59 protein-coding genes, 1 tRNA gene and 1 pseudogene (2 of these 61 cut by a window edge) are annotated in these 57,671 nt (G+C 44.4%); 38 read left to right on the top strand and 23 right to left on the bottom strand.

The features are described from left to right. A protein-coding gene (locus tag MHUN_RS02880; protein ID WP_011447598.1) for a UvrD-helicase domain-containing protein crosses the window boundary here: on the bottom strand, positions 1-545 show its 5' portion. 2,905 nt of this gene lie to the left of the window's left edge; 545 of the gene's 3,450 nt are visible here — the first part of the coding sequence; the start codon lies at positions 543-545; its stop codon lies off the left edge, out of view. Continuing rightward, entirely contained in the window at positions 545-3,967 is a 3,423-nt protein-coding gene (locus MHUN_RS02875) for a PD-(D/E)XK nuclease family protein (RefSeq protein WP_011447597.1), read from the bottom strand. The genes MHUN_RS02880 and MHUN_RS02875 overlap by 1 nt, the downstream gene beginning before the upstream one ends. Before the next feature lie 110 nt (positions 3,968-4,077). Here MHUN_RS02875 and MHUN_RS17145 point away from each other — a divergent pair, with 110 nt between their 5' ends. Further along, positions 4,078-6,375 carry a PAS domain-containing protein gene (locus MHUN_RS17145; RefSeq protein ID WP_011447596.1) on the top strand — a complete coding sequence of 766 codons (2,298 nt, stop codon included), beginning with the start codon at positions 4,078-4,080 and terminating at the stop codon, positions 6,373-6,375. A gap of 73 nt (positions 6,376-6,448) precedes the next feature. Continuing rightward, positions 6,449-7,651, top strand: a complete 1,203-nt coding sequence (locus MHUN_RS02865; RefSeq protein ID WP_011447595.1) for a DUF1565 domain-containing protein — start codon at positions 6,449-6,451, stop codon at positions 7,649-7,651. Positions 7,652-7,656: 5 nt separating this feature from the next. On the opposite strand, the gene MHUN_RS02860 is transcribed toward MHUN_RS02865, so the two are convergent. Continuing rightward, positions 7,657-8,568: an HdeD family acid-resistance protein gene (locus MHUN_RS02860; RefSeq protein ID WP_011447594.1), complete on the bottom strand. Its 912-nt coding sequence runs from the start codon at positions 8,566-8,568 to the stop codon at positions 7,657-7,659. Positions 8,569-8,723: 155 nt separating this feature from the next. Between MHUN_RS02860 and MHUN_RS02855 the strand changes: the two genes are divergently transcribed. Further along, complete coding sequence (locus MHUN_RS02855; protein ID WP_011447593.1) at positions 8,724-9,827, top strand: hypothetical protein; 1,104 nt, start codon at positions 8,724-8,726, stop codon at positions 9,825-9,827. A gap of 16 nt (positions 9,828-9,843) precedes the next feature. Here MHUN_RS02855 and MHUN_RS17140 read toward each other — a convergent pair whose 3' ends face one another. Next, positions 9,844-12,534, bottom strand: a complete 2,691-nt coding sequence (locus MHUN_RS17140; protein WP_011447592.1) for a PAS domain S-box protein — start codon at positions 12,532-12,534, stop codon at positions 9,844-9,846. A gap of 162 nt (positions 12,535-12,696) precedes the next feature. Here MHUN_RS17140 and MHUN_RS02845 point away from each other — a divergent pair, with 162 nt between their 5' ends. Further along, complete coding sequence (locus MHUN_RS02845; protein ID WP_011447591.1) at positions 12,697-12,948, top strand: hypothetical protein; 252 nt, start codon at positions 12,697-12,699, stop codon at positions 12,946-12,948. A 6-nt stretch (positions 12,949-12,954) separates the two neighbouring features. Here the strand turns inward: MHUN_RS02845 and MHUN_RS02840 are convergent, their stop codons facing one another. After that, positions 12,955-13,557, bottom strand: a complete 603-nt coding sequence (locus MHUN_RS02840) for a DUF2179 domain-containing protein (RefSeq protein ID WP_011447590.1) — start codon at positions 13,555-13,557, stop codon at positions 12,955-12,957. A 233-nt stretch (positions 13,558-13,790) separates the two neighbouring features. Here MHUN_RS02840 and MHUN_RS02835 point away from each other — a divergent pair, with 233 nt between their 5' ends. The 8 genes from MHUN_RS02835 to MHUN_RS02800 all read left to right on the top strand — a co-directional run bounded on the left by MHUN_RS02835 (position 13,791) and on the right by MHUN_RS02800 (position 24,236). Continuing rightward, entirely contained in the window at positions 13,791-14,234 is a 444-nt protein-coding gene (locus MHUN_RS02835) for a universal stress protein (protein WP_011447589.1), read from the top strand. 67 nt (positions 14,235-14,301) lie between these two features. After that, positions 14,302-15,189: a DUF4349 domain-containing protein gene (locus MHUN_RS02830; RefSeq protein ID WP_011447588.1), complete on the top strand. Its 888-nt coding sequence runs from the start codon at positions 14,302-14,304 to the stop codon at positions 15,187-15,189. A gap of 30 nt (positions 15,190-15,219) precedes the next feature. Further along, a complete protein-coding gene (gene pyrC / locus MHUN_RS02825; RefSeq protein ID WP_011447587.1) occupies positions 15,220-16,515 on the top strand; it encodes a dihydroorotase in 1,296 nt (431 codons plus the stop codon). A gap of 524 nt (positions 16,516-17,039) precedes the next feature. Beyond that, positions 17,040-18,332 (top strand): RNA-binding domain-containing protein, encoded by a 1,293-nt coding sequence (locus tag MHUN_RS02820; protein WP_011447586.1) that lies wholly within the window; start codon positions 17,040-17,042, stop codon positions 18,330-18,332. A gap of 159 nt (positions 18,333-18,491) precedes the next feature. After that, complete coding sequence (locus tag MHUN_RS02815; protein WP_011447585.1) at positions 18,492-18,827, top strand: cupin domain-containing protein; 336 nt, start codon at positions 18,492-18,494, stop codon at positions 18,825-18,827. 62 nt (positions 18,828-18,889) lie between these two features. Then, positions 18,890-19,345, top strand: coding sequence for a hypothetical protein (locus MHUN_RS02810; protein ID WP_011447584.1), 456 nt, complete (start codon positions 18,890-18,892; stop codon positions 19,343-19,345). Positions 19,346-19,806: 461 nt separating this feature from the next. After that, positions 19,807-22,539: a cation-translocating P-type ATPase gene (locus MHUN_RS02805; protein WP_011447583.1), complete on the top strand. Its 2,733-nt coding sequence runs from the start codon at positions 19,807-19,809 to the stop codon at positions 22,537-22,539. Positions 22,540-22,751: 212 nt separating this feature from the next. After that, positions 22,752-24,236, top strand: coding sequence for a helicase HerA-like domain-containing protein (locus MHUN_RS02800; RefSeq protein ID WP_048067753.1), 1,485 nt, complete (start codon positions 22,752-22,754; stop codon positions 24,234-24,236). A gap of 1 nt (position 24,237) precedes the next feature. Here MHUN_RS02800 and MHUN_RS02795 read toward each other — a convergent pair whose 3' ends face one another. Further along, on the bottom strand, positions 24,238-24,840 hold the full coding sequence (locus MHUN_RS02795) for an NAD(P)H-dependent oxidoreductase (protein WP_011447581.1): 603 nt from the start codon (positions 24,838-24,840) through the stop codon (positions 24,238-24,240). Positions 24,841-24,932: 92 nt separating this feature from the next. Between MHUN_RS02795 and MHUN_RS02790 the strand changes: the two genes are divergently transcribed. The 3 genes from MHUN_RS02790 to MHUN_RS02780 all read left to right on the top strand — a co-directional run bounded on the left by MHUN_RS02790 (position 24,933) and on the right by MHUN_RS02780 (position 26,800). After that, entirely contained in the window at positions 24,933-25,355 is a 423-nt protein-coding gene (locus MHUN_RS02790) for an NUDIX domain-containing protein (RefSeq protein ID WP_011447580.1), read from the top strand. Positions 25,356-25,413: 58 nt separating this feature from the next. After that, positions 25,414-26,448: a hypothetical protein gene (locus MHUN_RS02785; RefSeq protein ID WP_011447579.1), complete on the top strand. Its 1,035-nt coding sequence runs from the start codon at positions 25,414-25,416 to the stop codon at positions 26,446-26,448. A gap of 67 nt (positions 26,449-26,515) precedes the next feature. Then, positions 26,516-26,800: a hypothetical protein gene (locus tag MHUN_RS02780; protein ID WP_011447578.1), complete on the top strand. Its 285-nt coding sequence runs from the start codon at positions 26,516-26,518 to the stop codon at positions 26,798-26,800. Positions 26,801-26,802: 2 nt separating this feature from the next. On the opposite strand, the gene MHUN_RS02775 is transcribed toward MHUN_RS02780, so the two are convergent. Continuing rightward, entirely contained in the window at positions 26,803-27,360 is a 558-nt protein-coding gene (locus tag MHUN_RS02775) for a DOMON domain-containing protein (protein ID WP_011447577.1), read from the bottom strand. A gap of 84 nt (positions 27,361-27,444) precedes the next feature. On the opposite strand from MHUN_RS02775, the gene MHUN_RS02770 reads away from it, so the two are divergent. Beyond that, complete coding sequence (locus tag MHUN_RS02770; RefSeq protein ID WP_011447576.1) at positions 27,445-28,716, top strand: TIGR02710 family CRISPR-associated CARF protein; 1,272 nt, start codon at positions 27,445-27,447, stop codon at positions 28,714-28,716. A gap of 21 nt (positions 28,717-28,737) precedes the next feature. Here the strand turns inward: MHUN_RS02770 and MHUN_RS02765 are convergent, their stop codons facing one another. Next, complete coding sequence (locus tag MHUN_RS02765; RefSeq protein WP_011447575.1) at positions 28,738-29,055, bottom strand: DUF2769 domain-containing protein; 318 nt, start codon at positions 29,053-29,055, stop codon at positions 28,738-28,740. 130 nt (positions 29,056-29,185) lie between these two features. Between MHUN_RS02765 and MHUN_RS02760 the strand changes: the two genes are divergently transcribed. From MHUN_RS02760 to MHUN_RS02740, 5 genes are read left to right on the top strand one after another with little or no spacing between them, the layout of a single operon-like run. Continuing rightward, positions 29,186-30,406, top strand: coding sequence for a YcaO-related McrA-glycine thioamidation protein (locus MHUN_RS02760; RefSeq protein WP_011447574.1), 1,221 nt, complete (start codon positions 29,186-29,188; stop codon positions 30,404-30,406). After that, positions 30,360-31,001: a TfuA-related McrA-glycine thioamidation protein gene (locus MHUN_RS02755; protein ID WP_011447573.1), complete on the top strand. Its 642-nt coding sequence runs from the start codon at positions 30,360-30,362 to the stop codon at positions 30,999-31,001. The genes MHUN_RS02760 and MHUN_RS02755 overlap by 47 nt, the downstream gene beginning before the upstream one ends. Further along, positions 30,998-31,744, top strand: a complete 747-nt coding sequence (locus MHUN_RS02750; RefSeq protein WP_011447572.1) for a HesA/MoeB/ThiF family protein — start codon at positions 30,998-31,000, stop codon at positions 31,742-31,744. The genes MHUN_RS02755 and MHUN_RS02750 overlap by 4 nt, the downstream gene beginning before the upstream one ends. Continuing rightward, the gene (locus MHUN_RS02745; protein ID WP_011447571.1) at positions 31,741-32,016 is read left to right on the top strand and encodes a MoaD/ThiS family protein; all 276 of its coding nucleotides are present in this window, start codon (positions 31,741-31,743) and stop codon (positions 32,014-32,016) included. The genes MHUN_RS02750 and MHUN_RS02745 overlap by 4 nt, the downstream gene beginning before the upstream one ends. A 2-nt stretch (positions 32,017-32,018) precedes the next feature. Beyond that, entirely contained in the window at positions 32,019-32,426 is a 408-nt protein-coding gene (locus MHUN_RS02740; RefSeq protein ID WP_011447570.1) for a molybdenum cofactor biosynthesis protein MoaE, read from the top strand. On the opposite strand, the gene MHUN_RS18900 is transcribed toward MHUN_RS02740, so the two are convergent. After that, positions 32,423-32,590, bottom strand: a complete 168-nt coding sequence (locus MHUN_RS18900) for a hypothetical protein (protein ID WP_204223020.1) — start codon at positions 32,588-32,590, stop codon at positions 32,423-32,425. The genes MHUN_RS02740 and MHUN_RS18900 overlap by 4 nt on opposite strands. Before the next feature lie 44 nt (positions 32,591-32,634). Beyond that, positions 32,635-33,486 carry a DNA-3-methyladenine glycosylase family protein gene (locus MHUN_RS02735; protein ID WP_052288804.1) on the bottom strand — a complete coding sequence of 284 codons (852 nt, stop codon included), beginning with the start codon at positions 33,484-33,486 and terminating at the stop codon, positions 32,635-32,637. Between the two features lie 429 nt (positions 33,487-33,915). On the opposite strand from MHUN_RS02735, the gene MHUN_RS02730 reads away from it, so the two are divergent. The 4 genes from MHUN_RS02730 to MHUN_RS02715 are packed head-to-tail and all read left to right on the top strand — an operon-like array spanning position 33,916 to position 37,782. Next, positions 33,916-34,839 carry a substrate-binding domain-containing protein gene (locus MHUN_RS02730; protein ID WP_011447568.1) on the top strand — a complete coding sequence of 308 codons (924 nt, stop codon included), beginning with the start codon at positions 33,916-33,918 and terminating at the stop codon, positions 34,837-34,839. 37 nt (positions 34,840-34,876) lie between these two features. After that, positions 34,877-35,563, top strand: a complete 687-nt coding sequence (locus MHUN_RS02725) for an ABC transporter permease (RefSeq protein WP_011447567.1) — start codon at positions 34,877-34,879, stop codon at positions 35,561-35,563. 7 nt (positions 35,564-35,570) lie between these two features. Beyond that, on the top strand, positions 35,571-36,665 hold the full coding sequence (locus MHUN_RS02720) for an ABC transporter ATP-binding protein (protein WP_011447566.1): 1,095 nt from the start codon (positions 35,571-35,573) through the stop codon (positions 36,663-36,665). Continuing rightward, positions 36,652-37,782, top strand: a complete 1,131-nt coding sequence (locus MHUN_RS02715) for a putative sulfate/molybdate transporter (RefSeq protein WP_011447565.1) — start codon at positions 36,652-36,654, stop codon at positions 37,780-37,782. The genes MHUN_RS02720 and MHUN_RS02715 overlap by 14 nt, the downstream gene beginning before the upstream one ends. On the opposite strand, the gene MHUN_RS02710 is transcribed toward MHUN_RS02715, so the two are convergent. Together MHUN_RS02710 and MHUN_RS02705 are read right to left on the bottom strand one after the other, a co-directional pair. Then, positions 37,783-38,130, bottom strand: a complete 348-nt coding sequence (locus MHUN_RS02710) for a SemiSWEET family sugar transporter (RefSeq protein WP_011447564.1) — start codon at positions 38,128-38,130, stop codon at positions 37,783-37,785. Positions 38,131-38,214: 84 nt separating this feature from the next. After that, complete coding sequence (locus MHUN_RS02705; protein ID WP_011447563.1) at positions 38,215-39,030, bottom strand: uridylate kinase; 816 nt, start codon at positions 39,028-39,030, stop codon at positions 38,215-38,217. 110 nt (positions 39,031-39,140) lie between these two features. Here MHUN_RS02705 and MHUN_RS02700 point away from each other — a divergent pair, with 110 nt between their 5' ends. The 3 genes from MHUN_RS02700 to MHUN_RS02690 all read left to right on the top strand — a co-directional run bounded on the left by MHUN_RS02700 (position 39,141) and on the right by MHUN_RS02690 (position 40,750). Further along, positions 39,141-39,344, top strand: a complete 204-nt coding sequence (locus MHUN_RS02700; protein ID WP_011447562.1) for a hypothetical protein — start codon at positions 39,141-39,143, stop codon at positions 39,342-39,344. Positions 39,345-39,389: 45 nt separating this feature from the next. Beyond that, positions 39,390-39,734, top strand: coding sequence for a hypothetical protein (locus tag MHUN_RS02695; RefSeq protein WP_011447561.1), 345 nt, complete (start codon positions 39,390-39,392; stop codon positions 39,732-39,734). 317 nt (positions 39,735-40,051) lie between these two features. Next, positions 40,052-40,750, top strand: a complete 699-nt coding sequence (locus MHUN_RS02690; RefSeq protein ID WP_011447560.1) for a hypothetical protein — start codon at positions 40,052-40,054, stop codon at positions 40,748-40,750. Between the two features lie 63 nt (positions 40,751-40,813). Here MHUN_RS02690 and MHUN_RS02685 read toward each other — a convergent pair whose 3' ends face one another. Then, positions 40,814-41,053, bottom strand: a complete 240-nt coding sequence (locus tag MHUN_RS02685) for an MTH865 family protein (protein ID WP_048067234.1) — start codon at positions 41,051-41,053, stop codon at positions 40,814-40,816. 148 nt (positions 41,054-41,201) lie between these two features. Here MHUN_RS02685 and MHUN_RS02680 point away from each other — a divergent pair, with 148 nt between their 5' ends. The 6 genes from MHUN_RS02680 (at position 41,202) to MHUN_RS02655 (ending at position 44,955) form a co-directional block, all read left to right on the top strand. Further along, positions 41,202-42,158 carry a hypothetical protein gene (locus MHUN_RS02680; RefSeq protein WP_011447558.1) on the top strand — a complete coding sequence of 319 codons (957 nt, stop codon included), beginning with the start codon at positions 41,202-41,204 and terminating at the stop codon, positions 42,156-42,158. Between the two features lie 957 nt (positions 42,159-43,115). Beyond that, positions 43,116-43,253 (top strand): hypothetical protein, encoded by a 138-nt coding sequence (locus MHUN_RS19850; RefSeq protein WP_338040829.1) that lies wholly within the window; start codon positions 43,116-43,118, stop codon positions 43,251-43,253. A gap of 140 nt (positions 43,254-43,393) precedes the next feature. Beyond that, a complete protein-coding gene (locus tag MHUN_RS02665; protein WP_143709332.1) occupies positions 43,394-44,242 on the top strand; it encodes an IS110 family transposase in 849 nt (282 codons plus the stop codon). Between the two features lie 112 nt (positions 44,243-44,354). Beyond that, positions 44,355-44,537: a hypothetical protein gene (locus tag MHUN_RS18595; protein ID WP_143709331.1), complete on the top strand. Its 183-nt coding sequence runs from the start codon at positions 44,355-44,357 to the stop codon at positions 44,535-44,537. After that, entirely contained in the window at positions 44,537-44,680 is a 144-nt protein-coding gene (locus tag MHUN_RS18890; protein ID WP_158498142.1) for a hypothetical protein, read from the top strand. The genes MHUN_RS18595 and MHUN_RS18890 overlap by 1 nt, the downstream gene beginning before the upstream one ends. Before the next feature lie 11 nt (positions 44,681-44,691). Further along, the gene (locus MHUN_RS02655; protein ID WP_048067232.1) at positions 44,692-44,955 is read left to right on the top strand and encodes a cation transporting ATPase C-terminal domain-containing protein; all 264 of its coding nucleotides are present in this window, start codon (positions 44,692-44,694) and stop codon (positions 44,953-44,955) included. Positions 44,956-45,334: 379 nt separating this feature from the next. On the opposite strand, the gene MHUN_RS02650 is transcribed toward MHUN_RS02655, so the two are convergent. Both MHUN_RS02650 and MHUN_RS02645 read right to left on the bottom strand, forming a co-directional pair. Beyond that, the gene (locus tag MHUN_RS02650; RefSeq protein WP_011447555.1) at positions 45,335-45,742 is read right to left on the bottom strand and encodes a putative toxin-antitoxin system toxin component, PIN family; all 408 of its coding nucleotides are present in this window, start codon (positions 45,740-45,742) and stop codon (positions 45,335-45,337) included. Next, a complete protein-coding gene (locus tag MHUN_RS02645; RefSeq protein WP_011447554.1) occupies positions 45,735-46,019 on the bottom strand; it encodes a hypothetical protein in 285 nt (94 codons plus the stop codon). The genes MHUN_RS02650 and MHUN_RS02645 overlap by 8 nt, the downstream gene beginning before the upstream one ends. Before the next feature lie 93 nt (positions 46,020-46,112). Between MHUN_RS02645 and MHUN_RS02640 the strand changes: the two genes are divergently transcribed. Then, positions 46,113-46,754: a B3/B4 domain-containing protein gene (locus tag MHUN_RS02640; protein WP_011447553.1), complete on the top strand. Its 642-nt coding sequence runs from the start codon at positions 46,113-46,115 to the stop codon at positions 46,752-46,754. 697 nt (positions 46,755-47,451) lie between these two features. On the opposite strand, the gene MHUN_RS02635 is transcribed toward MHUN_RS02640, so the two are convergent. From MHUN_RS02635 to hypD, 4 genes and pseudogenes are all read right to left on the bottom strand, one after another. After that, positions 47,452-47,523, bottom strand: a tRNA-Arg gene (locus MHUN_RS02635). 260 nt (positions 47,524-47,783) lie between these two features. After that, positions 47,784-48,011, bottom strand: a pseudogene (locus MHUN_RS19935) (type II toxin-antitoxin system RelE/ParE family toxin); the annotation flags it as partial. Positions 48,012-48,053: 42 nt separating this feature from the next. Then, positions 48,054-48,335, bottom strand: coding sequence for a hypothetical protein (locus MHUN_RS02625; RefSeq protein WP_011447552.1), 282 nt, complete (start codon positions 48,333-48,335; stop codon positions 48,054-48,056). Positions 48,336-48,764: 429 nt separating this feature from the next. Continuing rightward, positions 48,765-49,793 carry a hydrogenase formation protein HypD gene (gene hypD / locus MHUN_RS02620; RefSeq protein ID WP_011447551.1) on the bottom strand — a complete coding sequence of 343 codons (1,029 nt, stop codon included), beginning with the start codon at positions 49,791-49,793 and terminating at the stop codon, positions 48,765-48,767. 129 nt (positions 49,794-49,922) lie between these two features. On the opposite strand from hypD, the gene MHUN_RS02615 reads away from it, so the two are divergent. Further along, complete coding sequence (locus MHUN_RS02615; protein WP_011447550.1) at positions 49,923-50,411, top strand: helix-turn-helix domain-containing protein; 489 nt, start codon at positions 49,923-49,925, stop codon at positions 50,409-50,411. A 3-nt stretch (positions 50,412-50,414) separates the two neighbouring features. Here the strand turns inward: MHUN_RS02615 and MHUN_RS02610 are convergent, their stop codons facing one another. From MHUN_RS02610 to MHUN_RS02595, 4 genes are all read right to left on the bottom strand, one after another. Continuing rightward, positions 50,415-50,888, bottom strand: a complete 474-nt coding sequence (locus MHUN_RS02610) for a hypothetical protein (RefSeq protein WP_011447549.1) — start codon at positions 50,886-50,888, stop codon at positions 50,415-50,417. Between the two features lie 40 nt (positions 50,889-50,928). Further along, a complete protein-coding gene (locus MHUN_RS17135) occupies positions 50,929-53,730 on the bottom strand; it encodes a methyl-accepting chemotaxis protein (RefSeq protein WP_011447548.1) in 2,802 nt (933 codons plus the stop codon). Between the two features lie 71 nt (positions 53,731-53,801). Beyond that, positions 53,802-55,439, bottom strand: a complete 1,638-nt coding sequence (locus tag MHUN_RS02600) for a CARDB domain-containing protein (protein WP_011447547.1) — start codon at positions 55,437-55,439, stop codon at positions 53,802-53,804. 172 nt (positions 55,440-55,611) lie between these two features. Then, positions 55,612-56,004, bottom strand: coding sequence for a hypothetical protein (locus MHUN_RS02595; RefSeq protein WP_011447546.1), 393 nt, complete (start codon positions 56,002-56,004; stop codon positions 55,612-55,614). A gap of 227 nt (positions 56,005-56,231) precedes the next feature. Here MHUN_RS02595 and MHUN_RS02590 point away from each other — a divergent pair, with 227 nt between their 5' ends. Continuing rightward, positions 56,232-57,236 carry a chemotaxis protein CheW gene (locus tag MHUN_RS02590; protein ID WP_048067747.1) on the top strand — a complete coding sequence of 335 codons (1,005 nt, stop codon included), beginning with the start codon at positions 56,232-56,234 and terminating at the stop codon, positions 57,234-57,236. A gap of 87 nt (positions 57,237-57,323) precedes the next feature. Next, positions 57,324-57,671: the start of a methyl-accepting chemotaxis protein gene (locus tag MHUN_RS02585; RefSeq protein ID WP_011447544.1), read on the top strand. 2,040 nt of this gene lie beyond the right edge of the window; the window shows 348 of its 2,388 coding nt (coding positions 1-348); its start codon is at positions 57,324-57,326; its stop codon lies beyond the right edge, outside the window.

The raw sequence follows: 57,671 nt of genomic DNA, 5'->3' as shown, positions 1-57,671 counted from the left end.
TCTGCAAACTGTAAAAATGCGTCGGTATTTTTAGCGAGCGTTGTCATGATCTGATTGACCTGGAATTTTTCAATCTGTGCGAGAAGCCGGATAAGTGATTCCTGTATCTCTTCCGGAGGTTTTCTAATGAGGGTTTCAAATGCTTCCCGTTCTACAGCCAGTGCCTGCCCCTCATCAAGGATCACAAAACCCGGGTCAAGCCCTGCTTCAATGGCAAATTCCCGGAGAATCTGAGCACAGAAGGAATGAAATGTCATAACCGGTGCAATGACAAGCTCTTCGTGTGCATCCTTCCAGACCTGATTGTCAGGATCATCTTTGAGTCGTTCTGCAATGGTCTTTCTGACCCGCTCCTTCATCTCTGCCGCAGCCTTATCGGTGAAGGTAAGAGCAAGAACATCCCTGATGCGATATCCCTGGTCCTGAACCAGGTTCAGATACTTTTCTACCAGGACAAAGGTCTTACCGGTTCCTGCTCCGGCAGTAACCACCATGCTGACATCATGCCGTGAGATTGCCTCAAGTTGACGGGGGGTTGCTGCCATTATGCCTCAGCCTCCTCTAAACATACATCAGATACAGAGGGATACCGGTACCATTCTCCCAGCTGTGAACCCCTGTCTGGCTGGAACCTGCATATGGTTTTATACGGACAGTACCAGTCTGCATTGCATTCGGTTGTGGCCTGAATCGGGAACAATCCATTCCTTATATCATGAACATGAGAGATGGAACTATGCAGTGCATTTTCAAGAATTTCCTGCCACTGCGGTTCTGATCTGGGCAATTTTCCTTTGGGAAGGGTCTGTTTTAACGTGGGATCATAGAGAGGTATTGAATGAAGGATTTTGCGTTGAAGTTGTATATAGGAGCCAAAAACCGGTTTATTGGAAGATATGTGCTGATATGCCAGAAGATAGAGGGGAAGCTGTAATGCAGTCATACGGGTAAGGTCTGATGATCCAGGAATGTTCTTCCCGGTTTTATAGTCTATGATACCAAAAAGCCCGTCAGGAGTCAGATCAATCCGATCAATCTTTCCAATAAACCGAATGGAATTTTCAGACTCGCTCGTATCCCTATCATTCTGACCGGGGTTTTGAGATTTTTTCAACTCCCTCTGAATTGCCAGAAGATCAACCGGTTCAGTCCTGGAATCAGGATCATCATCAGGACCTCTCACTGCTCCGAATGAGTATTCAAAAAACCGGGGGGTGAACTGATGAGGAACCCTCCCATCTTCATCAGGACTCAGGCGGTCAATTTCAGTCATTATGAACCGCTCCAGAATGCCGCCACCGATATCTTCTCCCCCCATAATCTGCCTTTTCTTTGCTATCCAGAGCGGAGTCGTATAAGGAACTTTATCACACTCTTCCTCTGCAATATCCCTGATGAGGGAGAGTGCAGTATCAAACCCGGCCTCTTTGATCGGGAGAAGGCGGTTTTCATGCATAGTCCGTTTGAAACGGCTCATAATGACATGAATAAGATTCCCCTTTGTCTCAGGGGGGATGTCACTTCCAATATCAGGAAGAGGCCGGATATGAAGAACCCGTTCAAGATAAAACCTGAACGGACATTTCGCATAGGTCTCAAGCATCGACGCAGACCATGAGTATGCCGGACTGAATTGAAAGTGGAGAGCCGACCTGATAATCTGATCATCTCCAATGATTCCATCATACTCTGAACGGTTTAATCTGAACCGGTATGTTCGTTCAATTGATATCCTCTGTACCAATGAGGACAACAGAACATCTTCCGGAATATATGAGCGTGATCTCTCCCATTCAGAGTTATGGATACAGACTCCTGCAGAGTAGGATGCCTCCATATCTCCAGGAAACCCGGAATAACCACCCTCATCTGAACCACGTCCCCATTCAGGGAGAAGCGTAGATGATTTGAGATAATCGATGAAGACCGATGACAAGACGGTCCGTTCATCCTTGTGTTCATACCAGCTCAGGTAGAGATGGGTCGTTCCGGCTGCGAGTGCAGTAATAAACTGGTATTTTTCCTGTCTGAGAATATCAGAGAGGGTTCTTGTATCCATCCGGCTGTTCTCACTGGAGTTTGTGAATGGGAGTCGTGTTGTAAGCCGGGGAATATGGCCTTCATTGAGTGAGACCAAAAAAACATAAGGATAGTGCTGATGAGCGATTTCACGAATTCCTGTAAGAATGACTCCTGAAGCATCGGGAGATACATTGCCTGACTTTTCCTGCAGAACATGACGAACGGCACCAATGAAATCAATAAATGTCACCGGTACAGCCGGATTCAGGTAAGAGATAACACCGGTCCCTGAGAGATCCTGTAACTCACTGAGCAGTGTGTGAAAAGAGGACAGGTCCAGGTATTCCTCATCCGTCAGCCAGGCATTCAGGGAATTGGCATGTGCCAGGCCGGGAACCGGTGAGCCGATCTCTTTTAATATTGTTTTAAAGTGCCAGATATGCTCACGAATAGTTCGTTTGTCACGAAGTCTCTTGATAATTCCTACCAGCCTGATAATACCCTCTATTGTATCTGCAATCTCCTGTTTTTCAAGTGGGCGCCGGGGGTGGTATGTCCGTGAGACTGGTTTTTTACTCTGAACAAAGCCTTGCCCATCTGGTAATGGCTGTTCATCACCCTCATCATCAGAGAATAAAAGAACATCAGGGAGCCGTTTTTCCCAGTCGATATGACCCCCATCCAACCCATATGTCCGACAGAGGAGATCAAAATTTTTATAAGAAAGATATTTATATCGGGAATCTCTCTTTCCGCTCTTCTTCTGGTCGCCTGATTTTTGATCCGCGTCTTCTTCTGGCTCCCATCGGAACCTGCAATACGGACTTTGTATGACTCGTACCAACTCATCATATCGCATCCCTTTTTCTATGAGATCAAAAATGGAGAGATAATATGCGATAAGTGGAGAGGATTGCAGAAGAGAGCCTTGTGATGGTCGGACAGGTATACCAGAATCAGTACATGCTTCCAACGCATAGACACGGGTAGACCTGAAATCAGGAGTGGCAATTGCGATATCCTCATAAGAAACTCCAATTTCATGCAACCGCACGATTTCCCGTATCACCTCTCTCATCTCCGTCGCCGGATCTGAAAACCCCATTCCAGATATATGGGGAAAGTTCAGGTAGTCATCATTTCCGGATGGATCATGACAGAAGATGGTCGTCATTTGCTGCTCCATCCCGGTTGATGGTATGACCTCCTCACTCCCATAGGAGAGCCAGTCACCCGTGTCTGAAAAAATATCCGGATCTTTCCCATCGGGAAGCGTATAATGCAGGGTTTCGCCTACTTCTCCCAATGTGCATATCAATCTTTTTTCAAGGGGCATAGGTTCAAAAAGTCCGAATATATGGACATGACGGATGATTGACCTGATATCCGTAGGATCTCTTTTCTTAAGAAAATCTATCGTCCATGAGAGCAGGGTATCCTGATCTACGAGATTGTTTTCACTGAGTATGTGTTGATATGCGGATATTAGAAGAGATATCTGATGACTTTTTTCAGATTGCAGAGGCCCCAGGCAGGCAGGATAGTCTATCTCTCTCCGGATGATGACCTGCATGAGGATCTGAAGGTCCTGGACTGCACGGGGCGATGGATTTTTCTGGGCAAAAAAGAGGGTGAGTTCATCCTGGTGTTTTTTTAACAGATCTACAAGAAGAAGACGTGATGTCTCCGGCTTTATGAGAACCGTTCCATCTCCATACCGGTCGATAAGATATCTGCACAGGTCATCAGGAGTGCAGATGTGGTCAGGAAGAAAGGTGATTCCGGACTTGATCAGCTGGTCCCGAACCATCCTGATTAGTCTGTGTGTCGGAAGAATCAACCACGAGCCAAAGGGATCCTCTTTGATATGGGATATATAAGTATTGACCGTCTCACTTAGACCGGTGCCGGGAACTGCATGAATAAGAACGATCTGACCTGGCATGCAGTTAAAATGTTAGTGTCAGGCCTATATCTGAATATCCAGATATGATCTGGATTAAAGGTCAGTCTTAAATGCTCAAGGGTATAATTCCCATATATCCAGGATACGTTATGATCTCAGCGCTCTATGTCGATGATGATCCATCCTTTCTTGAAATTGGAAAGATGTTTCTTGAACATTCCGGCATGATTCAGATTACTACGGCGATATCTGCGAAAGCTGCATTGGAGACCATGCAGGAGCAAATATTTGATGTGATCATTTCTGATTATGAAATGCCAGGAATGAACGGAATTGAATTTTTAAAAAAGATTCGTGAGAAGAACGCAATCATTCCTTTTATAATATTCACCGGAAGGGGGAGGGAGGATGTCGCAATCGAAGCGCTGAATTCCGGGGCGTCATTCTATCTGCAAAAAGACGGGAATCCTGCTGCTCTTTTTATTGAACTAATCAATATGGTGAACCGGGCTGTTCAGCACGCACATGCAGCATTTGAACTTGAAAAGAAAAATGAGGAACTAACATCATTAAATGAAGAGCTTGCTGCGTCTGAAGAGGAGCTTCGAAGGACGATTGAACAACTTGCCCTGCAGTCTGAACAAATACGGGAGAGTGAGGAACGGTACAGATTGGTCATGGAAGCGACCAGTGATGGAATCTGGGATTGGAATCTCAAGACCAACGAGGCTTTTTTTAGTGACTGGTACTACCGGATGATCGGATATGAGCCTGGAGAATTTGAGGGTAATTATGAGAACTGGCGGTCACTTCTTCATCCTGATGATGTGATTCGTGCTGAAAAGGAGATACAGGAGAGCCTTACCAGAAAGGACAAAGGGTTTGATATCGAGTTTCGCATCAGGACAAAAAATGGTGACTACCGGTACATCCATGGAAGAGGAAAGGTTGTTGCATGGGATAATGAAGGCAATCCCTGCCGGATGGTCGGATCTCATATCGATATTACCGACAGAAAACGGATGGAATCGGCTCTTCTTGATAGTGAAGAGAAATACCGACTTCTTGCAGAGAAATCAAGAGATCTTATCTTCATGCTCCGCCTCCCTGAATGGAAATATGAATATATTAGTCCCTCAGTTCTGGAGATTACGGGGTATACCCAGGAGGAATTTTATAGAAACCCAGATTTACTTCGAAGATGTATAGCCCCGCACAGCCTTGAATACTTTGAGAAGGCATATAAAGACCTGCTCAATGGGATTATTCCGGAGACGTATGAATTTCAGATTATCACCAAATCAGGAGAACTGAAATGGGTATCCCAGAGAAATTCCCCGATAACAGATAAATCAGGCACCATTACTGCGTTGCAGGGGATTGTTACTGATATTACCGAACGTAAAACCAGTGAAGAGATCGTCTGTGAAGCAATGCAGAAGTATGAGACGCTGTTCTCCAGTGTTCCAACCGGCATTATCGTGACGGATGAGAATGGTGCAATCATTGAAGTGAACCAGCATGCAGCACGGATTCTGCATGTCAGCCGTGAAGAACTCATTGATAAAGGCATCTCTAGACCAGAATGGACAATATTTAAAAATGACGGCACCATAGTCAGCTCATCACAAACCTACCCTTTACTAGAACTTCTCAAACAAGGAGAAAATATTGCAGGAATTGAAATCGGTATACAAAACCCAAACGGAGAGATAGCATGGATAATGGCAACGGCATCCTTACTCAGGCTGAAAGGATATGGATCGGTAGTTTCTTTCCTTGACATCGGAGAACAGAGACGAATATCCCAGGCTCTTACCATGGTTAATAAAAAACTCTCCCTGCTTACCAGCATCACCCGTCATGATGTGAAAAACAGTTTGACTGCCCTGAAAGGATTTCTTTACCTCCTGGCAGAAGAAATTGACACCGAGAGTGAAAAAGAGTTAATCGGCCGGATTGGCTCTATAACCGGAGATATTGAACGAAAAATTCTGTTCACCAGTACCTATCAGAATATTGGAGCCGAAAGCCCGCAATGGCAGAATATTTCCCATCTGGTTGATGCTTTAAATGCTGATGGAATGAAGGTAGTCAATGAATTAAAAGGTCTTGAAGTTTTTGCAGATCAGATGCTGGGTATGGTCTTTGAAAATCTGATTCAGAACAGTCTGATGCATGGAGAAAAAGTCAGCCAGATACTTTTGTCTAAAAGACAGGAGGGACAGGATCTGATAATTCTCTATGAGGATGACGGAATAGGTATTCCGGATTCTGAAAAGGAAAATATTTTTGAACGAGGTTATGGAAAAAATACCGGTTTCGGGCTTTTTCTGATCAAGGAGATTCTCTCGATAACCGGTCTGTCAATACGGGAGACGGGGAAGTATGGGGAGGGGGCAAGATTTGAAATACTGGTCCCCCAGGGTTCTTATCGGTTTTCTTAATAAAATATCCTTTTTTATATCACATACCAAACTTTTTTCTTTTCATGAGTCTACTCCCCTTCAGGAGTTATGCATGATGAAAACCTTTGGTTCATGGGTTATTCTGGTCATTGTCTGGTGTCTTCTCATCTGGCATCTGACAGCAGCACCGTTAAATCAGGATAAAACACCTACACTATTCGCGGAAGGTATAAGTAAGAACCCCGCCGGGATGATATACTATGTAAACTCAAAGACCGGAAATGATAGTACTGGAACGGGAGCCGAGACCAAACCCTTCAAAACTATTACTGCAGCGGTAAACCGGGCACGATCCGGTGATACTGTCATGGTTGAATCTGCCAACACATATGATGCAGCAAATGGTGAAATCTTTCCCATCAGATTAAAAAGCGGAATGACACTCACCAGAAAAAAAGTGACATCTTCCGGATCGATGGTTCTGGTATCACCAAATCCGGTAATATCAGGAGGAGCACGATATGATATCCCCGACTCTCCGGGAGGCAGGTATCCATCTATTATCGGGGCAGATAATACTGTTATTTCTTCATTGAGCTTTTCCATTGTGAATAGTCCGGGCGGGACGAATGATGGGACAGCTGTCCTTTGTGATGGTACATCACCCACCATCGAGAAATGCTCATTTTCCGGAACGGCACATGCCGGGATAACGACACTGGGAACCGCTCACCCGAGAATTTCTGACAACAATTTTGCCGGAAACCTGAACTGGGGTATTACTGCATATGGTGAGAGTTACCCCACTATCTCAAAGAATACCTTCTCAACCCTGAATGGTATTGACTGTACTGCATCCTCTCATCCTTCCATAGAGAATAACAAGATCTCCTGTGGAAGTGCCGGAATCAGTACAAAGGGATCTGCAAACCCAACGATTACCGGTAACACCCTCAATGGAAATGGTGATTATGGTATCATTGTCAGGATGGATTCAACACCGGCCATACAGGGGAACACCATTAAACAAAATCCGGTTGGTATTTACATCGCAACCGGAGGTGCCACACGGCCTGATATTGGTGGAGGAGGAAGAAGTACCGGAGGAAATATCTTCCAGGATAATTCACAGTATGATATTGAAAACAGGAATACAGTGGATATAATGGCCACTGGTAATACCTGGGGAACTATCTGCTGCGAAGATATCAGCAGCAGGATATATGACAAGGAAGACAATCCCATGTATGGGGCCGTTTCCTATGGAACCTGTACCCCATGCAGAATAATGGCAACAATGAGGCCACCACTCTGACTTTTTTATGTAATTGCTGGTTTTTCAGTCTGCTCCTTCATGATGTGCTCAACATTTCGAAGGCCATAGCCATCAAGAAGAAATCCAAAACCAATGATTCCCACAATCACAGCCAGTATGCCGACCAGGATCTCCAGAAGTATATCAGGGACAAAGATCGTGAGAACTCCAAATGCCAGGGAACCAATCCCCATCCCCATAGAAAGCCATAATCCCTGGGGAATCTCCTTTTTTTCTTTTATTACCCGTCTCAACGATACATAGGCACTCCCAAAGAACCAAATGGCCAGGATGAACAGAATGATGAAGAGATATAATTCCCAGAGCAGTGCCATAAAAATACCCCCGATCATGATTAAAAATCCATTCACAACATCCTTTTTTGAATGCTCTTTTCGCTTACCCATATATAATCCATGGGCAAGAATCAGGGCACCAGTGAAAAAGACAATCGAGGGGAGAATCATGGAAAAAAGCCGCTCATCCTGATTGAGTGCAATCATGACAAGAATACCGCTGATAGAGAGCAGAATAATCCCGAGCACCATCCGAAACTTCCATGTCAATCGTTGATCTTTTATAAAATCGGGTCCGGGATTCTTTTTGGCATCCCTGGCGGTCATATATATTGTCTCTAATGTCTCCAGGATCATCAGGACCAGGGGAGCATCATCGATAAGGTGAAGAATAGGATTTTTTTCCGGATCATACCGGTCAAGGTGAACCCGGTATTCGGTTTTTGTCTCATGAAGATGATACTGACCATTCCGGTAACTTGCAATGGTATCCTGAGAGGGAACATTTATCGGAGAGAATTTCCATTCAGGACCCAACGGGACTGTGAGCAACTCTTTGGGGATTACCACTTCCCAAATGCCCTGATGGAGGGCTGACAAGTATTCATAAATATCTGACATACTGCACACCCATGTATTACCTGATCGAGCCTATATATCATATATCTGTGAGTCATGGAATGAAAAATCACCGGTCCGTGAATTGACTTTCAGCTACAAAGAGAAGGGCTGTTTCGATTCATTTATTTCTTTTTACATTGATTATTCAAGAAGTTGTGATCGATATAAAAGACAGCACCAAGAATGGGGATCTCTATCCAGGTTCACTTGACCAGAACCTATCAGAAGAGATAAACCGGCTTGAAAACCTGCGTCAAATAATAACCCATGAAACCATCTGCAGAGAATCGTTTGCAGTGCTCATTGGTGTCATACTCGTAAATATCCTACTCATATGGCATTATCGGTCCACATACCTCTTTCTCTGGGTTGCCGCAAGTCTGTATTTTTATCTGTTTTATCCGATGTTGCCACTTGCTCTTTTCCCCGTCAGAATGGTGCATCAGAAATTATCAGGACAGCCCCTAATTAAGAAAAAAGATACATCATTCTTACAATGGGCAAAAGAACTCAGAATTTTTTCTAATAAACGGGTGGGATATCAGCTCTTCCTGCGGTTTTTTCTGCTCAGTATGATTCCTATCACGTATGGCGTTTTTTGCATATACGGACTGTCCGTCATCTTTACCATCATTATCGCGTATACGAGTAATTTTTCAACAGATACCCTCATTCTTCTTTTAGTGCAGTGTCTTGGGATAATCATATTCTATGCAGAGATATTCATTTTCAGGGGAAGAATGCTGCACCGGACTCACCTCCGTTTGAAAAACCGTATGAGCAGCCATCGAAGGATCATCGTCTTTACCATTCTTGGATCAGTCCTTATTACCATTACAACAATCCTCGTCATACTCATGATCGTGGCGATGGTCATGCCTGCATTTACCCTGACAAAATACGTGAATATGATCGCCTTTTCGTATTCCGGAAGAGATTTCAGTGTACTCATTCTTCTTTTCTCGCAGTTTGTCATAATGCAGTATCTGCAAAGTTATCTGAGCAGAAAAGTAGCCCTGACAATGATCTCTGAATTTATTGACAAATTAACAAAATTTAAGGGAATAGACAGCGGAGAGAGGAGAGAAGAGGAAGAAATCAAAGCAGGAAGTCTTCTTCTGGAGAGCAGACTGTACGCATATAACCGGAGACAGATGCTCGGCCTCTATCCCTCATACTCAATTGGAGTAAATATCCCGGTTCTCCTTTCCATAAAAGATCTGAAATCACTTCAGGAGATCTTTTTTGACTCATCCTGATACTGAAAAAAAGAGTTCAGGATTGATGTATCCTAAAATTGGTGAAAGGGACATGTATCTCGAAAACGACTCCCTTTCCTGCGGTTCCAACCTCCTGAATAGTACAATGGGTGATTGAGAGTATCTCCCTGACAAGAAAGAGACCATATCCGGTATGAGACCCAAACCCCCGGTTAAAAATCTGTTCCTTAATTGAATCCTCTATCCCTTTTCCATCATCAGCATAGAAGATATACAGCAGATTTTGCTCTTCCCTGGCGGAAACCCTGACTTCAGTAACCGTCCCGCCATGTCTCAGTGTGTTATCAACCAGGTTTGCGAACACCCTTCCGAGCATTGCATCGGCATAGATATCGTAATTGGTGTTATTCTGAATAAATCTAATTTCCTTTGGAAGAACTCGTATAATAGTCTCTTCAATGATAGCCGACAGGGATTGCCAGACCGGGGAGGTGATTCCCAGGTTCTGATAATCCCTGGTGAAGAGAATCTGGCGGTATATGGTATCCAATGCTTTATCGACCGGCTGAAGGTAGAATGAAACAGCCTGATCGCTGATCTCATCCCTGATAAGATCAATTGCCCCGGTCAGAACGGTAAGCATATTGAGAATATCATGACGGGTTGTCTCGGAAAGAAGGTTCAGTTTTTTGTTCGCTTCGCGAAGCCCTTCTTCGTTCATCTTCTGTTCGGTTACATCTTCAAGGGTTTCAAGTGCACCCCAGATATCACCGTTTGAATCACGAAGTAATGCTCCGGTAAAATATAGCCAGATCCCATGCTCACCAAGATGAGAAAAAAATCCGATTGATGACCAGGCATCTTTCACAAGAGTTGATTGTTTTGCATTGCCTTTGTACCATACATCGAGTTCATCAATTCTGCCGTCAAGTATCAGATCCGCAATACAGGGCCGTGGCTCAGGATAAAATGCCCGCCAATGCTCATCTGTTCCAATAACCTCATTAGAGGGAATGCCACTGTAGACTGAGAGAGCCTGATTCCAATAGACCACCTTGTGATTTTTATCAATCACAAATTGCGGAATCGGTGACTCCTGTAAGATGGCATTGAGCATTGCCCTGCTCTCCCGAAGGGAATTTTCCACCTGTTCACAAAGTCGGTCAGCATGATGAATTGTACCGATACAGGCATGACGACCTTTGTATTCCCCAATCTGTAATGAGATGATTACAGATATTCTGGTTTTTTTATCTTTATGCAAAAACCGGAATTCAGATGATTCAAGAATTACATCATATTCCTTTGAATTATGACATTTCCATATCAGTTCATCACGGTCCTCAGGGGAGATGTATTCATACATGAGGGTTCCCAGTATTTCATCCCGGGAATATCCGATAATATTGGCAAATGTCGTATTACAAAAGACAATCAGGTCATCTTGGACGATAAAAACTCCGTCTTCTATATGTTCCACCAAAAACCGGTATAACTCCTCGCTCTCCCGGAGAGAAATTGACGTCTTTTTGATATCAGTAATATCCCGTATAGTTCCTTCTACTCCAGCAAAAGCACCATTTTTGTCATGATATATATGAGTATTGGTCGAGATCCATATGGGCGTTTTATCTTTTTTTACCAGAGGGATTTCATAATCATATACTGAACCTTTTTTTTGTAAAATCCCCATCAGTTTTTGCCGCTCATCGGAATTCTGATAAAAGATGTCGGCAATATTTTTTCCGATGATTTCATCAAGAGAGTCATACCCGAATATCTGAAGAGCACTCGGGCTTACCATGACAAGATTTCCCTGGGCATCACTCCGGTAAAAAACGTCCTGGGTATTTTCTATAACCGAACGGTACCGTTCTTCACTCTCTTTTAAATGTTCCCTACTCTCATTAAGTTCCTGAAACTGATGTTTTAATTCATCCTCTGATGAGGCAATCTCCTCATATGCTGCATTTAACTCTTCCAGAGCGCGTTTGGCCTCAGTAACATCGGTAGCCACCTCAAGCCTGACATCCCTGCCATCAGGCCATCTGATTACCCGGTCCACGATTGAATAATACCGGTTAAATACTGAGTTATAATGTTCCCAGGAGTAAGGAAGAGGTTTTTGAGAGAATATGATTGAATTTGTGCAAAATTCACAGGGTGTTTTCCTGTTTTGGAACTCTTCATAACAGATCCTGCCAATAACATCATGACCGAGAAAATTCTGAAAATTTTTATTCACATACAGAATTTCATAGGTTTTTGGATCGCTGACATACACAACCTGATCAAGACTGTCAAAAATGGAGAGTAGTTGCTGGCGTTCCTGCTCAAGGATTTTTTCCGCATGCTTCTGCTTAATCGCATGATCCACCTTGGATTTCAACTCAGCAAACTGAGCTTTTGGATCTCCTCCTTTCTGGAGATAAAAATCTGCTCCGTTATTGAGTGCTTCGATAACGACCTCTTCTCTGCCCCGGCCGGTAAAAACAATAAAAGGAATATTCTCATTAAAAGACCGGACCTCTTTGAGGAATTCAACACCATTCATCCCTGGCATCTCATAATCAGAGATGATAGCATCGTACTCTTTCTCTTTTAATCTTTCCAGGCCATCAGAAGCAGATAAAGCCGTATCGACCTTAAGGCTGCCGCTCCGTTCAAGAAACAGTTTACAGAGTTCAAGCAGGAATTCCTCATCATCAACACAGAGTACCTGATAGAAATCATCGGATCCGGACATGAAGAACTCCCCCTATTATACCTAACAAATTCTAAATTATTAAAGGCTTCCCTGAGTTTGAATAGATGTCCGGTGATCATTCATAAAATTTAAAAAACAGTGCCCATATATGAACCGATTCAATTTTAATACGATGATTATCAGAAAAGGGTATTCAGTTCTATGATACCGCCGATTCTTGTCAGACAGATTCGTTCATGCGAAGAATGCATATTTTTCAATACCCTGGAAGAATTCTGTACCTTGCATGATGAAGCATTGTATGGGGAAAGACTGCAGCGATGGGAGCGTGAAGATCCTACATTACCGTGCCCGTATCATTTTACCCCCGATGAGATTATGGAACTTATCGAACAGAACCCAGGATTAGAGAATAAGCCACTGATGAACCAGAAAATGTGGATGGCCAGATAGCCTGGATTATTTTCTCTTACCAATAAATAAGAAGGGTCGTTTAAAGATTGAAAATGGATTGTTTTTGTCCTCTATCGGGTAGATTCCTTCACTTGCTGATCTGACATCTTCAATAGTATAAAATGCATGGGGGTTAAAGTCACGAATCAGGATCGCCAGATGAGGAATTTTAGCCCGTTTTACCACCATGAAGATGATAGTAACCTCACCATTGGCTCCCTGTGCAGTAATATTTGTCACTCCATAGCCGTACTGCCGTAATCGGGCGATAAAATCTTCGGTCGGGAGCGGAGTTATCAGACGAATGATCGCCATGCCCAGTTTCATTCGTTCTTCGAGTTCCATCCCTATGTAGGTTCCGGCTGCAAATCCCGCACCATATGCAATATAACAGATGGGATTGGTAATATTAGCCATAACCTGTCCGATGGCAAGCAGCCAGATAGTTACTTCAAAAAATCCAAATACCGGAGCTATAAACTTAAAACCCCGTGAAATCATGATATACCGGATGGTACCGATGGAGACATCGCATATACGGGCCAGAAATATGAGTACCGGGATCAATCCAAATGTAAAGAGATCAGATGAGAGAAACCCGACATCCATAAGGATCAATTGAATACTCAGGTCCCTGTCATATTATAGTTACTGGAAATGATAACTGAATGGTGTTATACCATCTGTAAATGGACATATATTTCACTCATCGTTAAAAAAAAGAACGAACAGGATATAAAATGGACACTGAAAAAAGATAAAATCGCCATCAATACTGGTACATGGACCTCAACAGATAATCCGGTATACTGATACGTAACCGGAACAATACTCTTGCAATTATGTCTGGGACAATGCTTGTTGCAGTAGACGGATCTCCTGAAGGATATAATGCTCTTATCTGGGTTTTAGAGCACATAAAAGAGGAAGGAAGGGCCTGTGCACTGTATGTTATTTCTCCAGCCAAGTATGCGGCCATCGATGGAGCTGCCGGGTATGAGGGCATTTCAACTCTCCATGAAATTCGGGAAAAACTGGTGCATGATGAGAAGGAGCAGGTCATAAACCGGATCAAAGAGCTGGCACATGACCGGAATGTTGATATTGAAATCATTGTACGGACCGGTGATCCGAGAAGTGAGATATTACAAACCGCGGAAGAAGTCGGGGCAGATCTGATCGCTGTCGGATCAACCGGAAAAGGACTGGGTGCCAGAATTCTGCTTGGGAGTGTCAGTACATATATTCTGACCCATGCAAAAGTTACCACCGTTGTTGTCAGGTAAGTTTTTTAACTTCGGATTGATCTGAAGTTACCATCGCTCTTTTATCTCCGTTCGTATAGTATAATGCATGAAGAAACTTTCTGTACTCATGTTGCTCCTGCTTATAGGAGCTATGGTTACCGCCGGGTGCACTGCATTTGAGGGTACACAACAGGCGAGTGTCACCGATGACACGCTCTACCGCTCAAAAGCTGCATACGAAAGTGAAAATTATGTCTACGCTCCGGCCCCTGCCCCTCAGGCTACACGGGCAGCTGGTGGATATGACGAAATTTCATCGGACAAAACAGGCGTCTCACTCTCTGAACAGAAGATTATCAGGACTGCTGATATCAAGGTAGAGGTGATTAATGTTACCGAATCGGCAGAGCGGGTAAAAGAGGTGGCAAAGCGGTACGATGGCATAATACAGTCATCATCCATCTATGCCGGTAATCAGAACAGGTATTCAGGAATGGTTACAATACGGGTCCCTGCTGAGCGTTTTGACCATGCCCTTGCAGAAATATCTTCCATAGGAAGAGTTCTGTCAAGTTCAGTGCAAGCTGATGATGTAACTGAAGAGTATGTTGATCTTGCAGCGCAACGCGATTCGCTGACTCATCAGTTAGCCCAATACAACCGGTTGCTGGAAAAAGGACAGAATGTATCTGAGATTCTCGATGTTCAAAAGGAGATCGAACGTGTTCAGGTGCAACTTGACCGGATTGTGGGGAGAATGAAGTACTTGGACAGCATAACATCCTTCTCTACCATAACCGTCAGCTTATCAGAACCTGCACAGGTTGAGGCACCGGGAGGGTATTCACTTCCGGTAGTTATCAGTGACGGGATTGCCGGGTTTGTCGATACTGTAGTCTGGCTCTTTATAGCCATCCTGACACTGCTGCCCCTTATCATTCTTGGTGGTGTAGGGTACTGGGTCTACCAGCGATGGAAGAACCGGTCAGAGTAATCATTTCATACAGGTAATATGTGAGGAGCGATGTTGGAGAAGGGACAAGAGATCGTGGTACTCAGGGATGTACTCATTCCAGGCGGGCGGGTAGCGGATATTACCATCTCAAATGGGCAGGTTATGCATACTGGTGCAGCAGGAAAGGGTGATCTGGAGATTTCCTGCCGGGAAAAATTCGTTCTTCCGGCAGGGACCGACCTGCATGTCCATATGAGGGACGGGCCGCAAAAAGCGAAGGAAACCTGGGAAAGCGGGACAAAAAGTGCAATAGCCGGCGGGGTTACGGTTGTTGTGGATCAGCCAAATACCATCCCGCCTCTTACAACGTCTGACCTGATACGTGACCGGGTGATGTTAGCCGAGTCACAGGCATATACACGATTTGCGATAAACGGCGGGGTTACCAGTGATGCAGATCTTATTGGAATGTGGAGGGCGGGGATTTTTGCCTTTGGTGAGACATTTGCCGGCCCTTCAAGTTATGGTGAGGCTGTATCTTCCTCTGTTCTCCGGTATACCATGGAGCAGGTTGCCGGATGGGATGGGCTCATGACTATCCATGCCGAACAGGTGACAGAAGGGCCGGACAGGACACTAGCCGATCATGATCATCTCCGTTCAGTCAGCGGTGAAGTTCGGGCAATTCAGGATGTGCTGACTATGAATACCCATGGTTGTAACCTGCATTTCTGTCACCTCTCTTCGGCTGATGCCATCCGGGCCATTCCTGGCGGGGGAGCGTCCCGTGAGGTTACCCCCCATCATCTCTTTCTCAGTTATGAGTTATTTGACCCGGAAGATGCACAGGGAAAGGTAAATCCTCCGCTCCGTTCTGAAAAAGTCCGGCGGGAGTTATTCTCCTGCTGGGATCAGATTGACATCATCGGATCTGATCATGCACCTCACACGAGAGCAGAGAAAGGAAAGGAGTTTGAGCATGCTCCTTCAGGTATTCCCGGAGTTGAGACGATGATTCCTCTGCTCATGGGCCGGGTTCTTGAGAAGAAGGTAAGCATTGCAGATGTCATCGCCAAGACATCCTTCAGGCCATCGGAAATTCTTGGGATCACAAAAGCGGGTTTCTCACCCGGAGATCGGGCGGACTTTGCAATATATCCAGATACCCTGACCCGCATATCAGCGGACAATCTTCATAGTGCTGCGGGATGGTCACCGTATGAAGGAATGACGGCAGTATTTCCAGAAAAGACAATCCTTGGTGGAACTGTGGTATTTGATTCCGGAGAGTTTTTCAAGCCTGATTTGTCTGAAGATTACTCGGGCATCAGACTCTGGATTCAAGGAAGAGGTTATAGCCTCTAAATGCCAATATATTTGTAGTGCCTCTCCTCGTTTCCATAGGTCCCCGGGTGATACGATGAGGTCTCATAGGGTGATCCACGGGACAACCCGGAAACGGTACATTTTATGGCACCGCCTGGCTGAGGGCGTTTAATAGGTGAAGTACGGCAAAAGCCACTTGTGATCCATATTTGTTAGTGCCAGGCGACAAATTCTTCCTATGCCTTATGTCCCTATTTCCTGACTTTTTCTATACGTGTAATAATTGATATAAGATACCGTGTATCGTTCCTTTCATTACTGTTCATACTGTTCACGGAAAAAACTGAACAGTAGATAGCGTATCGTTCAGAATTCAGATGAAATTATTGAACGATAAAGAGTACCCAAAAAAATTATTGTAACAAATATGAGCGATCATTAAAATTTAGCGATTATTTGCACATGAAAATTTTTTGTTCTACTGTTCAGATCGTTCATTATAAAAATTGAACAGTAACCCCTTTATCGTCACCTTTTTCTCGTATTAGATTTGAACGATACATATGGATATTGAAGAACTTATTTATTTGATAAAATCCGGAGAGTCTGAATTATTAGAATTTAAAGAGACAATAGGGAAAAATGTTCATCATGAAATTGCTGCTTTTGCGAATTCTGATGGAGGAAAGATATTGATAGGAATATCAGACTCAGGAAAGATAATCGGCACACAGGCAAAAGAAGCAATTGAAAAGATAACCAGTTCCATCCAATCGATAATCCCACCACCAAAAATAAAAACGCAGAAAATTTCCATAGATGGGAAGGATATCCTTGTGGTCGATGTTGATAAAAGTTCCACACTCTGCTCAATTGGAGGAGTCGTATATTTCAGAGCAGGGACAGGAGTCAGACCCCTTTCTCTTCAGGAGATCATTATGCTTTCCTCAGAGATGGGAGCTATCCACTGGGATGAGATTCCGATGCTCACAAAAAAGGAGGCCAGACCTGAATATATCGACTGGTTCTTTAAAAGAATTGAGGAAACAAGAGGGAAAACTATCGCTAAAGGAAACCGTGACAGATATTTACGTAGTGCCGGTGCTCAAAACGACGATAAATTAACAAATGCAGGAATACTTTTTTTTACTGACGCTACTGAACATATTTCATCAGCCAGAATTAGGAAAGTTGGTATGAATGAAGGAGGTCCGATATGGAGTGAAGAATACGAGGGACCTGTATGGAAAGTGATTGAAGAAGCATATAAAGGTCTCATTCGAGAATTAAAAAGACTGGATATCGTTTCCGGAACAAGAAGGGTAAAAGTTGAGGAATACCCTCCACGTGCTATTCGAGAAGCATTGATTAACGCCGTGGCTCATAGAAATTATACCATTAGTGCGGATGTGAAGATACTTGTATATCCTGATCGGTTGGAGATAAAAAATCCCGGTTCCCTTATGCCAGGAGTTGAAATATCTGATCCTGAACATATCCCCCGAAATCCATCATTATCAAATTTGTTATTTGATTCAGGGTACATTGAGAGATATGGATTTGGAATAAAAATGATAGAAGAGGAAGTCTCAAGTCATCCATTCTGCTCTGTTGAATTTAAGGCTTCGCCCTCTTCATTTACCGTCATATTCAGAAAAGATATCACATCTTTACTTGACGAAATGGACAATCAAATCCTTAAACTGGTACAGGTTCCTACCAAAAGCGGGGAAATTGCTGTAAGACTCAATGTTTCAAAAAATACAATACTCAAAAGAATTGATAAACTTGAAAATCTCGGACTTATCGAGAAGAAAGGATCAGGTCCCCGGATAATGTATATGGCAACACGTTAGAGTATGATTTATAATTGCTTTATTTTTATAATCTTATATTCCTCAATTCATCATCAGATACATTATCCATCAAAAACCCAGGTTTTCTTATACCTCTAAACCCATTCGAAACAAGCATACCTGATCATTACCTATTGTCAGAATAGGAGATTTCTCATCATGACCGATAAAAACCGTGAAGAACTGCTTGGAAAAGTCATCAAATTAAAAGATATCATTGCATATCAGGACCGGACGATTGCGAGCCGCATGGTGGTCGTATCAAAAGCAGGATCGATAACCCTCTTCTCTTTTGATGCTGGTGAAGAAATCTCGGAGCATACCGCTCCATATGACGCGGTTCTCACCGTTCTTGATGGTGAATGTGAAGTAACTCTAAGCGATGAAAATTTCCGGTTGAAAGAAGGTGAGACGATAATATTCCCGGCACATGCCCCTCATGCAGTCCGGGCAGTGACCAGATTTAAAATGATGCTGACTATGATTCGGGAATAGTGCCTAATACATTAGCCGATACATTATCCTGAATAATCTCCCATACAGAAAAGAACACATACATGGAAAAAGAAGAGGTTAATGCCTATTACTGCGTGGCATGCGGATATGTAAGCCCGGTTTACCAGAAAAACTGTCCGTCATGTGGGATTGCCGAGAAGTTCTTAACAGAGAAGCAGTATGCTGAACTGATGATACGATATCTCCATCACCCTCTTCGGAAATACCGGATTTTTTCATTAAAAACAATAAAGAAGCTGAAGTGGAAGGAGGCAATCCCCGAACTTGAGGAGCGGGCCAGGATTGAACGAGATCAGGATATCAAGGCAGAAGTGAAACGGACACTTGAATCACTCAAAATATTCCTGAATCGCTCAGCTTCAGGAATTTCTCCTGATGCGCATCGGGATACCACCATGTATACGCAGCTTGGGGAGACAAAGTGTAAAATTATCCCTATTCGTCCCGTTCTTCGAAGAAAGGGGCATCACCATCTGCGTCCGGGTAGAAGAATCTGAAGAGAATAAAGAATATCTCTTTTTAAAAATTGGATGATTTCAAAATTATAAAAATTGTTATATCTCACCCATTGCAAGTGAAATACCCTTCCGGATATCACAAACCCTTCTTCAATCGCTCCGTTCTTTTTCATGGTCGCTTCACGATTATACAATACTTCTGCATTATAGGGATCGCACTCAATTGCAGAGTTATAGGATAAAAATAATGCAATACAGGGGTGATCCTACATAGAATAGGAAAAATGTTAAAAATTAGCCAATCAAAACTGAAGAGCGGGTCTGCCGTTCAACAATGCCATGCATACAGATTTCACCAACTCTGATATATCCCACTGCTGATCATTTCAAAATGAATATATAGATGGGTCTTCTATTGGGTTTTATCATCCAGCATATCAATTCCATCCTTGACCGATGTCCGCATATCATTGGATGGTTGAAGATAAAAGGGGAGTATAATGGTAGAAATTATTCTAAAAGAGGATGAAAAGCCCGAATTGAAGAAATTATGGTATGCAGTCAGCACCAACGAAACGGTGGATTTTTTGGGCACTTCACAGGAATCAGGGCTGAAATCATCTGAAGTAACCGACCGGTTGAAAAAATACGGTAAAAATATTCTTCAGGAAGAGAAGGAAAAATCTACAGTTATCAGGTTTTTAGAGCAGTACAAATCCTATATGCAGATAGTGCTGGTCATTGCAGCGTTTGTAAGTCTGTACATTCAGGAGTACCACACATTTCTCCTTCTGCTCATCCTCACTGTTTTCAATGCCTCTTTGGGTTATCGTCAGGAAGCAAAAGCTGCCGCAAGTGTTGCTGCATTAAATAAGATGATGAAGACCGTTGCAAAAGTGAGACGGGATGGAGAGATCACGCAGGTTGAAGCAGAGGAGATTGTCCCGGGAGATATTGTCATTGTCGATGCCGGGGACCGGGTTCCTGCTGACGGACGGATAATTCTGGCAGCAAACCTGCAGATTGAAGAATCAGCCCTGACCGGTGAGAGCACGCCTGTCGAGAAAACCTCTGATACTATAGAAAAACCCGACCTGCCTCTGGGAGACCGTTTCAACATGGCCTATATGAACACCAATGTGACAAGAGGTCATGGTGAGATCCTGGTCACTGATACCGGGATGAACTCTGAAGTAGGTCATATTGCAACGATGCTTCAGGAACAAAAAGCAGAGAAGACACCTCTTACCGTTCAGATAGATCGGGTTACCCTCTTTATCATCGGAATGGCAGTACTTGCATTTCTCAGTATTGTCATTCTTGGTCTAACGCAGGGTGAATCATTTGATAAACTCTTTAATATCGGCGTTTCGCTTGCAATTGGCTCCATTCCTGATGCGTTACCTGCTGTTGTCATCAGTATCCTCGCCATGGGCACCGTTGCAATGGCAAATAAAAATGCAATCATCAAGAGTCTTCCTGCTGTAGAGACCCTTGGATCCACATCGGCTATCAATTCCGATAAAACCGGGACGCTGACCATGAACCAGATGACGGTCAGGGTTATCTCAACCGTTCAGCACCGGTACCAGGTCTCAGGTGAAGGATACAGTTTTGAAGGAATAATTAAACGAACGGAAGGGGATGCAGACGAGAATCTGGATCATGTGCTCTTTCCCTGTGCTCTATGCATTGACACGGATATCAGGGACGGGCAGGTCATAGGAGATCCAACCGAAGGGGCATTGTATGCTCTTGCAGAAAAAGGAGGAATACAGGTCCAGGAGTTTCGGAAGAATTATCCCAGAATTGCAAGTATCCCTTTTGATTCAGACTATAAATTCATGGCAACATTCCATGAGATGAAAGATGCAGATGGCCGGGCAATCATACGGGCCTATGTCAAAGGTGCTCCGGATGTTATCCTCTCCCGATCCTCCTTCGGTCTTTTGGCTGATGGATCTTCGAAAAAACTCACCGAAGAAGATCGGACTAAAATTCTGGGTGAGAATGAACGAATCGCACAGGAAGGTCTTCGTGTTCTCGCTTTTGCCAGAAAAGACTTTGATCCTGCAACCTTTGATTCAAAAGCAGATCTCATGCCCCTGATGCAGGATTTGACGATCAGTTCATTTGTCGGAGAAGTGGATCCTCCCAGGGCTGAAGCGAAAGAGGCTATTGCAAAGGCAACCGCTGCTGGTATCCGGGTTCGGATGATCACCGGTGACCATGCCGTGACTGCTGCCGCAATCGGACGTGAACTCGGCATTGAAGGACGTGCCATCACCGGTGCTGAATTTGCTGCGATGAGTGATGAGGAGGCTCTCGAGCAGATCGATGATATCGGTGTTATTGCAAGAGTTGCTCCGGAGCACAAAGTCAGACTTGTACAGGTTCTGAAAAGAGCAGGGAATATCGTTGCGATGACTGGGGACGGAGTCAATGATGCCCCGGCTTTAAAAGCAGCGGATATCGGCATTGCCATGGGGGTTACCGGGACTGATGTAGCAAAAGGGGCTGCCCGGATGATCCTGACCGATGATAACTTTGCAACCATTGTGGCTGCTATTGAAGAAGGGAGGAAAATTTACGATAACCTGCAGAAATTTTTACGGATCCAGATCGCGAACCTGTTCATGTTTATCCTTGCCTTCCTTGGATCGTCAGTATTTGCAATAGCCGGAACTGCTCTTTTTACCCCTGGACAGGTCCTCTGGATTCATATACTCACGGTAGCTCCGATTGGGGCTGCACTGGGAATGGATATTGCATCACCCGGTATTATGGCCCGGAAACCGAGACGGTCTGATGAACCGATCATTTCACTCAGGATGTATGTCAGGTTATTTGTTATCGGAGCAGGTATGGCTGCTGCAACGCTCATCATGTACCAGATTGGTCAGATAGTGTATGAATCTCCGGGCATTGGTCAGACCATGGGGCTCGTATCGCTCTCACTCATGAATATTTTTGTTGCTCTCAACCTTCGTTTCCCCCATGATACGGCATTTCATATATCCACCTTCTCTAATGTCAGGCTTTTATATGCATACCTTTGGGTAATCATCGGGACCATACTGATAACGGAAACCAGGCTCTTTCAGACAATATTCCATACCGTCGGACTGACTGCAGATCAATGGCTACTGTGTCTTATTCCTGGAGTTGTGTTATTCTTCACCGGGGAGATCTTTAAGAAATTCCTGAAATCATCACAAAAATCCGAATGCTGATAATATAACGAAATATATCTTATCCTTATTTTTTTACGTGATAAGACATGCATTACAGCACATGAGGCTGTTACACAAATGATTATTATGAGTAGAATGAGACCAGTTCACACTCTTATGTCTATAATTCATAGCGATATTTTTCCCTGATTGTATCGCTAAAATTGATTCATGCAACAACCTCAAAAGACATGACTACCAAATATTCACGTATGGCAGTTCCCATTTCCTCACCAGTAGCAAAAGGTGAGACAGATATCTTCATCGAACCCTCCATGGCAAACCGTCATGGTCTTATCGCCGGATCGACCGGAACCGGCAAGACCGTTACTCTCAGGGTGCTGGTAGAACAATTTAGCTCCATGGGGATCCCGGTTTTATTACCAGATATCAAAGGTGACCTCTCCGGAATGTGCAGACCGGGTGGTGGGAACAAAAAGATTGAGGAACGTACTGCATTATTGGGTCTGAAAGACTTCTCATATGAAGGATATCCGGTCAGATTCTGGGACCTGTATGGAAAGGAGGGGCATCCGGTCCGGACTACAATATCAGAGATGGGCCCTCTGCTCCTATCCCGGATTCTGGGCCTGAACGACACCCAGGCAGGTATTTTATCAATGCTCTTTCGGTACGCCGATGATCAACAATTACTCCTCATTGACATTGCCGATCTTATCTCGCTCATCACCTTCGCCCTCGAAAATACCGCTGAAATAAAAGGAAAATACGGAAACATGACTCCTGCATCGCTCGGGGCCATCCAACGGGCAATTCTTACCCTCGAAGAGCAGGGGGGAGATCTCTTCTTTGGTGAACCGTCCCTCATGCTTGAGGACATTATGGAAGTCAGGGACGGAAAGGGGACTATAAACATTCTCTCTGCTGCAGCTCTGATGAAGGCACCAAAGATCTATTCAACCTTTTTACTCTGGCTGCTCTCCGAACTCTATGATTCCCTGCCTGAAGTGGGCGATATGGAAAAACCTAAATTCCTTCTCTTCTTTGATGAAGCACACCTGCTCTTTTCTGATACGCCAAAAGCACTTGAAGAGAAGATCGTCCAGATTGTCCGACTTATCAGGTCAAAGGGCGTGGGAGTATACTTTATTACTCAGAATCCTGGCGACATACCGGAAGATGTTCTTGGTCAGCTGGGAAACCGTGTTCAGCATGCACTTCGGGCGACGACACCCGGAGAGATGCGGGCAGTGAAAACCGCTGCAAAATCGTTCAGACAGAACCCGAAGATTGACACTGAAAAAGTAATTGGTGAATTGGGAATAGGGGAGGCCCTGATATCTGTTCTTGACAGGGCAGGAGTCCCGACCCCTGTTGACCGGGCCTTTGTCTATCCACCCCATAGCAGTCTTTCTCCTCTTCCGGTAGCAGATATTCAGGCAGAGATTCGGTCATCGCCATTGTTTGGCAAGTATGAAATGATGATAAACCGACATTCTGCAGCGGAAGAGTTAACAAAACGGCAGATAGAGAGTGAGGCTCAAAAACCTCTGCCACCGGTACGAACCCAGGCAAAACCGAAAACCACTACACCGTCTCCCACTCGAAGAAAAAATACAAAAGATGTCGGGGATGTTGTAAGCACCATTGCCGTCAGGACTGCCACTCATATCGGAACACAGATAGGAAAAGAGATTGTCAGGGGAATGCTTGGATCCTGGCTGAAGAAGAAATAATTTACACCCCCGGAAAAACCTGCATAACCCGGTCATGAACCTGGTCCAGCCACTTTTTTCGCTGAATATCATCGCTGGTAACCACGACCCGGAAGATATCCCGCCAAAAATTGGTAACACCACACAGACCAAACACACAGTCCTTCCATATTTGTTCCAGCGGATCACCAAATACTTCATTTTCCCGGTGTTCCGGAGTATTCGCTGTATTGAATACAATTGCCGCTCGTGCTTGCAGAAGACCAACCGGAACGCCCTCTCCATTATCTCCTTCGAGGAACCGGTATGCAACACCCGGCCTGATAACCCGATCAATCCACCCTTTCATTATAGCAGGGGGCATTCCCCACCAGTTCGGATGGACCACAATGATACCATCCGCCATTGCAATCTCATCACAATGAATAAAAACTTCATGAGAAAGAGAACCGTCACGCGGGATCTCATCTGATGTAAGGACAGGATCAAAACCTTCCTGATACAGATCATGAAACAAGACCGTATGACCCGCATTTAAGAGAGCACGGTTTGCAACGTCTGCTATGGCGTGATTGAAACTATGAGGGTTTGGATATGCCAGAATGAGAAAGATATTCACATACATTCTCGCACCGGTATAGTTAATCATTTTCCGGTCTTTGATTAAATTTCGTGAGGGTTCCTAATCCTTTTCAGGATACAGGTAGACATTTTTATATGACAGTAAAACCATTCGCACTCTGTGTCAGGCTGATATTATTTGATCAGCACGGTCATATCCTGGTCCTGAGACGATCTCCCCAGTCAAAGACAAATCCAGGGAAATGGGAACTCCCCGGGGGAAAAATTGATACGGGTGAAGTATTTGATGAAGCATTAAAGCGAGAAATTCTGAAAGAGACCGGATTTACCGTGGCGATCCACACCGCTGCAGGGACTGCCATGCAAGAGACTAATGAATACCGGGTGGTCAACCTTGTTATGGTTGGAAGTATCCTCTCCGGCGGCCTTTCCATCAGTAAGGAGCATGTTGAGTACCGCTGGGCAGGACTACCTGAAATTGCAGCACTTGATAAGGCAGACTGGTTTACAGAATACTTTGGCATGTATATGAAAGCCGCGGTCCCAGCACAGGAATAATCAGACAGATACTTTTTTTTAATTCTGCTGAAAATAAAAACGAGAAGAGGTTATACACATGACAAACCTGATGGCACATAAGATTATGATCCTCATAGCCCTCATCATTACTGCAGGGCTCATCATTTCTCCGGTTACTGCCTTTGACACAAGATCCGGAGATAATATTGTCATTAATGAACCGATTGATGACGACCTGGTTGCGTCAGGCGGGTCAATGATCGTCAATGCTCCTGTGAAAAGTATTACCTGGGCCGGGGGAACACTGATTGTCAACGAACCGGTTGAGAAGAATCTCATTGCAGCCGGTGCCACCATTCAGGTGAATGCACCCATCGGGACTGATCTTATTGTTTTTGGTGGAAACATTGACATCAATGGGGACGTCGGCGGGAAGGTCATGGCCTTTGGTGGATCGATAACCATGTCAGGAAATGCTGAAAATATCGCTGCCACCGGAGGAACGGTTGTTCTTGGGAAAAACTCAGTCATCTCAAAAGATGCTATCATCAGTGCTTCAGGGTACACTACCCAGGCAAGGATTCTTGGAAATCTGACTGTAGAGGACGAGCAGAACGGGGATTGCGGATTTAGCATGAAAGAAATTGGAAATATAATTCAAGCATTCATTACCTTTGCGATGATCCTCTGCTTCTTTGGGTTTTTAATCCTGGGCATCATCTTTGTAAAACTCTGCCCCGCCTTTTATACCTCCCTTGTTAAAACCGGGAAAGAAAAGACCATCATCTCATTAGTTGCCGGGATTGCAGGGCTTTTAATCGGATGTATACTCTGTGTTATTCTTCTGATAACCATTATCGGCATACCCCTTGCATTCTTTCTCTTCCTTCTGATACTCCTGGGACTTATGCTGGCGAATATTCTCACCGGAGCCCTGGTTGGTGAATGGATACAACAGCTTGCCAAAAAAGAGGTCAGTTTAATCTGGGGATTCGTTGTCGGATTTATTGTACTGAATGCATTGTTCTTTATCCCCTATATCGGATTCATCTTCTGGGTTGTATCTGTATTCCTCGGATTTGGAATGCTGGTTCTTACCTGCTATGAAGCATATGCAGACTCAGGACTCTAATCCTTTTTTTCTGACCGTTTAATTCAAGTCATTACAGCACTATTTACCTGTATATCAGGAGACACTGATGCCGGAACAGATGGGAGCTGAAGCTGCGTTACTGGTACTCGGCGTTATCATGCTCAATGCCAGTATTATCTTATATATCATAACCGGTAAGCCACGACTTCGGTATTTACTCCTTCTGGATATCAGCCTTGTATTCTGGATCATCAGTTATGGAATGAATCTTCTCACCCACGGACCACAGATGACCGGAACATGGCAGATTATCAGCCTTATGGGGATGACGCTGCTCTTGTTCTCATTTATTGCAGCATTTGTGGATTATATAAAAAATGGAGATACCTGAGGTTACAAAGTAACAGTACCCTTTCCCTTGGGGGTATCGTGTTTAAATGCCGGGTCATCGTCAGTTGCCATTGCCCAGATGAAGGATACCTCGTCCCCTGGAGAAAGGACTGCATCATATGCATCACCGGTATCAAGTGCTCGTTCAAACTCAACAATGGTCACACCTTCTTCTTCGGTCACTGAGAGATTTACAATATCATCAGTACCGCCAAGTTCAGTATCTGCCGGGTGTGGTCCGAAATTTCCGGTAGAGAATGAATCAACCCAGTACACCTCCTCATCTGCAATACCTGCAAGAATAATATCTGCATCCTTCATCATTTGAGTTGGTTTCAGCCCGATACCTACCCATCCGGTTGTCTTCCCCTGAAGACCGACATAGATACGGTCATCAAAAATCGTCCAGAAGAGCTGGTAATTCCCATTATCAAATGTCTCCGCATGTTCATACTCCCCTTTACTGATGACCCCGTCAGCTGCCGGAGCTGCTGCTGCAGATGATATACAGACAAGGCAGACCATCATAAGACCAAGTAAGAATCCTGCACGTGTTGACATATCAACTCATAGGACCTGTATCAAGATAAATTTCTGTGTAACCGATCAGAAGAAAGATATCATAAATGTGCTGAAATAAATCCTATGCTTCTTCTCATGACACTCGGGACCGGTATTGGTACATCCGATGAGGATGCCCTGTCCCGGCTTGTCAGATCCTGCAGTTTTGCAATACATTCATACCGTCCAGCACGGGTCATATATTTTTGTTCAGAAAAAAGTGAAGGAACCATTGAACCAGTACACCAGGCACTCACCGATCAATTTGGGATTTCACCTCCTCCATTCTCAATCTGCATGATCTCTGATCCGAACGATTTTACCGGATGTTTTGAACTGATCTATGGTGTTGCCTCTCTGTATCATGAAGAAGAAGTCGTGATAGAAGCTTCATCCGGAACCAGAGAGATGATCATGGCTGCTGAAATTGTCTCATTCCTGACCAGAAACCCTGTTTCTCATGTGACCGGCGAGAAGTCAGGAGGAATGATCATCCCCGGAACAGAGAGGATCAGGGAGATGGTGCTCTTTGCTGCATATGACCGGCTCCAGCTGCACCGGGCAATTTATGCGTTTAATCAAAATCATTTTGGCAGCTCTCTCAGACTTTTGGAAGGGATTACCAGTCTGCCTGAACGGGATATCTATTACACACTTTTTAATGGATACTGGCACTGGGACAAGATGGACTATGAAAAGGCTTATAAATACCTTGAACATGTGCCAGATCTTGATATCCTGATCCCTCAGAACCGGAAATTTCTGAAAAAACTTCTGGAACTTGACCGGATGGATGATACGATATTAAATAGGAAAGAACGACTTCGAGTCAGACAACAGAAATATATTTACATGCTGATTGACCTTCTCCACAACGCGAAGAGACGGATCGATGGTGAGCGGTACGATGACGCACTTGCACGGCTGTACCGGGTTGTTGAACTCATCTCCCAGGTGTTACTGCTCAGTTACGGGATTGATGACAATGAAGAGAAGATCCGGTTTGCTGATCTCAAAAAAATGCTTCGAAAACAGGATATTTCAACATATGCCAGAAAGTCTGACCGGAATGGTATCATCAGGATAGGACTTCGGTATAAATTCCTCCTTTTAGAAGACCTTGGTATGAAAGGAGCTGATCGGTGGTACTCTGATCTCCAGCAATACATCATGATCAGGAATGATTCGATTCTTGCCCACGGTCTGACTCCGGTTCCAGGAGATGTTGCTAAGGATATGTGGAATGAGGTCAGGAATGTGATTACCGAAGCATGTAATGGATCAGGAGAAAATCTGGTAGAACTCTTCAGATCATCAGAATTCCCAATTCTGGAGAATCACCAGCTGGAACAATAATAAGAATACAAGGAGAGAGGGTTATTCCAGGGTAGAACCCCAGACTGAATTAAGGTATCGCTGACCTTTTTCGTCCCCGCGTGTACAGAAATACTTGTATTCAAGCCCATATTCTTTAGCAATCGGGCAATCCTCACACTTACATCCCTCTTCAAATGATATGCAGAGAAAACTCTGACCGATCATACAGAAGAGTTTTTCGCGCTCCACAATTGCGCATTTATTATAACTCGGACAGGTCGGACAGATGCATTTTGTCTTTTTTTCCTCAATGATCTTGTCCCGTTCTTCTGCCGGGAGTTTCTTTAAATCCCGGACAAAGGTGTTGAAAACGTCCATCGAGATCCCTCGTTGGAGTGTTATGATTTCATTCGTATAAATCTGTTCATTTTTATCTGGAGAAGAACCAGACCTCTGAGCATGCAACCATGTTACTCTTTACGATCCCAATATAAACGTATATGAGCACATGATACTCTCGTCCTGCAAAAAACTCTACCAAAAGGAGACTCATCGGACCAGATCTCCAGAAGAGACTTATGAAGCAGTCCATGACCTCACCGGGCCGGCCGGAATTACCAGGGTTGCTGATATCACCGGTCTTGACAGAATAGGCATCCCTGTTTTTTCCTGTATTCGTCCGGTTGCTGCCGAAGGCGCCATAACGGTATATAATGGGAAAGGAGCAACCCCCATCGCTGCAAGAGTATCGGCAATTATGGAAGGTCTTGAACGATATTCAGCAGAGGTCCATGACCGCAGCCCGCAGACCATGACCTATGACCAGATTCGTATGGAGAAGAATGCAATACGACCAGATACTCTCATTCTTCCCGAATATGCAGAACCGGAATGGCCTATTCCCTGGTGGCAGGGATATGATATCCTCCGCAACGAAGAGGTTTGGGTTCCTGCACATGCAGTCTTTCATCCGGTACCCCGGATCATGGGGAAGTTATTCAGGACCAGTACAAACGGAATCGCATCAGGCAATACCTATGAAGAAGCAGTCTTTCACAGCCTGTGTGAACTTATAGAGCGGGACGCCTGGTCATTGGTAGAAGCATCACAGAATGCAGGTCCGGCGATAACAGACGTGACCCACCCGGTTGCCCGTGAACTTCTTGACAAGTTTAAAGAGGCCGGGGTAGATGTAATTTTGCGCGATATCACAAGTGACCTTGGAATCCCGACCGTCGCGGCAGTATCAGATGATCTCCAGCTTCGCGATCCGACGCTCCTGTGCATCGGAATGGGATCACATCTCTGCAGTGAGATTGCAATTCTCAGAGCCCTTACAGAAGTAGCCCAGAGCAGGGCCACACAGATCCATGGAGCACGGGAAGATACAAAAACAACTCATTTCCTCTCAAAAGTCGGATACGACCGCGCCAAGCGATTGAATAAAAAATGGTTTACCACCGAAGCGGAAATCGCATACAAAGATATGCCATCATACCATACCGATGACTTTCTGGATGACATTCACATCGTTCTTGACCGCTTGAAAGCAGCAGGACTTGACCGGGTGATCGTACATGACCTGACCAGACCGGAGATTGGGGTGCCGGTTGTCAGAGTAATTGTGCCTGGACTTGAACACTATGCAATGGATCCCGAACGTATCGGAGAACGGTGTAGACGTGCACGACGTAATTATATTCCTGGGACCAAGCCTGTCGATTCCTGAAGCTCTGAGGATCCTTGCAGCCGAATACCGTCCACCGGTAAGACGGGTTGATCTCCTTGAGATCATACATATAAGACCCAGAGTGGTTGGAATCATTGATGGAGTGTTCTTTGAGGATGCCGCCGTTGGTCACCGGGAAGTCCTTGAAGTGATGAAACATGGAATTACCGTCATCGGTGCCTCAAGCATGGGCGCGCTCCGTGCCGCAGAACTTGAACCATTTGGCATGATTGGAATTGGTGAGATCTTCAGAATGTACCGGGACGGGGAGATCGAATCAGATGATGAAGTGGCCCTGATATGTGACCCCACAACAAACATGGCCTTTTCTGAGGCGCTGGTAAATATCCGGATCACCCTCCGGCATGGGGTCAGAACTGGATTTTTCACGGAAGATGAAGCAGAACAGATCCTGAGAACCGGACAGTCACTCTGGTATCCGGATCGGTCATGGCCACGCATCCTGAAAGAATGCACCTTTGATCCAGACCGGACAGACGAGATGATGAAATGGATCAGAGAACATCGGATTGATCAAAAGCAGGAAGACGCAAAAGAAACCCTTGCGTACATCAGAGACAGGTTTTGTTCATGAAAAAAATACCGCCATCATATCTATCCAGCCGATTTGAGAGGCAATTGCCTCTTATCGGCCATGAGGGACAGAAGAAACTGGAAAATTCCACAATCCTCATTGCCGGGGCAGGAGGACTTGGATCACCTGCAGCAACCTATCTTGCCCTGGCAGGTATTGGAGAACTGATTATTGTCGATGATGATCGTATTCAGGAGTCAAACCTGAACCGGCAGTTTCTGCACGCCGCTGCATCTGTCGGTCTCCAGAAGGTATATTCAGCTGAGGCAACTCTTGGCAGCCTCGCACCGGATACATCGGTTGTTGCATATCCTGGGCGGATTGATGAGGGATCAGCAGATCGGCTTGTTGCAGACGCAGATGTGGTCATTGATGCCCTGGATAACTATGAAACACGGTTCATTCTGCATGAATCAGCCTGGAACGCAGATATTCCATTTATTCATGGAGCGATAGAAGGATTTTCAGGCCAGATGACGAGCATCCTCCCCGGTCAGTCCCCCTGCCTTTCCTGCCTTATCCCCGCTGCACCTCCTGGCGGGAAAGTTCCGGTTATTGGCGCCGTTGCAGGAGTTATTGGATCCATACAGGCAATGGAGGCAATAAAATACCTGACCGGAACCGGGTCTATGATATCAGGAAGGTTATTCCTCTGGGACGGACAGGCGGGTAGAAGTGAATTTTTAACGATTGGTAAGCGGAAGAACTGTCCGGTATGTTCTTATAAAGGAGATAATGAATGAAGGTTACGATTCGGTGTTATGCACGATTCAGGGATGCATTTGGAGAAGAACAAACCCTTGACCTTCCGGAAGGATCAACGATTCATGATGCGGTCAGAGCTCTTGCAGGAGATGGTCCGGATGCTGAGCTGCTCGTTGATACTGCACACAATATCAGAAGTTATGTTATGATCATGCATCATGATACCCGTATTTCACCGATGGAGGCAGAATCAGTTCCACTCGCAGATGGTGATCTGATCATTCTCTTCCCGCCGGTTTCAGGAGGATAACGATGATTGCGATTACCCGTGACCCGATTGATCCGTACAAATTCATTGAATCAGCAAAGAAACCCGAGACCGGAGGGATTGTTACCTTTATCGGAACGGTCAGGGATGATGGCATAGAAGCACTTGACCTTGATGTGTGTGAAGAGGTTGCATTATCTGACCTGAATACGATAGCAAAGCAGGCAACCGCCGATTATCACCTGAATACCGTTGATATCGTGCACCGGGTCGGACGGATGGAACTGACCGAGACGATATTGGTCATCGTCGTTGGTGTATCTCACCGGCAGGAAGGATTTGCAGCCTGTTCATGGATATTAGAGCAGATTAAAGCATTCGTCCCTATCTGGAAGAAAGACATCTGTAAAAACGGAGAGTCCTGGCATTTTTCAAAGGAAGAGGGAAGTTAAAACCTCTTTCCTGTTTTATATCCATAGGCTCCGAGAGCAAGGATAATAATACCGATAACAAAAGTGATATAACGCCACCAGGCTGTTCCCTGCATGATGTTATTTATTCCGAGGAGAACGAATATGACACCGGCTACCATGGTGATGATGTTTGAAGTTTTCACATCCATGATATCATTTCGTCTCTTCGGATATTGAAAGAGTGTTCTCAGATAGACCGGACACCAGGAATAATACCGCAATACTCGGCAACTTCCAGGTAAAATGACGCGAGTCCTTTATATTCGCCCCACTGTTCAGCAGTTTTTACAGCTTCAGATGCAGATATTTTTTTACCATTATGATACCAACGGGATATCATCCGGCGAAGAGCGATGTCATCTGCAGGAAATGCATCCATCCGGTGAAGTCCCCGAAGCATCGTCAGTTCAGCAGTCCATCTGCCAATCCCTCGAATCTGACAAAGAGCCTCAACGATATCAGCATTGTCTCTGACTTTTTTGAATGATTCCAGATCAAGGTTTCCTTTCTCGATACTCCTTGAGATATCCCGGATATATTCACCTTTACGCGACGTAAATCCACATCTTCGAAAGTCTGATGGTTCTAGTCCGGCAAGATCTTCTGGAAGAGGATAACAATAATGCAGATCTCCATTCACAAAGCAGGTTCTCCCAAATTGTCTGATAAACCGGTACTCAAGAGAGCGTGCAACAGACAGGGAGATCTGTTGTTCTATAACCGAATCTATGAGTGCTTCAAATACGGTAGGTGTAGCCGGACTACGAAGGCCATCCAGCCGGTGAGCAAGACTTTTCATAACCGGATCAGAACATATGGCATCCAGAAAATCCATAAGATTATCATTTAAGGCAAAATACCAGGTGATGAGGTCTGATGCTTCACAGGTATCTTGCGCACGTACCGCTTTATCTGACCATATTGAGAGAGTAAGTGGAGTTTTTTCAAAAGGGTCAGTCTGATTCACAGTTAGAACAAACGGGCCATTTGAAAGAAGAGCCGTAAAACTGAAAGCATGATTACTATAGGTGCGGACCATGGGATCATGGTTTGAGAAAATAATCGCGCTCCAATGCAGAGAGAAGGGGTATTTTGGATACAATGGGATCGGGTTCATATGCAGCTAAACAGACTGGATCTCCCATACTATAATTTAAAGAAATTTATAATATCAATAGAACGCATGAATTTTTTTCCAGAGTATCTCATAATACCTCTTAACAGGATGTCTTTTTCGGTATGAAATACCAGTCAACAAGGAATAATAAAAATTTATTCATTGAGCAGGAATGATCCATACCCATGAATTCATAATGAGCGGGAAAATATGAAGAATATATGGAGAATTATTCGGTATTTTCTGTCACCCGACATTAAAATCAATTGGTATTACAGTTGATTGAACAATTGTTTTACTCAAGAGGACAATTAAACAAATATATATTATTACACGACGATCTCGTATTGCATGATCGGTAAATTATCGTTTGGGATCATTGCTCTTGTGCTGGGGGCAATGCTTTTCTGTGGGGCAGTATCTGCAGAAAAGGTTGATAATCTCGGAGAACATAGTGCAGACCGTCTTCTCATCGCAACCACAACGAGTCTTGACGCAACCAAGCTTCTTGATCTTCTTGAAGAGAAATTCAAGGAAGAGACCGGTGCAACAGTAGAACATGTAGCTGTTGGAACCGGCCAGGCTATTGAAATTGCAAAAAACTGTGATGCAGATATTGTGATGGTTCACGACCGTGTTGCAGAAGACAAGTTTATTGATGAAGGATTCGGTGTCGATCGTCGTGTCTTCGGGTACAACTACTTCCTTTTAGTCGGACCGGAAAATGACCCGGCAAAGGTAGCCGGACTGAACGGAACAGCAGCCTTCATGGCAATTGAGAAGGCAACTGCAGAGGATCCAAGCGTCGTTTTCGTATCCCGTGGAGATAATTCCGGAACCCATTCACGTGAGAAACTCCTGTGGAAATGGGGCGGGTATGACTATGCAGAGATCAACTCCTCAGAATGGTACCGTGAAGCTGGCGCAGGTATGGGCCCAACCCTTACCATGACAGACGAACTTCAGGGGTACACCTTAACTGACTCAGCCTCCTGGGGAACCTTCGAGAGCAACCTCTCACTTGTCCCACTGGTTGAAAATGATGAGAACTTCCTGAATGTCTATGCGGTCATGCGTGTATCTGAAGAGAAATGTCCGGATGTCAACACTGAGATGGCAAAGAAGTGGATCAACTTCATGATCAGTGATGAAGTCCAGGATATCCTCTCGACCTATGGAGTCGAAAAGAACGGGGTACCATACTTTAACCCCGGACGGGGTAGTGCAGAAGTAATGGGCGTGACCGTGGAAGAGACCACCGACAAGGTGGCATAATCCACACCGTTCTTTTCTTTTCACAACAATTATTATTATGAACGATCTGCTTACCGGTATTGAGACTGCATTTCATCTCATACTGACCGCAGATCCTGAAGTGCTGAACATAACAATCAGAACTCTGCATATAACCTTTTCTTCGGTATTGATCAGTACCATTATTGCAATACCGCTTGGAGCAGCTATCACCTTCAGGGAATTTCATGGAAAAAAGGCACTGATTAGTGTTATACAAACTCTGTATGCACTTCCTACGGTCATTGTTGGTCTCCTCTGTTATATGCTTCTTTCAAGATCCGGACCACTTGGAGATTTAAAATGGTTATTTACACCGAATGGTATGATATTTGGTCAAACCATCCTTATCATCCCGATTATGGCCGGCCTCACAATTGCAGCACTTCAGGCGATAGACCCGATTATTACCGATACCATCCGATCACTTGGAGCATCACGGTTCCAGTTTTTAAAAAGTCATCTTCGTGAAGCGCGATTTGCCATCATGGCTGCAGTTATTGTGGGTTTTTCACGGGCGATTTCTGAAGTCGGCACAGCAATTATGATTGGTGGTAATATTAAAGGTCATACACGAGTGCTTACCACCGCAATATCCCTGCAGACATCAATGGGAAATTTTAATCTTTCATTGGCTCTTGGAATTATTCTTCTGGCCATTGCGCTTATTATCAATCTCTTCATGGGACTGGTACAGAACAGGTAGGAACGAGATGATTGACATCAGAAATATCACGAAAGAATTTGATGGAAATCCCGTCCTGACCGGTGTAACTGAAACAATCAGGAAAGGAGAGATCTTTGCAATCATCGGACCTTCAGGACAGGGAAAAACCACATTGCTGAGAATTCTCGGACTTCTTCAAAAACCAACATCAGGAGAGGTCCTGTTAGAAGGGAAATCCCTCACCCATGTTTCGGAGACTGACCCGGTCCGAAGACGCATCGGTATGGTCTTTCAAAATCCTATTGCCTTCAGGGAATCGGTGTACCATAACATCGCGATCGGTCTTTGGTACCGGGGTTTTGGAAAAGAGGCGATAAATGAGAAAATCCTGCAGAAGCTGGATGAAATCGGGCTTTCAGGGTATGAAAACCGGAAAGCAACGACCCTCTCCGGTGGAGAAAAACAACGGATATCTTTGGCCAGGATAATGGTAACCGAACCTGATATCCTGATTCTTGATGAGCCTACTGCCAACCTTGATCCTGTTTCAACCGATATTATCGAAGATCTCATCCGCTATTATAATAAGGAACTTGGCACGACTGTCATCATGTCTACCCATGACCTCATGCAGGGGCAACGGCTTGCTGATCGGGTCGCGGTCATGATGAATGGACGATTTATTCAGTCCGGGACCATTTTTGATGTATTTACCCGTCCCTGTTCTGTTGACGTTGCAAAATTTATCGGGATGGGGAACATTCTCCCTGGAAAAGTCATAAGAAAGGAAGAGGGAATGTCAGTTATTCTGTCACATGGAATCGAGATCCATGCAATTGGTGACATCCCCGTAGGAACCCAGATCAGGATGGCCATACGGCCCGAAGAGATCACGTTGCATACCGGCCCGGACCGATGGTCAAGTGCCCGGAATGTTCTCTTTGGAACAATCGATGCAGTGCGACCATTTGGTATTATCAGCCTTATCAGTGTAAAATCCGGAGAACTTGCCCTTTCAGTTCAGGTAACCTGGCAGTCAATTCGTGAATTGGACCTGAAACCAGGGGTGGAGGTTGTGCTTTCATTTAAAGCTCCGTCAGTCCACATCATGCCGGAAGAGAACGATAATGCCTGTCTCTGATCAGTCAGTTCCCCGATATTCATATTTTCTTTCAGAGCTGGCCGGTTCGGCAGGTAATTTTGGAACTGTCCTTCCACTTCTTTTTGCCGTTTCGGTATCATGCGGAATGAATATCTCCCTTATGCTTCTGTGGGCTGCTGCATGGTACATAATTACGGGGCTCTACTATCGAATTCCCATCCCGGTTGAACCGCTCAAAGCAGTCGGTGCCATTGCCATTGCTGAGTCTGTCACCCCTCACCTGATAGCAGCGTCGGGTATTGTAATGGGTATCATATGTCTGTGCATCGGGTTTTTTGGTTGGATGGACCGTGTCAGACAGATTATTCCTGAACCGGTTATCAGGGGAGTTCAGCTGGGCCTGGCACTGATTTTCATTAAAAGCGCAATTCCGGGATTTATTCTCCCGGATATACCTTTTGCACTCATATCGGTAGGGATTGTAGCCGGATTTTTAATTAGTACGAGATTTGTAAAAATTCCGGATCTCTCTGCGCTGACCATCATTATTTCAGGCTTTATCGTAGCTTTCCTCAGTGCAGGATTTCCAACCTTCATCTCCATTCCTGTCCCCAATCTTCAGATTCCATCACCTGAAGATTTTTTTAATGCAACAATTCATTTTGTTCCTCCTCAGCTCCCCCTGACCCTGACAAATGCAATACTTGCGACATCTCTTCTGGCACATGATTTGTTTAAAAGAGAGATGAACCCGGATAAAATCTGTAAAACGGTCGGCATGATGAGTCTGTCAGCATCACTATTCGGAGGATTTCCCATGTGTCATGGAGCAGGAGGGCTGGCGGCCCATTACCGGTTTGGTGCCAGGGGCGGGCTTTCATTAATACTTGGGGGAATACTTCTTTTTCTTATAGGAATACTCTGTGCAGACCCGGAAATTACCGATGCCCTTCCTGTTGGGATGTTCGGAGTCCTTCTCATTGTGGTTGCCGTTGAACTTGCAAAGCACGGACTAAAAACAGATAATTATTGGATTACCGGCCTTATTGCGGTACTAGCGGTCCTGTTTGGTCTTGCGATAGGGTTTTGTGCAGGGCTGATTCTGGCCTGGATACTGATATACCGAAAAGAACATCTGAAAACGAGACAGCAGTAGTTATTTACCTGCTTTCCCAGCCAACCGGTGATCAAACCACCATTTCATCCCCACGATTGAGACGATGAATACACTTGTTACTCCATTTGCAAGCATGACCGGAATATCGGCACTGACTATTCCGTAAATCATCCAGAGAAAGACACCGATAAGAAGCAGGAATAAGAGTCCCCAGGAGAGGTCATGTGCCGACCTGCTTTTCCATGTCTTGACAACCTGGGGAAGAAATGCAATTGTTGTGCATATCCCCCCGATGTATCCGGTATAGAGCAGCATATCCATATCAGATATTTGTTCCTTACGCTTATAGGAGTGTTTAGAATTAAAAATGAAATCATCAATCAACATCACCTGATGGCTGAACCGGCATACCCGCAGGTTCAGAAAATGGACTATGAATAGTCCCGATTTGGGTAACACACCAGGTGTCTATTACTGAGCACGGATAATGGTTCCAACCTTTTCGCCTTTGACTGCCCTGGTTATCATTCCGGGTTTATGTCCGTTCACTATCTGAACTTCTTTGACATTCCGACACTCAAGCATCAGTTCGACGAGTTTTCGTTCAAGAACAAGATCTTCCATATCCATTGCAATCAATTCACTTGCGGAAATATCAGGAATGAGTTCTGCATCAGGAAATTTCAGGGGATGCTTGTCATAGAGCCCGTCTACATTCTTTGCAAGAATACAGCTTTTCGCCCCGAGGACTTCTGCTGCAAGAAAGGCACCGGTATCAGTCCGGTGGGGAGGGATACCACCATTCGTGCGCTCTGAAGGGTGTTCATACAAACCATAAGGGGGAGTTCCATGCGTAACCGGGAGAGCGCCCATGCCAAGAAGTGTCGGGAGCTCCAGAAGATCACTGGTGTGTATTCGTTTCGCTTTGTAAGGCGCGAGAAGTGTTGCAAGCATCATTGCGTTCTGTTCAGAGATCTTACTGGTCAGTTCTGCGAGTACCCCGGTTGGCATTCCAAGGTCAAGCCCGATATCCATGATATGCCGGACGCGGACTCCTCCTCCGGTGATGATCATCACCTGATGTTCCTTTGAGAGAGCACCAATCTCATCTACCAGGGGGAGAACAACATCGCGGCCATAATCAATGATCCCATGTCCGCCGATCTTGATGACATTCAGTTCAGGAAGAATTCGCATGAGCGGGCGCTCATTATACCGGTCAAATAATCCTTTTCGAACCAGAGTTTCGCCCTGGAGTTTGTTAAAAATTTCATGTCGCTCGTGCATGGATCACCACAACAATATATAAATACGTGAAGATCATATAGATAAATTGTTGAAAACCAACTGGTATATCACTTGAGCATATATCAATTGGTTCCAAGAGGTGACCAAAAATGAAAATTTTTGTACGTGAAAGACAAAAGGTCGGGGCAGGAGTTAAAAGCCCGAAGTATCGGATTGTGGCAGTTACCGGTGGACAGATCCAGGTTGTTGCAACCCATTTCAGAAAGATAGAACTTGAAATGATTGCAAAAGAAGTCGGCGCTGAAATTGTCTGGCTTGAGCCTGTCCCTGATGACCAGAAGAAAAAACACTAATTTCTTTCCTCTATTCTTTATAGCTCGAACCCTAAAACTTATTATATGCCATCGCTCTCAATCGAAGGCCTCTTCGAATCTGCAGTAAAAATTTTCCTTTTCGAAGATAACGCGATTTCAATCACATTTTCTAAAGAAGGGATTCATATCAGGTTTCCAACTACCCGGCGCCTTGCCGAGTACCTCGAGGTACCTCACTACTATATACTACCGTACTTTGCCATGATGGAAGAACAGGAACTGGTAACACGAGCTGAGCGGGTGGGAATACTGACAACCAGCAAGGGGACCCAAAAAATTGTTTCAGTCATGTCTGATCTTCATCCGGAAGAGAGTGCATCCCTGATTGGATCAGCCATGTTTGATGAAATATTAAAGGTCACAAAATGAGGAGTGAGAAGAAACCCAAAAAGTCCGGAAAGTGGATCGGATTGTAATGTTCCGGTTCCCGATGGATCTCAAGAGCCATATTCTGACTTCTCATCCTCACCTATACTGTGTCAGGCAACATGAAAATTATTTACATTTACAAACATAGTTAATAAGAATATATCAAGTGATATCCAATTGATATTGCAGAACTCATATTAATGGTCTTTCCTTGTCTAAACTATTTTTTCGTGATTCAAATCAGAAGAATGATACCCTACTCAGTGTACCTGTAAGAAGAATTATCACCCACGCATCCGGGTGACAGGACATATAACATGACTGTATATATTGCACTGGATGATACCGATATGCCTGACAGCCCGGGAACCGGCAGACTTGCCAGGGATTTGTTCAGTCTGCTCGAACATCGATACCATCTTCTTGGGATTACCCGGCACCAGCTCTATGTTCACCCGGACATTCCATACACGTCACATAATAGTGCTGCAGTCATTCATGTTCATGCAGTTCCTCATGAAGAACGAGATGCACTTTTTGAAGAGGTAGCACAATTTGTTCAATCCCGGGCAGCGAAGGGGAGTGATCCGGGAGTCTGTATGACTGACCATGAGTCTGTCACACCAGCTCTCATTCTCTTTGGAAAAGAAGCAAAATCTACTGTCCTCACCCAGGACCAGGCGATTACAATGGCATCACACACAGGAGTCCGACTCATCGGGCTTGATGGCACAAAAGGGGGCATTATCGGATCTCTTGCAGCCGTGGGCCTGGCGGCAGGTGGATCAGACGGGAGATATATACAGGTTGGAAAGATCAGAACCCTGCAGGGTCAGGCAGAGATTTCTGCGATTCATGATGCAGGAATTCCTGCAGTATATTCACTTGACGGAAGATCAATTGACTCAGGAGAAGTCCGGTTTCGAAAGTTCCCCCAGCCAATGAGGATTAATCACAGTCCGGTTCTTTTTGTCAGGGAAGACAATGAATCCTGGATTGTGGAACGTCGGGATTAATAAACCCTTTTTAGCTGAATTCCAATTTTTTTTCCATGATTGATTCGTGATTATTCGGCCATATTACAGACCGGCGCGATCCAGTATAAGGTTTGCAAGGGCCTGGGCGGATTCGATTGGGAAATCGGTGGGTTTTATGAACCGTCCAAACAGGTCTCCGGTATTGCAGACGACAAGTCCGCCGACAGAAATATTGCTTTCTGCACCCTTCGGTAATCCGGCATAGACTTCATCCACGGATGATACCGGAAATTTTACCTCTTTCATCGCTTCGATCCACTTGGAGAACAATTCATCACGCATACCCATAGGTGGTATCTATAATACCCAGACACTAATAATTTACGAAATGTGTCCGATGATTACCTATGGATGAAATAATTTTCCGAAGGTAGGTGCATCCGGTTCATCCGTCATCATCGGTCCGATCACAAAACCAGATTCTGATATCATGCACATTCCTCATCATAATGAACCTTCTGAAGATGAAAGTCGTTCATATGAAACTATTCTTTCAGATTACTATACATCGCAGCGAATTTTAAAAGAGACTCATAATGGACACGAATGTCCCGTATGTGGAAATGCTAAACTAAAATCGCAATTATTTCAACATACCCATGTATGTGACTCATGCCTTCAGAAGATGGAATCAGATAAATGCCTCGTTGAGGAATATCTTTTTAAAAAAGCAGTCCGGTTGGAGAAGATTAGTTCTAATGAAATCCCATTTTTAATATCTCTGACTGACCAGGAAAAATACAATCTCCTCTTCAGATTTTTTCAAGTAAAAACCGACATCGGTCAAAAAGAAACACTCGGACTGGTCAGATATTTTGTAGAACTCCTTCAGATTCCAACAGATACTAATTACTTTTTCGAGACTTTCTATCCCCGGTATTTAAAAGAATTTACTACCAAACCCGGATTATTACCACGATGGTGTACTGAAATACCGGTTGGCCTTCGGGAGATCAGAAAACCGGGAGAGATGATTCATTACATTGACACCATGATAATTTATGATCAGAAAGAAGTGTTCAAAAAGAAAAAAACCGGGAAACTTTTTACTCTGACCTGGGGGAGAGATCGGATTTACTCTCATGCCAAAGCTGGTGAAGAGACCGAATGGGAGTATTATGAGATCTATCGGGGGACAGTGGTTGTCTCATCAGAACGGATAATTCCACTTCAATCAGACGGCACATACCCATTTGTCTTCCTCAATGCACGGATAACAAAACTTACGATGAATCCGGATGGAGTTGAAATTGTCATTGACGGCCGTGATCGTCCATATTTTATTACAGGACTGAATCAGAACCGTGGGTGGAATATCAGGTTCTGTCTGGAAAATCTGGTGAAAAAGGGGACCTTGATAGAGACGAAATCAGATGAAGATATATAGCACCGGCCCTTTTGTAAAAGCTATTTTTTAATTACACATGAGGCTGTTGTACAAATCAATTTTGGTAATACAATAAGAAGTACTTGCAAGGGTCGAGACACATCTGACAATTCACCGTCGGCATTTTTCTTCTCTTCAACGACACCATTTCTAGACTCCCAGTATAAGGATTCTTCTTCACTGAAGTAAACCGCCCCCACCATCAGTACCGGCAGAGAAATATTATCTTCTCATCGAAAACTTCTCAAAAACCAGTTGCAACCGGTTGCAACTATTCATTTCAGTTATTTCACCAGGAGTGAATCAGTGCAGACGATGAACCTGCGATAAACTTTCTTCTGTCCGGACTAGTAACAACAGACACCAACGTAAGGATTCCCCCGGATTCATTCGCAGGATTCATGGTTCTTCATTTATCTGAATAATTTCATACGAAAATAATTTCAGATTGTTTTTAAACGGTTTTATCTACAGATCTTATACACTGTTTCATTCAATACTGATATGTCACGGGGAGACCGAGCAGGCATAGAACATTTCCGGGCGTTCAGGTCTGGATCATCTGTGCTTCACTCTCCGGATGAGAAGATGTGACCTGCGTTCTGCATGTCCTCCTACATTGCAATAATCAGAACCCTTCTCATTAACGGAGAGACAAACCGGGTATCTGCCCGTTACTACTCCCACAAAATTCGCACCGGAACAGACAGAAAACACCCATGGCCTGGCAGGATGTCAGGCTTTCCTCCTACAAACTGGGCATTCTGAACGCTCCACCCCTAATCAGAACAGAGGTAAAAAATGTTAACAAAAAGCAGATTCAGCACAAAGTACAATGAAAACCAGATAACCCTTATCAACTATCTGAAAACACAGCTTCACAACGGAAGATGTTTCCTGAAGTCCAAATATATAGCAAAAGAGCTTGGCTTATCTTCCAAGGAAGTCGGAACTAACATGGCAATACTCTCAGAAATCTGTCCTGACTTCACCATTGAGCGATACAGTTACTCAAACAGTACAACCTGGCTTGTTACTCCGGGAAACTCTCAAGGCTTTCAAAGAAGAATGGAATTTCCGATCGCAACCGTCTGATGTGCATAACACTGCTTATATCCCCCAATCTCTTTTTCATCTGAACTCTTATTCTTCTTAAATCTATACTCAGGGTTTTTCAGTCATTTCACAGTTGATATCAACCAGAAGGGTACACCCGTTAGAAAGGAAAAAGATAAGTGAAGCCACGAGTTCTGGCATCTCCATTAAAATATTACCAGGGAACAGGTGAACTCTCCAGGATACGAGATCATATATCAGGATTACATGGACCATTTCTTTTTTTCATGGGAAAAACTCAGGATGAGATCGTAAAAGCATTACCCGCTAAAACAAGAAAGATTGCACCTGTCTTTTTTGAGCAGATTCCTGAGTATATTCCTGATTCAGCTATATTCCTCATAGATTCGATGTTAAAAATATATGACAACCTCCAAGTTGAGATTAAAAGGATCGAGGAAAGAATCAAATTTTACCTCAAGGATAAAGAGAATGAATTACGTATTTTGATGTCAGTTCCAGGGATTGGAATAGTAATTGGATCTAATTTGTTGGCAGAAATAGGTGATGTCCATGATTTTCCAACCGCAGATAAATTAGCCAAATGGGCAGGACTTACCCCATCTGTTTACCAGTCTGCAAATACCAATTACACTGGACCCATCACGAAACAGCGTTCCAAATATCTTCGATGGGCTCTTATTGAAGCAGCACACTCTGCAATTAGAAGACCAGGGAAATTGAATGACTATTTCAACGGTCTCTTACCCAGAAAGGGTTACAAAAAAGCAATTGTTGCTGTTGCTCGTAAGATTTTACGGATTGTTTGGCATCTTCTCATCAATAATGAAATATTTGAAGATGGAATTCCTAGAGTGAAAACTGTTAAGATACCCAAGTTTCCAGAAAAAATTGAGAGAGTTGGAATCGCAAAGATTATTCAGCTTTTGTCCAGGGGAGCTGAGATAATTGTTCAAGAGGAAGGTAAGGAGATTATGCGAATTAATGGTTCATGTCAACCTACTTGATCCCGATTTTCATGAGAAAGTCGGATTTCGTTCCTTCCGGATGCGAACCATGAAGGAGGGATCTATCATTGTTCGTAACGTGTCCGGATTTTTCATTTGGCCAGGGGATACTGTGAAAAATCATGACCCTGATACACAGAGAACACAGGATATTTTCTCCTTTGCATCATTCACTCTTGAAAATATTCAGGAGAAGTTTCACACCCCGTTATCAGAAGGCCTGTCAGAAAACAAAGCCGTAGCAATCCTTCAGAGAGACGAATTGAAGGAGATATCGGCCACCCAGGTCAGATAATGGGAGATTGCAATCCGGCATTCACCTCTCCGTTTATCTATCTGCTCTTGGCCACCGCATGTATTGTCTTTGCGATCGGGGAGCAGATCGATGCAGCAATCATCGTGGGATTTGCCCCTATCAATGTTGCACTTTTTCCTTAGCCATTTTTTACGTGATTGCAATCGGTTCCATGTTCATCACATTTCTCCCGATGCTCCCGATACAGATACTCCTGGTCAATCTGTTGTCAGATTTTCCTATGATATCTATCGCAACCGATACGGTGGACTCTACAGAGGTCAAAAAACCGAGAAAGTATGAGGTCAGGGAGATAATGCTGGTTACAACGTTGCTTGGTGTTGTCGTTACCGTATTTGATCTCATGTTCTTTGCATTTTTCATGCACGAACGAGACAATGTCCTGCAGACGAACTGATTTATCGGGAGTATCCTCACCGAACTCATTTTCCTCTTCTCTATCAGGACAAAACTACCATTCTATAAAACAACCTGGCCTTCCGGGTATGTAATCCTTCTGACAGTAATAGCAGCCCTTGCAACGGTTCTGCTCCCAGATACCTTCATTGGGGAGGTATTATTCTACTTTACCCCTCCATCAGCCCTTCTCTGGGTATCATCATCAGTCTGGTTGCGGCGTTTTTCGTCTGTATTGAACTGATAAAGCATATAAATTATCATGACATCGGATAAATTTTTCAGGTATACATAAATCAAGATTATTAAAAAGTATTGTTATGAGAAAATTTCTGAATCTGCTTTTGATAATCATTTGAAAGAATTTGGGCCATAGAAGGTTATTTGGTATTATTCATGCTTTTCTGTTGTAAAAATTCAGACGGTGTCATAACTATAATATCATCAGGAAAATGCTTTCTATTGCCCGTAATTACCGGTGCATGGGTATGATGAGCTAACTCAATAAAAGGCAGGTCTGAAGGATCTGGAAGATGTAACAACATTGGAGGAGGGAGAATCCACAACCCGTTGGTTTTAAAAAATGAGAGCAGGGGCTCTATGTCATCAGGAGAAAACTGAAATTTAGTTCTTGAAAGAACAACCCGGTACTCCTGAAAGATCCGGTTGTCAAGAACGATCCGAAGGAAATTTGTTATCATCATCCGGATAATGACTGCTGGTTTTCCATTCGGGTTTAAAAGACCTGATACTAGGACATTTGTATCGATGATGACAAGGTTATTCATTTGTTAATTCTTTTCTTGCATTATTGATCTCACTATTTATCTCAGGAAGTGTCATCATATTCAAACCTGACTGTATAGATTTTTCCCACATGTGTTCAATTGACTGCTCGGCACGGAGTCTTCTGATAAGATCCAGAACCTTTTCAGGATCACCATTGAATGTGAGCGTTATCACTTTAGGTTTACCATTTACGGTAATTATTGTCTCTTTATCTTCACCCTCTTTCCATAACAGGGCAGGATTTGATCTGATCTCTGCTGAAGATATATATCGCATGATTAATCCTATTTTATATCCTCAATTATATTATACTATCTTTCTTATTCGCTACACGAGCTGGTTATTATCCTGCCCGGCTCAGTACATTATATGATTTTTCACGAGGATATCATTACTACCTTTCCGGGTCTCTTCGTCGTCGAAGGAGATGTCGGGCCGGTTTCTATTGAAAAGAACAATGCAAACCTGGAAATGTTGAAACAAACGATCATCACCGAAGTGAATGAACGATACACTCTGGAACAGGTGAAAGACGAACCACTCTTCAGGGCTTACCGGGATTTCTTCTGGAGCGTCGGAGTGGACCCGACGAAGACCAGGCCTGCTTCTGAAGCCCTGATACGAAGGATTCTTGCCGGAAAACCGCTCCCTTCTATCAATACTGCCGTGGATGCATATAATCTGGCATCAATCCGGACAGGTGTACCAATTGGAGCCTTTGATGCTGATCTCCTCCATGGGGAGCTTTCGATGCGATTTGCACAGGAAGGTGAGGAATTTCTGGGGATAGGGATGGAGAAACCTATCAACCTACAAAGCAACCAGGTAATCCTTATAGATGAGAAAGAGATTATTGCAGTGTATCCCTACCGGGACTCGGATGGAACGAAGATTACTCCGGGTACGAAAACAATTCATATTGTGTCATGTGGTGTCCCAAACATTGAGAAAGAGACGGTGATTAGGGCATATGATTTGGCATCCGCTTACCTAAAAGAATTTAATTCGTAAAAAAATTGGCTTATAGAGACTGTTGCATAACTTCAAACCGATAGTATAATGAGGCAAATCCCATAAATTTCATTGTCAATTAACCTTCCAACCGAATGGAAATTATGCTCTTGAGGAACCAACATTTTAGTTGTGCAACAACCTCTATAATGATTCATGAAAAATATTAAGAAACCATCTGTAATCCGACACACGTTGCTGCCGAGTATCGGATAAAGAGAAGGTTTTCAAAGTTTCCATGGAACGTATGGCTTTCCATTCTTCCGGTTAGTATTATCATTATCCTTGTCATGTCGGTTGTGATACAATTCAGTATCCACTGTTTTTTCGATTATCCTGATCTCCCCTGGTGGTTTGCTACTTGACGATGCTCTTCGCATGGTCCCTTATGTTTGGTCCCTATGTTGCCTGAATAACTGAAGAGGGAAAATATTACAGACAGTCAAAAGGGATGGAATGATATTTTTCTTTCATCTCACCAAAAAACTTCACCAAAAGGTACCTAAAAGGCGTTATTTTTTTCAGACGATACTTATCATGGCTGAAGCTTCTGTGTAAATGATATTTTTCTCAAGTGCTGCATGGTCATCGTGACCATACGACAATACCAGAAATTTTCAACACATGAAAACAGATATCAGAAAAGAGAAAAAGTAAACCACTCTGTTTCATCAGAGAATTTGAACTTTAATATTTACGCCCCGGCTGGGACTTGAACCCAGGTCTAAAGCTCCGGAGGCTCCAAGGATATCCTCTACCCTACCGGGGCAACCTTACTATATACTCACTAAACACAGATAAAGGCTCTGGTTTTTCAATGATTTTTCAGCGATAATTAGAGAGAAAAATTGAATGACTACCACCATATCAGACAAATTTTCTACCGTTGATATAACACGCGGAACATTGGCTGATATCTCTGAATATTAATATGAATAACTCCAAAAATTTTTATCCAACTTGTTAATTAGATAAAAGCCCGAATTTATTTCAATAAATTAATACATAACATTTATTATGGGGAGAGAACTATTTTGTGAAAATATTTTCCCGTTTGCCGATTTCGTTAACGATGATAATGAGTTTGTCATCTTCAAAAGTAAGAAACGCCCGATAGTCTCCGACCCGGTATCTATACGTTGGAACGTCACTAATTCCTTCAACCTTCCGCAGATATTTTCTGGGATTATTTACCTTCTCAAGCCATTTGATTTTATCTCGTATTCTTATCGCAATATCCCGCTGAAGTTGTTTTAGATTGCTCTCTGCTTAATAAGAGAAAGAGACATGATAATGCAATCAGATCCCCATCTCTTTGGAAATCTCATCAAGAGGCCGGTATCTTCCCTGCTTCACATCTTCAAGCCCCCGGCGGATTCCCTCCATAGTCTCCTCATTAATAGGCTCATCCGGTTCGTTCGCCTGACCCATGATTTCTGCGATGATTTCAGCTTCATTAGGATCGATTGCGTCTATGAGGCATTTTTGAAGAACTTCGCCATCAGTTGATGCATCGTCACGATCTTTCAGTATTTGAACGAATTTGTAGTCTGATTCGCTCAACGATACGGTGACTGCCATAATAATCTATTATCTCCAATGTATCATATAGTCTTAATTATTCTCTAATAAATGAAGATTTCATATTATTGAGATTTTTTTCCACAGCAGCCACCCCTTGTTTTCCGTGACGGTTGAATTATGTTCATATTTTAATAATACCCGACAGACTGTGCCCCGTATTCTAACTATTCAGGTGTGTACTTTTCAAATTCTAACAACTGCTTGATCAGCCCGTCTCTGGAAAACTGACATTACATCTAAGATCAGTCCATGTGAGTAACATGATCGTCTGATCTGAACCTGCCCTCATACGTCACCCCAGACAGGCGCTCAAAAATTAAGCAGTAAATTTACCGGTACTGCCCCCTCGGTGTTAGAGGTCCATCGAGAGTTCACAAAAAACAAAAGAGAGATCATGACACGCGAGTCATGGTTAAAATATCGAAATTAAACTTTCCGAATGTGGTAATGGTGCCAAATCTTGCACGCTCCTTCATGACTGACCATACACGGACCGACCGGTGTCCGTGGCGTACATGTCTTATCAAAGAGTTTACAATCAACCGGAGTTGCAATACCCCGGAGGATTTTATCACAGATACATCCGGCTTGTTTCTTCGTCGGTTTAATCGTTACATCAAATTTCTTCTGGGCATCCCACGCAGAAAACTCTTCACGAAGCCGGAGTCCTGACTGAGGAATAACCGGGAATCCCCGCCACTCAACATCACATGGTTCAAAGACCATATTCATCACCGCCATGGCCTTCGGATTTCCCTCATCAGAAACCGCTCGTGGATACGCATTATCGACCCGTGCGACGCCTTCCCTGATCTGCTGTACCAGCATAAGAAGACCAAGCAGAATATCATCAGGCTCAAAACCCGCTACCACCTGGGGGACCGGAAACCTTCGATAACCCTCAAGACCGGTAACGGTCAGTACGTGGCCGGGAAGGAGAAATCCGTGCAGTGCTGCCTCACCCTGGGATAGCAACCACTCCATTGCGGGGGGAACCAGGCGATGACAACTCAATATGGAGAAATTCTTCGGAGGATTTGTCAGAAGCATTGCTGCAACGGTTGGTGCGGTTGTTTCAAATCCGACCGAAATGAAAACCACTTCTTTATCGGTATTCTTTGCTATCTCAACAGCCTTATGCACACCCTGAACAATACGGACATCGGCTCCAGAGCTTTCCAGTGAAACATTTGAACCAGGCACCCTGAGCAGATCACCATATGTCGCAATGATGCACCCTTTTTCCGCAAACTCAAGGGCTGCATCTATCTCTCCCTGTGGAGTGATACAGACCGGACATCCGGGTCCCATCACAATCTTCAGATTCTTTGGAAGAAGGCTTCGGATTCCATGACGTGCAATAGCGGCCTCATGCGTTCCGCATACATGCATAAACGTAAGATCGCGGTCAGTCAGCTCATGAATTTTCTCTGCTATCGGATTCTTCCCGGGCATAAATCTCTCAAAAGTCAACCTGAAACGTGAAAAAGATACTCATCAGGAACTGGAACAGATATCAGAATTATTGAGTATATAAAGGACCTACCTGAACAGTCATAGAGGAGAAAACTCATACCTGTAAGTATGTTCTCCCGCTCCGTCTTCAGACAAGATTTTAAATCTGCCCTTGAAGAGGCACTTGACCGCCGTCAGATGAGCCTGAAGGAACTTGCAGAACTTGCGGGGATTCCACCAGCGACCCTGTATAAGATAACCTCAGGAGAACGCGATCCCCGGTTATCAACGGTCCGGGCCATTGTGCAGGCACTGGAACCCTATGAACAGGACATGATCGCCATAATCGCTGCAAAATTTCTCCTTGATGAAATTGGGGCCGGGACCATCGAAATGAACGGGAGAAAGATCAGAATCAAAGGATATACTGCCAATACCATGGAAGACTGCATCGTTGCAGCGGTCCGGGCAGAAAAAGAAGGAGCAGGTGGAATCATCTGTGCTCCCATTCTTGCAACCCTGATAGAGCGGATCGTTGACATCCCGGTCGTAATCGTGCGACCTGACAGCAGGACATTTCAGGAAGCAATCGAAGTCTTATGTAAAAGAATAGAATGAGAATCAGGGAGTAACCTGATTTTTCTTATAAAATGCTATGAATTCTTTCTGGAATGATGAAGCGGAAGCAAGCAGATCAGGATACATCTCATTCATTGCAGCCACACAGGATCCACATCCTGGGATAAGTGTCCCATACTCCTCTAGATCAGCTTTCAGTTTATCAGCAGCAATAAGCCAGGAGTCACGAATTTTCGTCGTTTCAGGGCTCAAAGTATACCCCTTAATCTTCTCGGTAAAAGAAAGAAGTGCTTCACTCTTTTTGGATGCAATGTCGGCAATCGCGGAATCCCGTCCATAATAAACCCCGATATTCATCGCTTCCGGAGTCTGGTATAACATCGGGATTCCGGAGGTGAGAATGTCAGAAAGAAATGCCGTGTCATCATCAGTCAGAGCCGGCCCGGCTGATACGATCTGTACCAGGATGAAAAGAGAAAGAAGGGTACATAACCCGGTAAGGACTCGAATGTTCATACCTGAAGGTTTCACCCGGTTCAATATAAGGGTACTCCTCTTAAAGGAAAAACCTGTCAGCCTGCTTTTTTAGATTTCCAGAGAGACGGGCTATCTCCAGTGAGGAGGATGCAATATCATCCGTGGCATGCCTGCTCTCATCCATTCGGTGTGATATCTCTTCCATACGTGCCAGATTCTTCTCACTCTCTGAGTTCATTACCCCGATACCTTCCTGGACACGATTCATCAGTACCTCTTCATCCTTCGTCGCAACCATAACCTGGCTGATACCATCAGATATCTCGGTCACATGAGATGTTATTGAGGAAAGAACATCAATCGTCTTATTCACACTTGCAATGCCCTCATGGATCTCCTTATAAGCTGCTTCAATTGAGGTAACCGTATCGGCCGATTTTGACTGGATAGTCCGGATAAGTTCTTCAATCTGGGTGGTTGCTAATTTTGACTGACCAGCCAGGTTTTTTACTTCCTGGGCAACCACGGCAAACCCCCTGCCATGTTCACCGGCCCGTGCGGCCTCTATTGCCGCATTGAGTGCAAGAAGGTTTGTCTGACTGGAGATATCTGAAATGAGCCTGACTATCTTATCAATCTCTGCCATCTGTTCATTCAGTCCGGTAATCTGCTTCATATTATCTGCACTTATCTTCCCGACCGACTCCATCTTCTCACTGGCAACACCCCCTATTTGTCCGGCCTCTACTCCCTGGCTGGCTGTTTGTGCCGCAAGTTCCATGAGCCGTGTGGTGATATCAACAATCTGACTAATACGTTCAGAAAGGAGTCGGATGTCATCAGATATCCGCCTTGTCTCCTCCATCTGCTCACGTGCTCCGGCAGTTGAATTCTGGACGTCATCTGCAATATCACGTATTGCCTTCTTGATATTATCAGTCTGCGAAAGTGTTTTCTCTGATGTTCCGGTCAGGAGAGATATTGAACCTTCAAGTTCTTCTATCAGAAGCGAGATGGCAGCAAGAGCGGTATTATAATCATTTTTTATCTTTGAGAGGGGATCCTGCTCCATGACCGGTGCACGATATCTGAGATCTCCTTCTGCCATCCGTGCCATACCGGTTTCAAGATCCTCAGCACTTTTTGAGAGTGTTTCAGACATGGTTCTGGAATCGGTCAGTAATTTCTGAACCTCTTCTTCCTGCCGTTTTCGCTCGGTGATATCATTATATACGATCAGGTAATTTTCAAGCAATCCTGACCTGGAGAATATCGGGATACCATACTGTTCAAGAATCCTGATCCCAAGAGGAAATTTGCATGTAAGCTCACCAAAAGTGGGCTTCATTGTGGATAATAACTCCTTTAAACCTTCTCCTGAATATTCAAGGACGGTAATATCACGGGGGGTCATATGGAGGAGTTCTTCCCTGGTATATCCCGTTAATCGGATATATGCATCATTCGTCACCAGAATCTGCTGGTTCTCATCAATAAGCAGCACAGGCATTGGGATCTGCTGGACTATCGTATTATTCAGGTGTTCCAGCTCCTCAATCTCCATCATCCTACGTTCCAGTTCCTGTTCTCCCTCCTTGCGATCAATATAGGTCTTTAGCATATCTGCAAGAGAATTTATCAGATTGCGCTCCTCTTTGAGGAATGGCCCCTCATATTCCGGAGGTTTTTCTTCAAGGTAGACAACATCTATCTTTCCGGTCATCCCGGCACGGGTAATAAATGACGATGTCTGAATCCATGGACTTTCCCGGAAATTAGGGGTTGCCAGTGCAGTATCGCCGTACTGAATCCGGCCGCCGGTGATCTCAGGATACTGCCAGCCGGGAGGAAGGAGGAGAACAACATCCTGCAAAACTTCGGTTATCTTCTTTGAATCGTCCTGTATAAGCGATGAGGTTTTGTAGAAAAGCTGCTGTTCTTTCACACGCTCGCCAAGATCATGCATCTTTTTCTCAAGTTCCTGCTCACCTTCCTTTCGGTCAATATAGGTCTTGAGCATCTCGGCAAGTGAATTAATGAGATTTCTCTCCTCAAGTAGGAACGGGCCTTCATATTCTGGAGCCTTTTCTGACAGGTAGGCTACCTCGATGATGCCCTCTGTCCCCCGCCGGGTCTGAAAGAGGGCCCGCTGAATCCAGGGGGTTTCGATAAAATCAGGAGTTGTATATACCTCATTACCATACAGGATGCGTGCAACGGTCTCTTCCGGGTACTGCCAGCCAGGAGGAATTAAAAATGCCACTTTGCTGAGCACATCCGGTACAGACAGAGTATCTTCCTGGATAAGTGATGCAACCGAGTAAAAAACCTTCTGTTCCTTGACACGTTCACCATAATCATGTGCCAGTTTTTCCCGTATCTCCTCTGCCTTCTGTTCTGCCTGAACCCGGATAGTGATATCTTTAAAGACAAGGATTATCTCAGTAAGAGTGCCAGACTCATCTCGAACCGGGATAGGATACTGCTCAAGTATTCGCCTTCCATGGGGGAAATCCAGAGTGAAAATTTCTGAATCTCTCCTACTCTCATTATATCCATGACCAGGAAGGACAAATCCAGGCACTATGGTCTGGATCGGTTTTCCGATACATGCTTCTGGAGAAAATCCGCTGATTTGGAGAAATGATGGGTTTACTTCGGTTATCCGTGCCTCTGGGTTCAGGATGAGTATCGGCTGGGGACTATGAGCAAAAATAGCATCCATCCTGTTCTTTTTCTTCTGGAGAACGGCCCTTTTTTGTACGAACGATGTTAACAGCTCGCGGTCACCCTCTCCTGGAAGTATGTCAGTACCCGGAATATCGGGACTTGGATCGTCAGAGAGGATGTGTATAAGAATATCACGAAGTTGATCTGTCATTATAACTCCCACACTATTGTTACTCGTCTGCATAGTGTTTCCCCCTCAATAGTATAAAAAAGTTGAGGGTTTTATTTGATAGTTACCGGGATTTTTGCAAACCTCATATTATTGGTTTCATCTGATTCGATGACATCATCCTCACCATCCACCAGGATACCGAAGTAATATATTCCCGGAGTCATGTTCACCGGAATCGGGGTTGGTGCATTCCCATCAGACTGAGTCCCTGCAGGGAGTTCTGGTATCTCACCCATACCTAAGAGAATATCCTCATCAGATAGTTCAGCATCAGTGGAGAGATAAAGCTCTACAATAAAGGAACCTGCATCACCTGTTCCAACATTTCGTATTGATGTGGAGACATTCATAACTCCGCCCGGGGTTCCTTCAGTATCTGAACTGATATCAGGGATGGTAAGATCCGGAAGTGTGAGTGGTTGTGGAGTCTCTGTCACGACCGGCTGGGTCCCGGCGGAGATCTTTACCATCTTATCGGCAAAGAGGACATTATTTGCTTCATTCTCTTCAGATATGACTTTCCCTGAATCTACCATCACCCCCAGGTAATACGTGCCGGGGATGAGATCTGCCGGAATGGTTGCAATGGCGGTTCCGTCGCGGAGCATCCCAACCCCGAGATCCGTAACCTCCCCATATCCAATCTCACGATCCTTTTCAGTAATCAGGGCATCTGGTGAGAGATAAAGCGAGATCCTGAATGGTCCTGCAGAGGCTGAACCCTGGTTTTTCACCGTCGTGTTGACATTCAGGGTTCCCCCCTGTACTGCAGACTGCTGGCTGGTTACCTTACTGATCACAAGATCCGGCCGAGTAATGGTAAATCGTGTATCTTCGTTTGTCTCTTCTGACACAAATGGCACAGAACCGGTTGTGACCAGGAATGCCGAACTCTTCACATCAGGAATGGTCACTTTTGAGGCTGAAACTATCACATTATTATCCTCTGAAACCTCCATTATCTCATTTGCCGGATCTGCAATGGCCCCAAGGTAAAAGGTTCCAGGCTGCATCCGCTCCATCGGAAAGTATCCGATAAGTTTCTTCTCCATATCCTGCTTCAGGTTCGGAATAAGATAATACCCGATTGGCGTGTCATCCCGGGTGATGGTTGCATCATCTGACGCATAGAACGTAATGAAAAAGTCCGTGGATGGCCGGTATCCCTGGTTTACAACAGTGGCCTTCACCTCAAGCTGTGGATTTCCTTCCCTGACCAGGGGGGTAAATGAAGTCATAACCATATCAGGTCCGGTCGGATCTGGTTGCTTGGAGAGATCAATCTTTGTCTCCACCATCTGTGGCTGTTCTTCATCCCTGACAGTCCGGGGTGTTGGAACAGGAGTAATAACCAGCTCTGCAAGAGGTCCGACACGACGATGAAAGGGATCATCTATCATGGGGTTCATGGCTTTTGCTTTTGCTATGGATTCAGCTGAACCCGCACTATCACCAAGAGCACTGAGAACCACCCCCCGCCAGTACCAGGCATCGGCAAGATCCGGATCCTGGGCGACAGCAGTATCCAGCAGATAGAGCGCCCGGTCATAGTGCTTTAAGAGGAACTCAGAAACTCCCTGCTGATACCAGTATTCAGCATATTGAATCCGGTCGGTCATATCTTCGCCAGCGACCACACCAGCAGAAAAGATCAGAACAAGAATGATGGATGCTACCCAGAACGCCATTTTCACAGATGATCACCAGATATATGCAGTATGGTATGACATCAGTCCCTGATATTTCTGGTGGAAGAAACTCCCCGGATATATCGTATTATGATCTGCAAAAAAATGGGTATCCGGTTAATCCGGATCAATGTATTGTTCCCCGATACAGGAGATAATTGAAAAGGGAAAGTTATTCGGTTTCTTTTGCCTCACGGACCATCACTCTGACCCGCTCAATAACCTCAATCTTTCTGCGGTAGTCTCCTTCAATCTCACCTTTGATCTGATCAAGGATCTCATCAATCGAACGCTGAAGACTGTAAACCTTGACCGGACGCCCTTTTTTCTCGGTGATATGACTGGTAACATACACCCAGCTTCGTTTAATAAGCTGATTTATTGCGATACTGACTTCTGGCTGCCGGAGATCAGATATCCGCTCAAGCTCACGCGAGGTCAGGTCATACCCCTTAAAGAGCACAACCAGCACCCGTGCTTCCCCACTCTTCAAACCAACGTCAGAAAGGATATCAATTATCTCAATATCGGTATCCGAAAGATGAACTACTGTATCCGGACCCATCCCCATCCCTGATTCATTCCATTGTTTTTATTATATTATTATTATATCGGTCACCCGATTATCTTAAAATTTTCTCGACTTTTTCCCCTATAAGGAGATAAAATTCCATTTTTATCTCATTTAATAAAATTAAAGGGTTTTTCAAAGATCAGATATGCAGGCAACAAATACTGCAGTATTATAATGAAAAAAGACAAATGCTGAATAATCTGTATAGTTGGTCAGCCATGGATCATTACCTGTTCTTTTCTGTCGGGCATATCAGGTGCGGGATACCGTTTTCAGATGCGATTTTTATGATCAGAATGGTTAGTATCAACACAGAAAACAGGAATGGAAAAGGAAAAGCCGGCACGATTAACCTTCATGGAGAGATATTAGAGGTCTATTCGATACGGGAACTGTTCGGGTTCAAAGAGCGCCCTCCCCTCCCTTCAGATAACCTCATCATTGTCAGAAAAGGACTTGAAAACGTTGCCCTCTGGGTAGATGAGACATATGTCATTCAGGGTGGGGATCTGGAACCTGAAGACCGGTTTATGAATGAGCATCTGCAGACAATCATTCCCGGGATGCGGATCATCACATCAGACCTGGTAGTCATTTTTGATCTTATTGAATTCCTGGATTATGGATTAATTGGCCAGACACGGCTTATTGACATTCTTATTGACCCCACGGGAGGCAATGATACCCCCCATATTTCATCAGTGCGCGATTACCAGGAAATTGACCGGGTGCTGAGGGAGCGTGCAGAGCAACTTGCACTTCCGAAAGAAGAGGTGAAACGGCCTCCGGTAATCGAGGTGATCCGGTTTAACCTGATGTACCAGGAGTTTGCTGTGGATATGAAATACATCAGGGAGGTGATCCAGACATCAGAGATCACCCCGGTTCCCGGGACACCTGATTTTATAGCAGGGATATGCTCTGTCAGGGGTGAGATCATCTCACTTGTAGATCTCAGGACTCTGCTCTCCATACCCGAGAAGGGACTGACTGATCTGAACCGGGTTATTGTTCTTACCGACGGAAATCTTACCTTCGGCCTCCTGGCAGATCAGATAACCGGTATTGGCACACTCAAGACCGGGGATATTGTCAGGACAGTCAGGAAAGAACAAACTGCATGGCAGAACTACATTTGTGGAACGATCGATTCCCTTCATGTACTGAATGTACAGGCATTATTGACGGATCCCAGGATGATAATCGATGACACGGAAACCTGACACAGATCACATTACGGGTAATCTCTACTCGTCTCAAAGATCGTACAGTATGAAGCATGGAAGAGTCCGCCGCATGAAGGAGGCATTATGATTCAGTTTTTTTCGGATATGAAGGTTGGAACAAAAATTCTTGTAATATCACTATTTCTGGCAATTATCCCTACATTGCTTCTGGGACTGATATCATATTCCAGTTCTGTCAACGTAATTAACGAGCAGATTGAAACTTTGCTCGAAACACAGGTCCAGGATATGAAAGGATGGACCAATGATGTCTACAAACTTACGCGGAATAAGGTTAACAGTGACCTGAATGTGCTGCGACAGAACTTTTACGCGAAAGGGACACCTGAAATTATCAACAATAATATGACCCTTATCGACAAAAACGGAAAAGAGTTTGTTGTCAATGATAATTTTGAAATTGTTGACGGG

This window comes from Methanospirillum hungatei JF-1 (assembly GCF_000013445.1).
Classification (GTDB): Archaea; Halobacteriota; Methanomicrobia; order Methanomicrobiales; family Methanospirillaceae; genus Methanospirillum; species Methanospirillum hungatei.
This window is presented reverse-complemented; position numbering and strand designations above follow the sequence as displayed.

Excerpts from the sequence above, each read along its gene's own strand:
- MHUN_RS02795 (WP_011447581.1), bottom strand. The coding sequence starts at position 24,840 with ATGTATGTGAATATCTTTCTCATTCTGGCATATCCAAACCCTCATAGT.
- MHUN_RS02820 (WP_011447586.1), top strand. The coding sequence starts at position 17,040 with ATGGATATTGAAGAACTTATTTATTTGATAAAATCCGGAGAGTCTGAA.
- MHUN_RS02625 (WP_011447552.1), bottom strand. The coding sequence starts at position 48,335 with ATGGCAGTCACCGTATCGTTGAGCGAATCAGACTACAAATTCGTTCAA.
- MHUN_RS17145 (WP_011447596.1), top strand. The coding sequence starts at position 4,078 with ATGATCTCAGCGCTCTATGTCGATGATGATCCATCCTTTCTTGAAATT.
- MHUN_RS02745 (WP_011447571.1), top strand. The coding sequence starts at position 31,741 with ATGAAGGTTACGATTCGGTGTTATGCACGATTCAGGGATGCATTTGGA.
- MHUN_RS02860 (WP_011447594.1), bottom strand. The coding sequence starts at position 8,568 with ATGTCAGATATTTATGAATACTTGTCAGCCCTCCATCAGGGCATTTGG.
- MHUN_RS02700 (WP_011447562.1), top strand. The coding sequence starts at position 39,141 with ATGAAAATTTTTGTACGTGAAAGACAAAAGGTCGGGGCAGGAGTTAAA.
- MHUN_RS02785 (WP_011447579.1), top strand. The coding sequence starts at position 25,414 with ATGACAAACCTGATGGCACATAAGATTATGATCCTCATAGCCCTCATC.
- MHUN_RS02600 (WP_011447547.1), bottom strand. The coding sequence starts at position 55,439 with ATGGCGTTCTGGGTAGCATCCATCATTCTTGTTCTGATCTTTTCTGCT.
- pyrC (WP_011447587.1), top strand. The coding sequence starts at position 15,220 with ATGTTGGAGAAGGGACAAGAGATCGTGGTACTCAGGGATGTACTCATT.
- MHUN_RS02865 (WP_011447595.1), top strand. The coding sequence starts at position 6,449 with ATGATGAAAACCTTTGGTTCATGGGTTATTCTGGTCATTGTCTGGTGT.
- MHUN_RS02735 (WP_052288804.1), bottom strand. The coding sequence starts at position 33,486 with ATGGTCCGCACCTATAGTAATCATGCTTTCAGTTTTACGGCTCTTCTT.
- MHUN_RS02615 (WP_011447550.1), top strand. The coding sequence starts at position 49,923 with ATGTTCTCCCGCTCCGTCTTCAGACAAGATTTTAAATCTGCCCTTGAA.
- MHUN_RS02805 (WP_011447583.1), top strand. The coding sequence starts at position 19,807 with ATGGTAGAAATTATTCTAAAAGAGGATGAAAAGCCCGAATTGAAGAAA.
- MHUN_RS02685 (WP_048067234.1), bottom strand. The coding sequence starts at position 41,053 with ATGCGTGATGAATTGTTCTCCAAGTGGATCGAAGCGATGAAAGAGGTA.
- MHUN_RS02800 (WP_048067753.1), top strand. The coding sequence starts at position 22,752 with ATGGCAGTTCCCATTTCCTCACCAGTAGCAAAAGGTGAGACAGATATC.
- MHUN_RS17135 (WP_011447548.1), bottom strand. The coding sequence starts at position 53,730 with ATGACAGATCAACTTCGTGATATTCTTATACACATCCTCTCTGACGAT.
- MHUN_RS02760 (WP_011447574.1), top strand. The coding sequence starts at position 29,186 with ATGATACTCTCGTCCTGCAAAAAACTCTACCAAAAGGAGACTCATCGG.
- MHUN_RS02690 (WP_011447560.1), top strand. The coding sequence starts at position 40,052 with ATGACTGTATATATTGCACTGGATGATACCGATATGCCTGACAGCCCG.
- MHUN_RS02875 (WP_011447597.1), bottom strand. The coding sequence starts at position 3,967 with ATGCCAGGTCAGATCGTTCTTATTCATGCAGTTCCCGGCACCGGTCTA.
- MHUN_RS02740 (WP_011447570.1), top strand. The coding sequence starts at position 32,019 with ATGATTGCGATTACCCGTGACCCGATTGATCCGTACAAATTCATTGAA.
- MHUN_RS19850 (WP_338040829.1), top strand. The coding sequence starts at position 43,116 with ATGGCAATACTCTCAGAAATCTGTCCTGACTTCACCATTGAGCGATAC.
- MHUN_RS02845 (WP_011447591.1), top strand. The coding sequence starts at position 12,697 with ATGATACCGCCGATTCTTGTCAGACAGATTCGTTCATGCGAAGAATGC.
- MHUN_RS02830 (WP_011447588.1), top strand. The coding sequence starts at position 14,302 with ATGAAGAAACTTTCTGTACTCATGTTGCTCCTGCTTATAGGAGCTATG.
- MHUN_RS17140 (WP_011447592.1), bottom strand. The coding sequence starts at position 12,534 with ATGTCCGGATCCGATGATTTCTATCAGGTACTCTGTGTTGATGATGAG.
- MHUN_RS02810 (WP_011447584.1), top strand. The coding sequence starts at position 18,890 with ATGGAAAAAGAAGAGGTTAATGCCTATTACTGCGTGGCATGCGGATAT.
- MHUN_RS02750 (WP_011447572.1), top strand. The coding sequence starts at position 30,998 with ATGAAAAAAATACCGCCATCATATCTATCCAGCCGATTTGAGAGGCAA.
- MHUN_RS02705 (WP_011447563.1), bottom strand. The coding sequence starts at position 39,030 with ATGCACGAGCGACATGAAATTTTTAACAAACTCCAGGGCGAAACTCTG.
- MHUN_RS02695 (WP_011447561.1), top strand. The coding sequence starts at position 39,390 with ATGCCATCGCTCTCAATCGAAGGCCTCTTCGAATCTGCAGTAAAAATT.
- hypD (WP_011447551.1), bottom strand. The coding sequence starts at position 49,793 with ATGCCCGGGAAGAATCCGATAGCAGAGAAAATTCATGAGCTGACTGAC.
- MHUN_RS02730 (WP_011447568.1), top strand. The coding sequence starts at position 33,916 with ATGATCGGTAAATTATCGTTTGGGATCATTGCTCTTGTGCTGGGGGCA.
- MHUN_RS02725 (WP_011447567.1), top strand. The coding sequence starts at position 34,877 with ATGAACGATCTGCTTACCGGTATTGAGACTGCATTTCATCTCATACTG.
- MHUN_RS02715 (WP_011447565.1), top strand. The coding sequence starts at position 36,652 with ATGCCTGTCTCTGATCAGTCAGTTCCCCGATATTCATATTTTCTTTCA.
- MHUN_RS02645 (WP_011447554.1), bottom strand. The coding sequence starts at position 46,019 with ATGCGATATATATCTTCAGCAGAGATCAGATCAAATCCTGCCCTGTTA.
- MHUN_RS02590 (WP_048067747.1), top strand. The coding sequence starts at position 56,232 with ATGGATCATTACCTGTTCTTTTCTGTCGGGCATATCAGGTGCGGGATA.
- MHUN_RS02840 (WP_011447590.1), bottom strand. The coding sequence starts at position 13,557 with ATGGATGTCGGGTTTCTCTCATCTGATCTCTTTACATTTGGATTGATC.
- MHUN_RS02650 (WP_011447555.1), bottom strand. The coding sequence starts at position 45,742 with ATGAATAACCTTGTCATCATCGATACAAATGTCCTAGTATCAGGTCTT.
- MHUN_RS02710 (WP_011447564.1), bottom strand. The coding sequence starts at position 38,130 with ATGTTGATTGATGATTTCATTTTTAATTCTAAACACTCCTATAAGCGT.
- MHUN_RS02640 (WP_011447553.1), top strand. The coding sequence starts at position 46,113 with ATGATTTTTCACGAGGATATCATTACTACCTTTCCGGGTCTCTTCGTC.
- MHUN_RS02720 (WP_011447566.1), top strand. The coding sequence starts at position 35,571 with ATGATTGACATCAGAAATATCACGAAAGAATTTGATGGAAATCCCGTC.
- MHUN_RS02610 (WP_011447549.1), bottom strand. The coding sequence starts at position 50,888 with ATGAACATTCGAGTCCTTACCGGGTTATGTACCCTTCTTTCTCTTTTC.
- MHUN_RS02595 (WP_011447546.1), bottom strand. The coding sequence starts at position 56,004 with ATGGGTCCGGATACAGTAGTTCATCTTTCGGATACCGATATTGAGATA.
- MHUN_RS02765 (WP_011447575.1), bottom strand. The coding sequence starts at position 29,055 with ATGGACGTTTTCAACACCTTTGTCCGGGATTTAAAGAAACTCCCGGCA.
- MHUN_RS02790 (WP_011447580.1), top strand. The coding sequence starts at position 24,933 with ATGACAGTAAAACCATTCGCACTCTGTGTCAGGCTGATATTATTTGAT.
- MHUN_RS02780 (WP_011447578.1), top strand. The coding sequence starts at position 26,516 with ATGCCGGAACAGATGGGAGCTGAAGCTGCGTTACTGGTACTCGGCGTT.
- MHUN_RS02775 (WP_011447577.1), bottom strand. The coding sequence starts at position 27,360 with ATGTCAACACGTGCAGGATTCTTACTTGGTCTTATGATGGTCTGCCTT.
- MHUN_RS02835 (WP_011447589.1), top strand. The coding sequence starts at position 13,791 with ATGTCTGGGACAATGCTTGTTGCAGTAGACGGATCTCCTGAAGGATAT.
- MHUN_RS02815 (WP_011447585.1), top strand. The coding sequence starts at position 18,492 with ATGACCGATAAAAACCGTGAAGAACTGCTTGGAAAAGTCATCAAATTA.
- MHUN_RS02770 (WP_011447576.1), top strand. The coding sequence starts at position 27,445 with ATGCTTCTTCTCATGACACTCGGGACCGGTATTGGTACATCCGATGAG.
- MHUN_RS02680 (WP_011447558.1), top strand. The coding sequence starts at position 41,202 with ATGCACATTCCTCATCATAATGAACCTTCTGAAGATGAAAGTCGTTCA.
- MHUN_RS18890 (WP_158498142.1), top strand. The coding sequence starts at position 44,537 with ATGGGAGATTGCAATCCGGCATTCACCTCTCCGTTTATCTATCTGCTC.